The sequence below is a fragment of the Actinocatenispora rupis genome (genome assembly GCF_016861975.1).
In the GTDB taxonomy this organism is placed as follows: Bacteria; Actinomycetota; Actinomycetes; order Mycobacteriales; family Micromonosporaceae; genus Actinocatenispora; species Actinocatenispora rupis.
This window is the reverse complement of the sequence record NZ_BOMB01000056.1, coordinates 1-40,744: the sequence shown is the minus strand read 5'-3', so window position 1 is coordinate 40,744 and position 40,744 is coordinate 1. Positions and strand designations below refer to the sequence as shown.

Below are 40,744 nucleotides of genomic sequence, written 5' to 3'. Positions count from 1 at the left end.
TAAGAGCGGTGCGCCGGCGGCCGGGGGGTGACACGATCGGTGCCGTGAGCGCGACGATCGTCGACCCGTGGCAGGCCCGGCTGGACCGGATGCGCCGGATCCTGCCGCTGCCGCTGCTGACCCTGTCCGCGGTGACCGGCTTCGCCCTGCCGGACGACCAGTCCCCCGCCTGGACCCGGCTGTACGTCGGGGTGCCGCTGGTCGCGGTGTCGTTCGTCTGGTGGACCGTGGTGACGGTGCGGTTCCGCGGGAACCCGCCGCCGCGGCTGCTGCCCGTCGTGTTCGCCGGGCACGTCGCCCTGTGCGCGGTGCTCGTCTGGATCGACCGCTCGTTCGGGGTGTTCGCCTACACCGGCTTCCTGTTCGCGTACGGGCTGGGTCCGCGCTGGCGTACGGCCGGGTTCGCGGCCACCGCGCTGGTCGTGTCGGCGTCGCTGTCCGGGTACCCCGGCAGGAACGCCGGCCAGACCTTCACGTACGTGGTGGTCGCGGTCGTCCTGCTGGCCCTGGTGCTCAACTCGGCGACCATCACCGGCCGCGCGGTGGAACAGAACCAGGAGCGGGGCCGGATGATCGCCGAACTGGCCGAGGCGAACCGCCGGCTCGCCGCGTCCATGGCCGAGAACGCCGACCTGCAGGCGACCGTGCTCGCTCAGGCCCGGGAGGCCGGTGTGGTCGAGGAACGGCAGCGGCTCGCCGGCGAGATCCACGACACGCTGGCGCAGGGGCTCGCCGGCATCGTCACCCAGCTGGAGGCGGCCGAGCACAGCAGCGGGCAGCCGGGCGAGTGGTCACGCCACCTCACCCAGGCACGTACGTTGGCGCGGGACAGCCTCACCGAGGCGCGCCGGTCGGTACGGGCGCTGCGGCCCGAACAGCTGGAGGCGCAGAGCCTGCCGGAGGCGCTGGAGTCGCTGGCCGGTACCTGGTCGGCGGGGTCCGGGGTGACCGCCGAGGTCGAGACCACCGGTACGCCGGTGCGCACGCACGCCGACGTCGAGGCGACCCTGTTCCGGGTGGCGCAGGAGGCGCTGACCAACGTCGCCCGGCACGCGCGCGCCCACGCCGTGCGGCTGACCCTCACGTACCTGGACGACACGCTGCTGCTCGACGTGGTTGACGACGGCGTCGGGTTCGACCCGGTCGACCGCGCCGACGGGTACGGGCTGGCCGGGATGCGGCACCGGCTCACCCGCATCGGCGGCGCGCTGACCGTCGAGTCCGCCCCCGGGTACGGCAGCACCGTGAACGCGAGCGTGCCGCTGGACGTACCGCGGGCGGAGGTGGCTTCGTGACGGCGATCCGGCTGCTGATCGTGGACGACCACCCGATCATGCGCGACGGGCTGCGCGGGGTGTTCGCGCACGACCCCGAGTTCGAGGTGGTCGGTGAGGCCGGCGACGGCGCCGAGGCGGTACGGCTGGCCCGGGTGCTCGACCCCGACGTGATCCTGATGGACCTGCGGATGCCGGGGATGGGCGGCGTGGAGGCCATCACGGCGCTGCACGAGCTGGGGCATCCGGCCCGCGTCCTGGTCCTCACCACGTACGGCACGGACCGCGACGTGCTGCCCGCCGTCAACGCCGGCGCCACCGGGTACCTGCTGAAGGACGCGCCGCGTGACGAGCTGGTACGCGCCGTGCGCGCCGCGTACGAGGGGCGGGCGATGCTCGCACCGTCGGTCGCCAGCACCCTGATCGGGCTGGTCGGCGCGCCGCGGCCGGAGACCCTCAGCCCGCGGGAGCTGGACGTGTTGCGGCTGGTCGCCGACGGCGCCACCAACCAGTCCGCCGCGCGGCAGCTGCTGGTCAGCGAGACGACGATCAAGACGCACCTGCTGCACATCTACACCAAGCTCGGCGTACGGGACCGGGCGTCGGCGGTGGCCGCCGCGTACCAGCGGGGCCTGCTGCCGTGACCGGGCCGCTGCCGGGAGCCGCCGTCCGGCGCGCGTTCGGGGTAAGTGGGGCGCCGGAGCCGCTGCCCGGTGGTCAGGGCACGAGCGTGCGGATCGGCGGGCTGGTGTTCAAGCCGGCGGACGCCGGCGCGGCCGAGATCGCCTGGACCGCGCGGGTCGCGGCGCGGTTCCCGCCGGGCGCGGCCGTCCGGGTGCCCGCGCCGGCGCGCGCCACCGACGGCCGGTACGTGGTCGACGGGTGGCGCGCCACCGCGCACGTGCCGGGGGTCGCGTGCACGGACGTGTCGATGCTGCTGCGGGTGTCCAGCGCCTTCCACGGTGCGCTGCGTGGACTCGACCGCCCCGACTTCCTCGCCCGGCGTACGCACCGGTGGGCGGTCGCGGACCGGGTCGCGTGGGGCGGGCGTTCGTTCCCGGTGCCGGCGGCGTACGCGGGGATCCTGGCGCGGCTGCGCGACGCGTACCGGCCGGTGGGCGGGGCGGGACAGCTGGTGCACGGCGACCTGAGCGGCAACGTGCTGGCCGCCCCCGGCCTGCCGCCCGCCGTCATCGACCTCTCCCCGTACTGGCGGCCCGCGCTACGCCGACGCGATCGTCGCCGTCGACGCCCTCCTCTGGTACGGCGCGCCCGACGTGCCGTACCGCGGCGATCCGGACTGGCGGCAGTACCTGCTGCGCGCGCTGGTGTTCCGGCTCGTCGCGCACTGCGGCCCGGACGGCGCGGACGACGGCGAGGCCGGCCGGTACGGGGCGGTCGCGGACGCGCTGCTGCGCGGCTGAGCGCGCGTCACCAGCCCTGGGTGGCGCCGCCGTCGACCAGCACCGTACTGCCGGTGATGAAGCCGGCCCGCTCGCTGGCCAGGAACGCGGCGGTGGCGGCGAAGTCGTCGGGGTCGCCGATCCGGCCGACCGGGATGCCGGCGGCGATCCGCGCCAGGCCCGCGTCCGGATCGTCGAACTGCCCGGTCAGCGCCGGCGTCCGGTGGTACCCGGGGGCGAGCACGTTGATCGTCACACCGTCCGGCGCGATCTCCGGTACGAGCGACTTCGCGTACCCGACGAGGCCGGGCCGTACGGTGTTGGACAGCCCGTACTGGGGGCGGGGTTGGCGGACCGTCTCGGAGGCGACGAGCAGGATCCGGCCCCAGCCCGCGGCCCGCATCCGCGGCAGCGCCGCCTGCACGAACCCGATGTGCGCGAGCAGGCAGAGTTCCACGGCGTCCCGGTACGCGGCGAGGTCGAACGCCGTGACCGGGCCTGCGGGCGGCCCACCCGCGTTGCTGACGACGATGTCGGGACCGCCGAGATCGGTTGCCACCGCGTCGATCCAGCCTCGTACCGCGTCGTGGTCGCGCAGGTCGACGCGGTCGGCCCGGACGCAGCCGCGCTCCGGCGCGTCACCCGCCCGGTACGCCGCGGCGGCGTCGGTCACCCGCGCCGCCGCGGCGGCGAGCCGGTGCTCGTCCCGGCCGCAGATCGCCACCCGGGCGCCCTCCGCGGCCAGCGCGACCGCGACGGCGCGGCCGAGTCCGCTGGTCGCGCCGGACACCAGCGCCACCCGCCCGGCGATACCGAGATCCACCAGCGTGCTCCTCTCGACGTGCGCTCACCGCGGTACCGGCGCGTCGGTGTCGCGCCGGGCGGTCGGCCCGCCGCCGGTGAGGCGGTAGCCGTAGCGGTGCAGCCATGGTGCGGCGATCAGGCCCGCGACGTACCGGGTGGCGCGCGGCGCGGTCGTGCGCCAGCGCTCGTCGGGCCGGATGACGACCGGCCCGGTACGCAGCCGGTCCGGGTTGCCGGTGACGGTGTGGTTGGGCGACAGTACGGCGGTGCCGTCGGCGGTGACCGGTGCCGCGGCGGCCAGTCCCCAGTCGGCGAGGACCGCGCCGAGCGTGTCGGCGGGAGCGGCGGCGAAGTCCTCGTACCGCAGCCGCCGGTACCGGTCCGGGTACGCCCGGCCGACCCGCGCCGACGCCTGCTGGAACGCCACCCAGTACGCGGTGCTGCGCCAGGCGGGCATGGCCGGGATGTAGCTCTTGGGCCGGCGCCACGACTCGGCGATCGCGCGCGGGTCGCGCAGCACGTGCAGCACGTACGGGGTGACCCGGTCGCTGCCGCACAGCGCCGCCGCCTCGGCCGGGTACTTGCCGCTGTCCACGATGATGCGGGCGCCCGACTCGGCCGCGATGGCGTCGTAGAGCCGTTCCAGGTCGGCGCGGGCCGCGGTGGTGTCCGGGCCGGCGGCGAGCCGGGCGCCGACGTGCCGGGTCCGCAGCAGCCGCTCCTGGCGGGCCAGCAGGTCCGGCACGCCGTCCGGGGCACCGAGCCGCCGCAGTACGGCCGACCACAGTGGGCAGTCGGCGACCCGGGTACCGCAGCCGCACGTGTCGTTGGTGCCGTCGCCCAGTACGCCGTGCCGCCACAGGTACCGCAGCTCGCCGACGTGCACCGCGCCGGGCAGTTCCCCGATCAGGTTCCCGATCAGGGTGGTCCCGCTACGGCACCAGCCGGTCAGGTAGACGACGACGGGCCGGTCGCTCACCGGTACCGGCCCGGCAGCGCGGCGGCGACCTTGCCGACGGCGGCGACCAGCTGCGTGCAGTCGTGCTCGGTCAGGTTCGCCGACAGCGGGATGTCCACGGTCCGCCCCACCGCCGCCGTACTCGCCGGGTACGCCGCCCGGACGGCCGCCCGGTCCGGGAACAGGAACCGCCAGTTCCAGAACGCGCGGACGTTGACGTCGTCCGGGTCGCCGAACGCGCGCACGCCGATGCCCTCGGCCCGCAGCGCCCGGGAGAACCAGCACGCCGCGGCCGCGTCCGGCAGCTGCAACAGCAGCGCCTCCCCGAGGTACGCGCCGGGCGCGACCGGCCGCCGTACGGTGACGTCCGGTTGGTCGGCGAGGGCCGCGGCGATCCGCTCGTAGTTGCGGCGGTGCGCCTCCAGCCGGCCGGGCAGCCGGGTCAGCTGGGCCCGCGCCAGCGCCGCGCGGATCTCGTCCATCCGCCAGCTGAACAGCGGCAACGACAGGTCGTCCAGGTCCGGCGGGTCGACGAAGTGCCGCGCCATCCGCGACTCGTACGCGCCGGAGCAGACCAGGGCGCGGGCGTACAGGGTGGGGTCGTCGGTCAGCAGGAAGCCGCCCTCGCCGGTGTTCAACGCCTTGTCGGACTGGGTGGAGAAGGCGCCGACCCGGCCCCACGTGCCGAGCGCCCGCCCGTGCAGCCGTACGCCGAGCGCCGGTACCGCGTCCTCGACGACCGGTACGCCGAACTCGTCGGCGATCGCGAGGACCGCCGGCATGTCGGCGGCGAACCCGCGCATGTGCACCACCACGATCGCGCGCGCCCCGGCCGCCACCCTGTTCCGCAGGTCGGTGAGGTCGAACTGCAGGTCGTCGTCGCACTCGACCACGACCGGGCGGTGTCCGGCGAGCACGATCGCGCTGGGTGTCGCGGCGAACGTGAAGGCCGGGCACAGCACGTCGGACTGCGGCGGCAGGTCCAACGCCAGCAACCCCAACGCCAACGCCGTGGTACCGCTGGCGCAGCCGAGCGCGTGCCCGGCGCCGAAGTACCGGCAGAGCGCGGCTTCCAGGGCGCCGGTCTCTGTCGCCTCGTGCGGGCGGGAGTCGTAGCGGAAGTAGCGGCGGCTGCGCAGCGCGGCGACCGCGGCGGCGATGTCCTCGTCGGCCACGTACGCGTCGCCGTTGTCGTACGCGGGCCACCGGGTCTCGCGGACCGGTGTGCCGCCGTCGATCGCCAGCGTGACGTGCCGGATCCGGGCGACCATCGGCGGCTCCTCTCCCGACCGGTGGCAGGCGTCAGTGCCGTGCCATTCCGGATTGGCACCGGTGCATACGACATGCCGGGCATGCACATGGGACATCAGCGCGCCGTCGTTGGCAACCCCGGTCGCGGCGGACTCCCCTGCCGGCAACGAATCCGCACCGGCTCCAGTACCCGACTGAGCAGCGAAGATATCCTTCACCGGGCGGGCATCGACCGAATTGAATTCGTTAACCCTGCCGGGTGTATCCGACTTGCCAGCCGAACTGACTCCGTCGCGACGCTTCCCATCATTCGGACCGTGCTCTAGGGTGTCGAATCGAGCCGGCGGCGGCCCCGCTCCACCCGGATCCCCTCGCCCCCTACCACCGCCGCCGGCTCCGCATGCCTTGACACGCAAGGCTTTCCGCCCTTGCCGCCCGGATGGGGGTACCGTTGCGCTACCTCGTCGACGATCCCGAACTGACCAGCCGGACACCCGGCGAGGAGCTGGCCGTGGCGGCCTGCCGGTCCCCCGGCGGCACGGCCTCCGTCGTCGTACGCGGGGCGATCGCGCGGCACTTCCCGCTCGCCGCAACGCGACCCCGCCCGCCGGTACGGGACCTGCTGAAGGCGGCGACGATCGCCGACGAGTCGGTCTGCTTCGTCGCGGAGCTGCCGGCCGCGTCGCACCCGGTCACCCGGGACACCGAGTACGCCGCGACGCCCGAGGCGCACCAGCGGCCCACGGCGGTCAAGGCCGCGCTCACCGAGGTCCGCGTACGGGTGCCGGTGCCGGCGCAGATCTGCCGGGATCCCGCGCTGCTGGCCCGGTTCGTCGACCACCGCGTCATCGTCCGGCTGTGCACCGTCGAGAACGACGTGCTGCTGCACGGCAGCCCGGACGGGGCGATCACCGGTCTGCTGCGGCTGCCGGGACTGCGCCGGTTGCGCGGCGGCGGCGACCTGCTCGACAGCATCATGGCCGCCGCGGCCGACGTCGAGGACCAGGGCGGTTCGTGCGACGCGCTGGTCATGCACCCCCGCACGTACTGGCGGCTGGTCGGGCTCGGCGCACTGCCCACTGTGGACGCTGCCGGCCTACGCATCACCCGGACCCGGATGATCGCGCCCGACCAGGTACTGCTGGGCGACTTCCGCGCCGGCGTCACGCTGCTGGACGGCGGCGCCGGCGGCACTCTGACCCTGCGTACCGACGGGGATCTGGCGGAGATCGAGGCGGGGGGCCGGATCGGGCTCGCGGTGCACCTGCCGCAGCACTTCGCCCTGCTCGTACTCGCGCCGGAGACGGTGCCACCGGCCATCGAGGTCGAGCCGGCGGGCGAGGCGGTGGTGCCGTCGTGAAGGTCGGCATCCTGCTGTGGGACCACAGCGGCATCGACGCGGACGCGCTCGCGCTGCTGGAGTACGGGAAGCGGCGCGGTCACCAGATGTCCGGGTTCACCCTGGAGGAGATCGAGTACCGGCGGGACAACGGCCCCGCGACGGTACTCGCGAACGGCGTCGACGCGAACAGCTACGACGCCGTCATCTCGCGGGCGAACCTGATGGGCGACGTGTGGCAGGAGGACCTGGCCGCCACCGCCGGACTGTGGCGCGACCGGGTCGAACGGCTGACCATGCTCGGCACCGTACTCGGGCCGCGGCTGTTCGACCCGGTGGACGACTGGCTCTGCGGGATGAGCAAGTTCCTGATGGCGCAACGGCTCGCCGACGGCGGGTTCCCGGTGCCGCCGTTCCGTTCGGTGAGCACTGTCGCCGAAACCGCGGAGGCGCTGGCCGACTGGGGCGACATCATCCTCAAGCCGTCGTACGGGTTGCGCGGCATCGACGTCGAGCGGGTCACCGACCTGGACGCCGACCGGTCCATCGTGGACAGTCAGCTCGCACGGCACGGAACCCTGTTCTGCCAACCGTTCTACCCCACCCAGTACGGCGAGCTGCGGATCACGGTGTGCGGCGAGGTCACGCCGATCAACATGCTCAAGCTGCCCGCCGCGGGCAACTGGCGGTGCAAGACGCTGGAGGGCGCGAGCTTCGAGCGGTACGACGCCCCCGCCGAGCTGATCGACCTGTCGATCCGGGCGACGCGGCACCAGGGCCTGACGTGGACCGGGCTGGACATCCTGCCCACCGCCGACGGGTACCAGATCCTGGAGGTCAACCCGGTGCCCGGGTTCCTCGCCATCTTCGGCGAGGAGCCCGCGGCCGAGGGCCACGCCGGCATCTTCGACTGGATCGAGAAGCAGCTCGACACGGTCGGCTGAGGACGAGAGCGTTGGGGGACAACGGAACCATGATGACCGGAGTGGAATCGTTGCGGCTGCCGAGCGCCGAGGTCGCCGCCGGGTACCGGGCCAAGGGCTGGTGGCGCGACGAGACGTTCCTCGACGACCTGGCGCGGGCGGTCGCCACCCGGCCGGACCATCCCGCCCTCATCGCGTACGAGGGCGACACGCCGCGGACCATCTCGTACCGGGAGCTGTCGGAGCTGGTCGAACGGTTCGCCGCCGCGCTGCTGTCGCTGGGTGTCGGCCGCGGCGACGTGGTCGCCATGTACCTGCCGAACGTGTGGCAGCTGACGCCGCTGTGGTTGGCGTGCGGGCGGATCGGCGCGGTCGGCGCCGCGATGTTCCCGTCCCTGGAGGAGCGCGAACTGCGCTTCACCCTGACCACCACCGAGGCGCCGGTGTGCGTCAGCCTCGACCGGATCGGCGACGTCGACATCGCCGCCCGGGTGGCCGCCGCCGCGCCGGACACCGTACGGCACCGGGTGGTGATCGGCACCGGCTCCACCGCCGACGCCCTCGACTTCACCGGGTACTTCCTCGACACCGAGCACCCCGCGGCGGACCCGGCGCTCGCGCTGCGCCCGGACGAGCCCGCCGCGCTGGTGAGTACGTCCGGCACGTCCGGCCGGATGAAGGCCGTCGCGCACACGAGCAACACCCTGTACGCGGCGGCCCGCGCCGGCGCCGAACCGTACGGGCTGGGGCCGGACGACGTGATCGTCGTACCGCACCCGCACCTGCACATGGCCGGCATGACGTACGGCGCGCTGATGCCGTTGCAGCTCAACGCGACCTGGCTGATCTACGACCGGCCGCACGACATGGCGCTGCTGCTCGACACGGTCGAACGGCACGCGGTCACCTGGGCGTACATGGCCCCCGGGTACCTGGTGGACCTGGTCGCCGCGCAACGCGACCGCGCCCGCGACACCCGTACGTTGCGGCGGATCGTGTCCGGCTCGGCGCCGCTGCAACCCGACCTCGTCGAGTCCGTACGCGAGACGTTCCAGGTGCCGGTGCACGCGCTGTGGGGCATGACCGAGAACGCCGCGGTCACCATGACGCGGCCCGACGACCCCGACGACTGGGCGACCCGCAGCGACGGCCGCGCCGTACCGTGGATGGAGGTCCGGATCGACGCCGAGGACGGCGAGGAGTCCGGCCGGCTGCTGGTCCGCGGCGCCTCGCAGTGCCTCGGCTACCTGCACCAACGCGACGTGTACGACGCGTCCCTCGACGGCGACTGGTTCGACACCGGCGACATCGCCCGGCCCGACGGGCGCGGCGGTATCCGGATCGTCGGCCGCCGCAGCGACCTGATCATCCGCTCCGACGGCCTGAAACTCCCCGTACTCCTCGTCGAGGGCCTGCTGGCGCGCCACCCCGGCATCAAGGAACTCGCGCTCGTCGGCTACCCCGATCCCGCCGTACCCGGGGCCGAACTGTGCTGCGCCGTCGTCGTACCGCAGGGTCGGCCGCCGACGCTCGCCGAACTGCACGACACGCTCGCCGGCACGGGCTGTGCGCGGGCGTTCTGGCCGGACCGGGTCCAGTTCGTCTGGGAACTGCCGAAGAACTCGGTGGGCAAGATCCAGCGCGCGCCGCTGCGTCGACGGCTGGAGCTGGCCGCGGCGCCGCGATGAGCCAGCCGGCCGCGACCGGCACCGCCGCCGGTGCGCGTACCCGGACGGCGGCGCTGGCCACGATCTGCGCCGCGCAGACGATGTTCCTGCTCGACACGATGATCGTGACCGTCGCGCTGCCGCACATCCAGACCGGGCTCGGCTTCACCGGCCCCGACCTGGAGTGGGTGATCACCGCGTACGGCCTGGTGTTCGGCGGGCTGCTGCTGCTCGGCGGCCGCTGCGGCGACGTCTTCGGACGCCGCCGGGTGTTCGTCGTCGGGCTCGTCCTGTTCACCGCCGCGTCGCTGACCGCCGGGCTCGCGCAACACCCGTGGCAGCTGGTCGCGTCCCGGGCGATCCAGGCCGCCGGTGCCGCCGCGGCCAGTCCGGCCGCGTTGTCGCTGCTCACCACCACGTTCCCGGAGGGCCCGGCGCGCAACCGCGCCATCAGCATCTACACCGCGATCGGTACCGCCGGCGGAGGTGTCGGCCTGCTCGCCGGCGGCCTCATCACGAGCTTCCTGTCCTGGCGCTGGATCATGCTCGTCAACGTGCCGTTCGGGATACTCGTCATCGCCCTCGCCCCCCGCGTACTCGCCGAGGCGGGCCGCCGGTCCGGCCGCTTCGACGTACCCGGCGCCCTGACCGCCACGCTCGGCATGACGCTGCTCGTGTTCGGGCTGACCCGCGCCGCCGCCGACCCGTCCGGCACCGTGCACTGGACCGACCCCTCCGTACTCGCCTCGCTCGCCGGCGCCGCGCTGCTCCTCGGCCTCTTCGTACTCGTCGAACGGCGCAGTCGGCGCCCCCTCATGCCGCTGCGCCTGTTCGCCGGCCGCGCCCGGCTCGGCAACTACCTCACCATCGTGCTGTACAGCATGGCCATGACCGGCATCTCGTTCTTCCTCACCCTGTTCCTGCAACGCATCTGGCAGTACGGACCGCTGCGCACCGCGCTGGTGTTCCTGCCGATGACCGGACTGCTCGTCGCCTGCGCCCGCGCCAGTGGACCGCTGCTGCGCCGCTTCGGCACCCGTACCGTCGTGCTCGTCGGGCTGTCCGTCGCCGTCGTCGGCATCGGCTGGCTGTCCATGATGGACGGTGCCGGTGGCTACCTCACCGACCTCGTCCTGCCCAGCACCCTCACGTACGCCGGGCTCGGACTCGCCGCGCCACCCATGACCGTCGAGGCACTCTCCCGCGTCGACGAACAGGACGCCGGCATCGCCTCCGGCGTCTTCAACTGCGCGCGGCAACTCGGCGGCGCCGTCGGACTCGCCGTACTCGGCACCATCACCTGGACGACCGTCGCCGCCCACCGCGTACTGCCGGACCCGGCCGCGCTCGCGATCGGCATCGACCGCGGCTTCCGCACCGCCGCCGTACTCGTCGGGCTCGCACTGCTCGCCACCATCCTCGGCGCCATCCCGGGCCGGCGCCCCGCCGTCGTACCGGTCGGGCAGTGACCGCATCCGGTGCGGTCCACTGTGGATCGGGCAAGGTGGCCGGGCTGTCGTCACGAAGTCGCGGGTTGGCAGCTTCCCGACAACCAGGGTGGCCGATTCGGTGCCGTTGAGCCGATCCGGTGTGGTGTTGGCGCATCGCCATTCGGCGAGTGCTCGGGCGTTCCGGCGTGGCCGTGGTCGTCGGGTCGGCGTCGACGGGTGGGCGGGTCGGGCTGGTGCGGCGGCAGGGACGCGACCGCGGTGCGGATCAGTCGGTGGCGGCCGATGATGGAGTGCTTATGTCCGGATAAGGTAATTGATCACGTTCCAGATTGTTCACTTGTTCAACTGTTGAACAAGTGAATAATGAGACAATTGAACAAGTCCACTGTGGACAGTCGGTGGCCGTTGGCTGGACATGCTCGATGCGGCCACGGCACCCCGCGTCCGGTACCAATTCGGTTGCCCGCTCCCGCGCCGCCGTTCATCGTCATGGCCATGACCGACCCGGCCCCGGCACTGTTCGACCGCCTCGCCGACCGCTACGACCAGGTCATCCCCTTCTTCGCCGAGTTCGCGAGCCAGCTCCTCGACGTACTCGCCCCTCCTCCGGGCACCCACTTGCTGGACGTCGGCACCGGCCGTGGCGCGATCGGCGCGTCGGCCGCGGCCCGCGGATGTGTCGTCACCGCGGTGGACGCCGCGCCCCGCATGGTGTCCCTGCTCGCCGCCGCACACCCGGAACTCGACGTACGCCTCATGGACGCCCACCGGCTCGACCTTCCCGCCGCCTCCTACGACCTGGCCACCGCCGGCTTCATGATCCACCTGGTCACCGACCCTCTCCGGGTACTCACCGGCCTGCGTCGCGTCCTGCGGCCCGGCGCGACCGTGGCTCTGACGACTCCGGGCCCGTGCGAGGACGGCGGCCGGTGGGACGCGTGGGAGACCCTGGTCGGCTGCTTCGCTTCCCGCGCCGCCGAACGCCTCCCCCGCCGCGACTACGGCGTCGCCGCGCACCTGCACGCCGCCGGCTTCGCCGACATCCGTACCGTGCAGCTGGCGGTCCACCTGCCGGTGCCCAGCCCGCAGATCTGTTGGGACTTCCACATGTCCCACGGATTCGCCGCCGTCGTCGAGGCCCTCGATACGACGGACGCGGTCGAGTTCCGACGCGCCGCGCTCACCGAACTCACCCGGATGCACGAGTCGGGCGGCATCGTACTCGACCGCGGGGCCGTCGGTTACCTCGCCAGCGTCCCGTCCGAGGACGGTCCCCCTCGTTAACCCAGACCCCTTTTCCGACAAGGCATCCACGTTCCGCCGCGACGCCGCACCCCCACTCCGCCGTCTCTCGACTGCGACCGTCACACCACCGGCAACGCCGCAACCTGGATCCGTGTAACGGAAGTCGATGCCGGTACGCGACGGCGCCGCGCCCTCCCCGTCACCTTCCGACCTGCGTCCACCGTCACGCCGCGGCCGCACACCCGAATTCCGTTGAACGGAAGGACATCCCGCTTCCACGACGGGCGAGACTGCTCACCACCGGCGCGGCCGTTGACCACCTCCAGCACGGCGAGTACGGCGGACTTGCCGGCGTCGGGCACTCCGGTCATGTGATACAGCCGAACGGTGACCTCAGGTCGGGCGGTCACCGTGTCAGGCCGCGGCCGGTGGCGCATCCGATCTGCCGCCTGGGCACCCGTCAGCCGATGGGGCGGACGGGGGCGCTGCCGTGTCCGCGGCCGCCGAGTTCGGCGTCGAGGGTTTCCTGCGCCACACGCATCGCCTCGGCGTACCGGGGGTTCTGGAGTCTGGCCCACATCTGGTCCTCGGGTACGTCCTCGACGTGCGCGAGTACCCACCAGATGTTCCCGAACGGATCCCTGATGCGCCCGCCGCGGTTGCCGAAGGCGTCGTCGGCCACGGCGGTCACGACGTGCCCGCCGGCCGCGACCGCCCGGACGAAGGTCTCGTCGGCGTCGGGAACGAACACGCGCAGCAGACTGGGGAGTACCGGCCAGTCGGCGTGCCGGTCGAACGCGAGCACGACGGTGTCGCCGATACGGATCTCGCCGTGGCCGATGAGCCCGTCCTCGGTGGCGACGCGCCCGAGTTCCTCGCCGCCGAACGCCGCCGTGGCGAAGTCGAGGAACGCACCCGTGTCGTCGGTGACGACCCACGGAGCCACGGTCGTGTACCCGGCGGGCGCGGCGCTGGTCTGCTCGGTCATCGGATTCCTTCCGGTACGGCGCTGGTCTGGTACCAAGCCTAGGAGCCGACGCGGTCAACGAACGTCCGCAACGTGTGCCCGCCGTTCATCGGCCCACGCGGCGCCGAGCCAGATGTTCGGTACATAAACCTTTCTATTGCGGTACAGTGGGAGAAATCGTTTTCTTCCTACTCGTCCGCGCCACGCGCCCGCCCCGTCCCGGCCGGACCCCTCCCCGGCGTACGGGCCGGCGACGCGAGCGCCCCGTTCGTGTGGAGGTACCGATGAGAGCGATGTCCCCGTACCGGCTCGTCCTCGCCGTACTGGCGTGCGTCGCGCTGGCCGGCGCGAGCGTCACGACCGCGGCCACCGCGGCACCCCGGGTGAAGCCCGCCGCCACCGGCACCCAACTCGGCACCGGCACCGGCCTGTACCCGCGGCTGATCCGGCTCGCGCACTCCGGCGACGCGAACGGGCAGCTCATCGCGTCCACCGTCGCGTTCGACCCGCAGGGGTACGGGAGCATCTACCGCAGCACCGACGACGGCGCGACGTTCACGCCGATCGGTCAGGTGCGCGATCCCGCCGCGGCGACCGGCTTCTGCTGCACCAGCATCTACGAGCTGCCCAGCGCGATCGGGTCCATGCCGGCGGGCACGCTGCTGTGGTCCGGTTCGTTCGGCCAGAACGGCGGCGACAACCGGCGCATGTCGATCGACCTGTGGGCGAGCACCGACCACGGCGCCACCTGGTCGCCGGTCTCGACGGTACTCACCGCGGCGAACACCGGTGGGCTGTGGGAACCGGAGATGCACGTCAACGGCGAAGGTCAGCTCACCCTGTACTACTCCGACGAGACGCAGCAACCCGCGCACAGCCAGGCGCTGATGGAGGTGTTCTCCGCCGACGGCGTCACGTGGTCGAGCCCGTACCCGGTGGTGTCGTTGGCGGATGCGGGCGCGCGGCCCGGCATGGCGGTGGTGCGCACGCTGACGGATGGAACCCGGATCATGACGTACGAGATCTGCGGATCCAGCTTCGGCTGCGACGTCTACTACCGCACCTCCGCCGACGGCGCGGACTGGGGCGACCCGGCGCAACCCGGTACGAGGATCGTGGCCGACGACGGCACGTTCTTCCGGCACGCGCCCACGATCACGGTCGTCGACGACGGCAGCGCCACCGGAAGGATCGTGCTCGTCGGCCAGATGCTCTTCGACTCCGGCGGGCAGGACGGCGGCAACGGCACCACACTGCTGACCAACTCCACCGGCGGATCCGGTACGTGGCAACGGATCCCAGCGCCGGTGCAGGTGCCCACCGCGTACGACAACTACTGCCCGAACTACAGTTCCGCGCTGGCGCCGACCGCGGACGGCTCGGGCATCATCGAGATCGCCACCGACTACGTGGGTACGGAGTGCGACGCGTTCTACGCCACCGGCGCCCTCTGACCGTCCGCCGTGCACCGGCGCGGTCCCGTACGCGGAGCCGGGCCGGTTTCCGTTGCTGGACAACGGCTCCGCCGCGCCCGGGGCCCGTGCCGTCCGACGGCGACGCGCCGCTGCGGGCGAGTGGCCGGAGGTGGGCGACCCGGCCACCGTGCGGGTGGCACTGCGCCGGATCCTAGTCCGTCACCCGTGGAGCGGGGTGATGCGACGCAGACTGTCGAGTTTGTGTACCCGCTCGTCGTGACCGATCTGCCGGACGAGGTCCGCAACCGACGCGAAGCGACCGTACTCGGCGGCGTACGTGCCGGGATCGGGCTCGTGATCGAGTTCCGGGTGCGCGGCCACGAAGCTCATGTACTCGTGCTCGGCGTGGTCCTCGAACTCCGCGTTGAGCCGGTAACTCCACGCGGGCCGGATCAGGAACAGTACCCAGGACACGTGGTAGTAGAAGAACGAGATCAGCCAGGGCAGCACCCGGTGCCGCAGCCACGATTGCCGCATCCCGTTGCGCTGCACCAGATCCTGCATGATCAACAGGTGCCACTGCTCGTTGTCCTGGTCGGCACGGGCGTCGACGATCCGGTCGAACACGCGCCGGGCCAGTACCGACCGGCCGGCGTGCCGGTGCAGCGCCCAATAGCCGACGCGCTCCCACGCCTGGTAGGGCACCCGGGCGATGATCTCCAACATCGCGAACTTCGTGAACGATCCCTGCCGCCCGTACAGGATGTCGACCGGGGTGAACATCATCCGGGCCAGCATGCCGTACCGCATCCGTGGTGTGGCAAGGGTTTCCGACTCGGCGTACCGTAACCGTCCACTGGGCAGCTTCGGTGGGCCGGACGGACGCTCGGCGACGTCCGCCCCGTACTCGATCGCGGTTCCCATCACGACCCCTCCTGTTCCTGTGCGGTGGCCGCCGGCCGGCGGGCAGGTCCATGGTCTGCGGCCGGAGCGGCCCTGCGCGTCGGCCGGGCAGCGGCTTCCCCGCTACGTCACGGCGCGCAGCGACCGGGACGCCCGGCCTACAGGAGATCCCCTACGGCACCGGCCGCCGGAGGCCCCTCCGTGAACCCCGACGCAGCAACCGGACCACCCGGTACGCCAAGGGCGGCAGCGCCGGATACCGCGCCCGGCGGATGTGCCGCGGTGGATCGGGTCGGCGGGGTCCGGTGTGGCGGGCGGGAGTGCTCGTCGCCCGCGCTCCCCTACCGACTCGGCGGTACGCGCGGACCGCTCCCGTCCGGCCCGGATGAGACCACCGTCCACAATGGACGCCAGCGCCAACGGCGTGTCCGCGTTCTCCGGGAGTGCCACTGCATGCCGTGCGGAGTTGCGCGTCAGGCCGCGACCTGGGCGTAGCTCGTTTCTGGCGGAGGTCGCGGACTCCCGTCCACCACAACCGATTCCGCGCAGGCTGCCCGACCTCCGCGTCGCCGTGCCGTCGTCACCGGCGGGGCTGCGGCACACCGGGCCGGTCGACAGGTTCCCGTACGCGCCGCCGCCCGGCAGCGGGATCGGCGTGGCGTCGAGGAGGTAGACCGGCGCTCGCGTTTGGTGCCGCCTGCAAGCATGGCGACGGAGGTGCGAGGAATGTCGTGGATCGTCCGGCATCCAGTCCTGACCGCCCTGCTGTCGGCCGCCGTGGCCGCGAGCGCCGGCTTCGCCGGTGACATCGTGTTCCATCGGACGTGGCTCATCGTTGCCTGCGCCGCCGTCGCCCAGCTCGCCCTCACCGTCCACGGCTCGGTGCGGGCCGACGCGGCAGCCCAGATGCCGCCCCGCGTACTCACGGTCGGTCTGGCACTCGCCGCATTGGCCGGGGTGACGGTCGTGGTGGCCGCGACCGGCTGGACCCGGTGGTGGCTGTACCTGTCGCTGGGGCCGGTGCTTAACCTGCTGCTGCCGGCAACGGTCGACGAACTCGACGATCGCGCCGGGGCCGGTCGACGCCGGGTCGCTGGTACCAGAGCCGAACGTCGGCGGTGGCGGCTGCTCCACCGCTGCCAGGCGACGATCGGTCGGGCGCAACGGTTGGCGTACAGGCGCCGGTACGCCCGGGCGCGACGCCGCTACCTCCGCGCCGAGCGTGCGCTGTGCCGGCGGCTCGGTGCCGGCGACCAGTTGGTGATCTCGTGCCGGTTGGCGGCCGCGACCCTCCTCGCCTAACAGGGCGAGCCGGTACGGGCGAAGGCCGAGTTCCGTACGGCGCTGGTCGATCTCGCCTGCTGCCTCGGCGCCGACCACCCGTACGTGCGCGCCGCGACGAGGACCTACGTCACCGTGTTCGGCGCATCGTACGGGAATCGGGGGTGTTCTCGCGCCGGCGCCGCGAAAACCCTTAGCAGCGCGCGGATCCGGCTCCGACGCGGTGTCCCGGTTCCGCGATGGCGACGGCGAACGCGACGAAGCCGGCGTGCCGCCACTATGTGCCTCCACTCGCGGCACGGCGCCAACGGTAGAGGCGGTCAGGCGGGCGTGGTGTGCAGCAGGTGCTGGAGCGACCGCGTCATGGCGGTGACGAACGTGTCCCGTTGCCGGTCGGTGACGAGATCGAGCGACAGGTACGGGTTCAGGTCCTCCAGCTCGACCAGGAGCAGCGCACCGTCCCGGGTACCGCACGCGTCGACGCGCTGGATGCCGTGGTCGAGGGTGTTCCAGTCGACGAACCGCTGCGCGAACGCGAGGTCCGCCTCGGTCGGCTCGTACGGGGCGAGGGCCCACCGCTGGGCCGGATCCGGCGCGTGCAACGCGTACTGGAAGGTGTGGTCGACGTAGTAGAAGGAGACCTCGTAGCGGAAGTCGACGCGGGGTTGGACGAGCAGCCCGTCCCAGGACAGGGCGGCCAGCTCCGCGGAGTCGACGAACCTCAGGCCGATCGAGTCCGCGCCCGCCCTGGGCTTCACCGCGTACCGCTCGGCGCGCGGCAGCAGGCCGATGTCGTCCGGCCGGTCGACGGTCGGGATGACGGGGAAGCCCGCCGCGGTCAGCTCCGGCAGGTATCCCTTGCCGCGCATGTCGCCGCGGCCGGTCAGCGGGTTGTACACGCGGGTGCCGTGCTCCTCCGCCCGCCGCCGGAACGCCTCGAACTGCTCCTGGTAGTGCAGCACCGGCCCGCTGTTGCGGACCACGACGACGTCGAAGGAGTCCATCAGGGCAACCACGTCCAGCGGGTGGCAGAGCGCCAGGTCGAACCTCTCCCGCAGCCGGGAGGTCAGCATGATGTCCTCGTCGCAGTACCGTCGCCCGCGCGCCGGGTACGCGAGGTCGGTGACGAACAGGACGCTGGAGCGGGTGGTCATCGCACCTCCGACCGGACGGGTGGCGCACAACGTACCTCCCGCTGGGCGCCGCCCTGTGGACGCCCACGCCGCCCGGCGCCGTGGGTCACGTCCGGCCGCACGACCCGTCAAGGACGTACGGGTGAAACCGTTGGACCGCTCCGGGCGTGGAGCGAGATGTCACCCCGCGTCCCTTGAGGAGCCCCAACCATGCCTCCCTCCTCCCGCCCCGTGCGACAGAGACGGACGGCGCTGCGTGCCCTCCGCGCGCTGGCAGTCGTGGGTCTGCTCGCACTGCTGCCCGCCGCACCGGCGCTGGCGGACCCGTCCGCGTCGGCGTCCCCGAGCCCCAGCGAAAGCGCGAGCGCGTCGCCCAGCAACCCGGCCAGTACGTCGCCGTCCCCGTCGACCAGTTCCAGCGCGTCCACATCACCGTCGCCCAGCCCTCACGGGCTCCGCGCATGGTTCGAGCCCGCCACGGCGGACATCTACACCACGACCCGGCTCGTCGTCACCGCGCGGGACCTGCCGGACGGCGGCGAGTTCAGCGTCCTCGACCCCGTGCTCGGCTACGTGAGCTGCACCGTTACCGGCCCTGCTCCCCGCTGGTGCGGCCAGCCCGACAACGAAGAGGACTCCTCCCACAACCCCGGCTGCCAGTTCAGCAAGGCCAAGCTCGTGACGTGCACCTTCGTCCTGCGGGTCGACCCGCACCTGAACCCCGGCCAGTCCGTACCGCAACAGGTGCTGCTGTGGCCGACCGGCGGCCACAGCAGCCAGGACAGTTCCGAGACGACCGCGTACCTGACCGTCGGCGCCGGCACCGCCAGCCCGTCACCGTCGCAACCGTCGAAGTCGCCGTCCGCGTCCCCGTCGGCGTCCCGGCCCGCTTCCGGATCCCCGACCGCGACACGGCCCGGCGGCCTGCCCGTCACCGGCACATCGCTCACCTTGTACGCCGGGCTCGCCGCGGCACTCGTCGCCGCCGGCACCACCCTCGTCGTACTCGCTCGTCGCCGCTGGCGTTCCTGAGCCACGACACCGACCCGCGGCGGAGGCACCTGCCAGGACCGACAGGCCGCTCGCACCGACCGGCGCCTCGTTCGTGTCCTCGCCGTAGCACCGATCCCTTCTACGAGCGGGAATGCCGCCAGCAGAGCCAAGGTGGCCGCGCCCTGTTCGATGCTCGTGGGGCGCTCAACCGGTGTCCGGAGGCCGCCGGTGTACCGCTGGTGCCCGGTGGCGACCGCCCGCGTTGGCCACGATCCCGTGGCCTCGCCAGCGCCGGGAGATCTCGACCGCCAGCAGGACCGCGGCGGTCTTCGCCTGGCCGTACGCCAGCGTCGGGCCGTAGGGACGGAAGCGAAAGTCGAGATCGCCGAACACGACGGGGCTGAACAGTCGGGCGTTCGAACACCGGAGCACCACCCGGGCGTACGGGACTCCGTGAGCGCGTCGTGCAGTCCGACGGCGAGCAGGAACTGGCCCAGGTAGTTCACGCGGCCGGTTCGGTGGACACGGACCTCCTGGACGGTCAGCCAGCCACCGTCACGACGGAACCGGACGATGCCGAACAGCCACGCCCGCATCATCGCGAACGCCAAGCGCTCGACGTCGAACCTTCGCGGAGACGCCGGCGTAGTCCCCCAGGGCGATCCCGCGGCCGCACGACCACCGCACTGCGCGGCGATCACGCACCATCGACATGATGGTGATTCGGACCGGCCAGGCAGGACCGCGATGGCCCGCTTCCCCGCCCAGGTAGGCGATCCCGGTCGCCTGCGCGTGGCGCCGCGGCTGGCCGACCCGTTCGTACTCGACCTCGGGGCACCATCTCGGCGATCTGCGACCAGAGCGGAGGAACCGTGACAGGCAGTCCCGAACCAGATTCCGTACGCGCGCCGGCACTGACCGGCCAACGGGTCGTCCTGATCGGTGGCAGCGCGGGCATCGGGTTGGAGACGGCGCGCCTCGCCCGTACGGAAGGCGCGGACGTCACGCTCGTGGCGCGGGACCGGCAGCGCCTCGACCGGGCGGCGCGGGAGGTGGGCGCGGACCGGGTCGTGTCCCTCGACGCGACCGACACCGGCCAGCTCGCGGCGTTCTTCGACGAGTCGAGCGCGCCGATCGACCACCTGCTGTACACCGGTCCGGGACCGTCGTACGCCCCGCTCGACGAGATCGACATGGACCAGGTGGCCGACGACGTCGCGGCGCATCTCATGGTCCCGCTGCTGATCGCGCGCAAGTCCGTCGGGCGCGTACGCGCGGGCGGCACGCTGCTGTTCATGGGCGGTACCGGAGGCCGCCGCCCGACGAAGGGGTTCGCCGTGATCTCGGCGCTCACCGCGGCGATGCCGGCCATGACGCGGAACCTCGCGCTGGAGATCGCGCCGGTCCGCGTCAACCTGATCGCGGCCGGGTTCGTCGACACGCCGCTGTCCGCCCGGCTGCTGGGCGACGAGTTGGACGCGCGCCGGGAGTACCTGCGGACCACGCTGCCGATCGGGCGCGTCGTGGGGCCGGCGGACATCGCCGCGCTGGCCGTGCACCTGATGGTCAACACCGCCGTCACCGGCGCGACGTACGACATCGACGGCGGCCAGCAGATCGTCTAGCGGGGCGCCGGCGCCGCGGAGGTGTCACGCGACGCGGCGCGGTATCCGCCGCCCCACCAGGACGTGACGAGCCGGGCGTACGTGCCGGGGTTCTCCTCCCACGCGAAGTGACCGGAGTCGATCAGGTCGAGCTTGCTGTACGGCAGGCGCCGGTGCAGGAAGCGGGCGTTGCTGGGCGGTACCACGAAGTCCCACAGGCCGCCGATGATCTGCGCCGGGTTCGCCACCTCGGACAGCCGCCGGGCGAGGGCGGCCAGCTGCTCGGGATAGCTGCGCACGTACGCCATCGACCGCACGAACCGGTCACCGTCGTACGCGGACAGGTAGTCCTCCTCGATGTCCGCCGGGAGGTCGTACCCCTCGATCGTGGTCACGCCGGCCGCGACGATGGCCCGCGGATCCATCGCGCGGTACGGCTCGACGCTCGGCGCCGACACCCACTGGCCCAGCACTCCGCCCAGTTCGCCGGTGACCGCACCGCCACTGCCCACGACGAGGCTGCGGAAGCGCCCCGGGTGGTCGGCCGCCGCGTACAGCGACGCGGCCGTACCGACGTCCGGGCCGACGACGTGCGGCCGGTCGAAGCCGAACGCGTCCGCGACACGTACTACGAACCCGCCCATGGCCTGCGGTGTCATCAGCGACTCGCGCCCCTCCGAGTGCCCGAAACCGGGCAGGTCGACGGCGAGCAGCTCGGCATCCTCGGCGAGGCGCGGCCAGACCAGGTGGAAGGCGTACAGGCTCTCCGGCCACGGGCAGAGCAGCAGCGCCTGGCTGTCCCGGCCGACGCCGCTGGTGGCGTACCGGATGCGCAGCCCGTCGATCTCGGTGTACCGGGGCCGCATGGTCACGTCGGTCATCGCGCCTCTCCGGTCAGGTGGGCGGGTGGCGTGCCGGCCTGCTCGGCGACCAGATACGCCGCGTACCGGACCGGCCAGCTCCCGTCGCGCTGCCCGGTCCGCTGTTCGGCGACGCCGGCCCCACCGGTCACGGTCCGGGCGGCGATCACGCGCATCGCCTCATCGTGGCACCGACGCCGGGACCGTGCCGTCGAGATACCGGAACGAGCCGGATCCCGGTCCGTGCAGCCATCCTGCGAGTCAGCGACGATGCGTACCGGTGTCACGCTGTGTGCGGCGACCGACCGCCGCTGGCAGGCGAAGTACGCCACGAGCAGCGGTCGTCCGGAAGTCGGTCACGAGGGTGTCCAGATCGCCGGTACCGGCGACGCGCACCTGGCGGGTGGTGTCGACCGTGCTCCACGAGGCTGCCTGGTATCCGACGATGTCGCCGTCATGGCCCCACAGTCCCGTACCGTCGGCCAGCCGTCTGCTCTGCAACCCAAGGCCGCGGCCGGTGGGCACGGTGGCCCGCATCTCGGCCAGCTGAACGGGGCGCGGCAGCCGGCCGGTCAGCGGCGCGCGACCGATCCCGTTGATGCGATACGGACGACCCGCTCGACGACCCTGCCAACAGAACCGGCAACGCGGCTAAAGGCTGTCCCGTAATGACCTTGATGAGTTGCTACAGCAGGATCTCGCCGTGACCCCGGGCTGGCCAAATCTATCTTACTCTGTAGTGGAAATTTCAGGCTCGGCCTCCTCGCCGACGGCCCCGGGTTGGGGACTGGGCTCTTCGGGTTTGCGATTGACAACGGGGCAATCCGCGCGCACGCATGACTCGTGGTTACAGGTACGCACATTCGTCAGCGCGCGGCGTGCCTCGATCAGGGCAGGGCCCTCATGGTCAGGATGGCCATATAGGAATCGGGACATCGCATCAAGCGGAGTATGTGCATTACGAACGTCAACAAGCAACTCAAATATGAAACCCTGTTTGAGTCGATTGTCGTGAGCGGCATTGACCCAGTCCACCAGCGTCTTGTAGGCGTCCTCCGTCACTTCCGGCAGGGAAAGTGCGATACGCCAACCTCCGATAAGGAAGTCGCGATACTGCGGCTGCGTTTCTGCAAGTTTGACCAGGGAGGGCAGGATTGCCTTATGGTGAAACGGGTCAACGAGCGCCAGAAATGCCCGAGCGCTTGTCGGACTCTGAGGGAATCGATCGAGCCAGGCATCGACGGTATTGATAACGTGCGAAAATCCAGCACTGCTTGCCCTCGCATGGACAATGAGGGTGTCGGCCGCGTTGTGACTAGATTCATCATCATAGGCCAGAAGGTGGCGCAGCCGAGTGAAGGCCCTGTGTGGCCAAATCTCACGGTAGCTGCCACTACAGACCTGGCCAACGATGGCGCGTCGACTTGGTACCGAAGATTTTGCCCACTCTAGTAGCATTTTGTGGGTAGCAGCCGCAAATCGAGGCACGTTGACTGCCTGAGCAAGTAGCCTTGAGACAATAGCAGTACGGTCGACGTTATCGAGCTTCGACCATTCGTCTATCACGGGCATGAACGGGTCTTCGGAGGCTGTGCGTGACAGTTCGAGCAGGCGTGTGCCAATCTGCTCGGCCCATCTCTCTGCAACAGCCCCGGGTTCTGTGATGCTGATGAGCCACTTACGGGTGGCCGTCCGCTCATCTGCCCAATGATGCCAGTCCATGCGGATAGCCGCCATGGCCAGGCCAGGATGGGTGTCGAAAGCCGCCCGGTCATCATCGGTTATGTCGACGCCGACATCCACCATTCGACGGCGTGGACTGCGACCTTCACGGACACGTCGCGCTCCCGGTTCCTTCTGACCGCTGAATGCATTCGCCGCCTTGATGCACAATTCTAAAGGTTTACCCTCGAGGTATGCAGCGGCCAGGAGCATGACACGATCTCGGCCACGGGTGCCCGATTCAGTCAGGACGCGCTCCAAGAAATGCGGCCAGCCCCGGATCTCATCCCGGATTTCTCGAAGCGCGAAGTCGATTTCGTCGGCAGAATGCTTCTCGCGTGCGGCAGCAGTCTGCACTGCTCGACGAAGTTGGTCCGGGTTGACGCGCTGGATCCGCTCCGCAATCGCCACCGCGTCAGTGGGACTGGCGTTCCGAGTGATCAGGTCCGAGAGGCTGCCCGCGGCCAGGTCTGGCGACGATCCGCCGCTGAACAAGCCACGAGTGCGTTGAGGGGCGGGCTCAAGCCAATCTGCCCTGTCTGGGCTGCCGTGCCGGAAGGCGAGATGGTTCCGGGCTACCTGGATGGCGTCTGGCGACTCAGCGGAAACCACCAGGTTCGGGTCGCCCACCCAGTCGTTTCGTCTGATAGTGATTAGGAGGCAGCTACCTCGTGAGTGCAGCCGCTCGGCCCAGGCCGTCAAAGAGTGTATGTGTCCCGCCGGTAGCGATCGAAGCGTCGCGTCAAGTAGGTAGCCGCATCCCGGGGATGGATCGGGAAGGATCTCGCTGTCCGGGATTTCATCATCGTCCCAGTCTTGAGCAAGATAGAACAGCTCCGAAGGCTCTGAACCATTGACGGAAAGATGGTGTTTCATCGCGCGTATTGCCGACGTACGGCGGCCTGCCCCTTGCTCGCCCGCAATAACCGCCAAGCCATTTGCCTGCAAAATATTGGCAGCACGCATCGGCGTGAGCGTGTGTGCCCACAGCGGCTCTGTCGCAGCTTCGCGATCCTTAACCGAGATAGGAATGGTCGGCAATTTTGGGCGACGTGTGATACTGAGATTCCCTGAATTCGGCCCAGCTATCTGTACGGTGACTCCGATGTTGCCTGCGGCTGACTGCGATGGTTCTCTTGGAGGAAGTCCGTGAGTCACGGTCGCGCCTCCCCAATGTTAATCTCACCGGAGTTGTCGCGGCCCACCTGAATCACTGGGCCAATATTTCCATTCGCCGTTTGATGCACAGCCGAATCCTGGTCCTTTGTTACTCGGCTCGCTAGTAGTGATAGATCCTCGATGACCTCGGGGTAGTCCTCCGCCAGCGTCAGTAGCCGTCGTCGCCATCGCTCCTCTACCTCGGCGCGGTCCAGCACCCCGATCTGCGCGCTGTCGGCATCGAGCCTCGCTAGCTGTCGCGCCTGCTCCTGCTCACCCGCGCGGCGAAACAGCCGATTCGCCAGCTCCCGCACTCCAGCCCAGCCTGCTTTGGCCATCTCGGTGACCAGTGCCACGGCGGCAGCACTGGCTAACGGAGCCAGTTGTACTTCCGCATCCATTTAGCCGGTTTCCTCCCTGCGTGTCTCTCCGCAGCGTACTGGCTTCGAGTCCTCGGATACGCTCATGGCTACTGTCAGATTTGCGGTTGCTGACGGCCGGCAGAAATGGGTGAGCTGGCCCGCGGCAAGTCCGGCCGGCTCATCGGCCGGTCTAGCTGCTGGTTCTCGACGAGGTCTTCGGAAGCCATGGTCAGCGACAGTGCGTACCGGTGTCACGGTGCGCGGCGACAGACCGCCGCTGGCAGGCGAAGTACGCTCGGCAGGTTGTGATCGAGGCCGCGACAGCGTCCGGGCTCGCCGGGCCGCGGCCTGAGTCACCCACCCGTGACGTGACCGGATGAGGCGTTCGACGGCGCCGGCAACGGAACCGGCGACGCGGTCAGGGCGACGTTCGGGCGAACGTGCGGCGGTAGCGGGCCGGTGTGGTGCCGAGTTCGGCCGCGAACCGGCGCCGGAAGTTCGACGGGTCCGGGAACCCGACCGCCGCTGCCACCGCGTCCACCGAGTCGTCGGTCCGTTCGAGGAGGATGCGCGCCTCCTCGACGCGGCGCCGCACCAGCCATCGCCCGGGCGTGGTGCCCAGGTGCCGTTCGAACAGGCGCGCCAGCGTCCGCGGGGACACCGCGCCGCGTGTGGCCCAGCGGTCGATCGTGATCGGCGCCGCGAGGTGGCGTTCGGCCCAGTCCAGCAGGGCCGAGAGCGTCTCCTGCGCGGTGACGTCGGGCGGTGCCGGCCGGCGGGCGTACTGGCCCTGCCCGCCGTCCCGGTGCGGCGGCAGCACCATGTGCCGGGCGATCTCCGCGGCGTACGCGGCACCGAAGTCCCGACCGACCAGCGCCAGGGCGAGGTCGATGGCGGCGCCCGTGCCGGCGCTGGTCGCCACGTCGCCGTGGTCGACGTACAGCGCGTCGGCGTCGACGACGACACGCGGGTACAGCGCGGCGAGTTCGTCGGCCATCCGCCAGTGGGTGGTCGCCGTGCGACCGTCGAGCAGCCCGACGGCGGCGAGGGCGAACGCGCCGGAGCAGACTCCCACGATCCGCGCGCCGCGCCGGTGGGCGGCGGTGAGCGCCTCGACGAGCGCGGCGGAGGGACGCGCGGCGTGGTCCGGCCACCCGGTCACGAACACCGAGTCGGCGCCGGCGATCCGGTCCAGCCCGTGTGCCACGACCATCGGGTACCCGGCGCGGGTGGGCACCTCCCCCGGCTCCTCGGCGCAGAACTCCAGCGCGTACCGGGTGGGCACGCCGGGATGCTCGATCCCGAACACCTCGGCCACGCAGCCGAGTTCGAACGTGGACTGCGGTGGTGTCACGACCGCCACGACCCGGTGCACCATCCTGGCAGGATAGTCCCGAAAGGTGCCTCAGCTGCCACTCGCGGGGCGTCGACCACGACACGAGCATGGTCGTCATGACGAGGACGGAGAGCGCATCGGCCGGCTGGACCGGACGGTGGCGCAACCAGTACGGCTCGATGCTCACGATCACGGACGAGGCGGGTGGCCGGCTGCGGGGCAGCTTCCGGACGGCTCTTGAGGACAGCGCGTTCGCCGGGAGCGAGGTCGAGGTGACGGGCATCCACGTCGGGGCGTGCGCGCACTTCGCGTTTGCCCGGACGGACCCGGACGCGATCGCGTCGTTCACCGGGCTGCTGCGCGAGGGGCGGCTGGAGGCGATGTGGCACGTGGTCACCGACCGGGCGGTGAAGCCACCCCGGCCCGGCGCGCCGGCGGAGCCGTTCACCCTGCCCTGGCCGCACGCCGTCCTCACCAACGCCGACACGTTCACGAGGTGCCTGGAGACCCCGCCGTCGCCGGTCGCGTGATTCGCCGCCGATCTGGAGCTCGGACAGCACGCGGGCGTGACGCCGAACCGGCCGTACCGCGGCGGACCGGTTCTCGGCCACGACCACCCGAATCTGCACGCTCATGCCGGAATCCGCGCCGGTACGCTCCGGGCCCGGTCACTGCCCGCGCCGGAGGCCGTCTTCGGCGAAGTCGAGGAACGCGGCCAGGGCCGGAGCGGGGCGCCGCCGTGCGGACCAGGCGAGGACGGGATTCCACGACGGCTGCGGGTCGAGCCGGCGTACGGCGACCGGTGGTCCGTCCTCGGCGGCGACCGACCGGGGTACCACGGCGGCGGCCAGGCCGGCGCTGACCAGCGTCCGGGCGGTCGCGTACTCCCGGCTCAGGTACCGCGTCTGCGGTGCCGCGTCGGCTGCCGCGAAGGTGGCGAGGATCAGGTCCCGGATCGCCGATCCCGGACCGAACAGCACGAACGGTCGGCCGTCGAGGTCACCGACCGGTACGGGGTCGCGGCTCGCGAGCGGGTCGTCCGGGGCGACGATGAGTACCAGTGGCTCGCTGCCGAGCGGCCGGGCCGTGATGCGGGGGTCGGCGGTCGGGGCGGCGAGGGTTGCGGCGTCCAGGCGTCCGTCGACGAGTTCGGTGACCATCGCGGCGGTGTCCATCTCCCGCAGTTCCAGGTCCACGTCCGGGTACTGGTCGCCGAACGCGGCGAGGACCCGGGCGAGGCGGCCGACGAGACCGCGCGCGGTGCCGAGCCGTACCAGCCCGCGGGTACCGGTGGACCAGGCGCGCAGCTGTTCGTCGATGGCCACGAGGTCGGCCAGGACCCGGTCGGCGTGCTCGGCGAGCGCGGCGCCGGCGGGGGTGAGCGCGACGCGGTGCCGGTCTCGTTCGAACAGCGCCACGCCGAGCTGCCGTTCCAGCTTGGTGATCTGCTGCGAGAGTGCGGGCTGGGCGATCCGCAGGTACCCGGCGGCGCGGGTGAAGTGCAGGTGGCGGGCCACGGCCTGGACGTACTCCAGCTGGCGCGAGGTGATCATAGGCGAGATGTATCACGGACAGATCGATCATGTCTTGGACGTCTCAGCCGGTGGCGCGGCATGCTCGGTGCGGTATCCACGAGAGGGGTTGGCGATGGACGTGACGGAGCGGGGCGATCGCGAGTACCGGGCACTGATCGGTGGTGATCCCGCCACGGCGCTGGCGGCGGTACGGCAGGCGTCGCCGCACCTGTACCAGGCGCTGCTGCACGGCTTCGGGACCGGGATGACCCGACCCGAGCTGTCCCGCGCCGACCGGGAACTGGCCACGGTCGCCATGCTCGCCGCGCTCGGCGACACCGAGCCTCAGCTCGCCGTGCACGTCGGCGCGGCGCTGCGGGCCGGGCACGGTGCCGACGCGTTGCGCGCCCTCGCCGAGCACGTGGCGCTCTACGCCGGCTTTCCCCGCGGGCTCAACGCGTTGACGGTCGTCGACCGGGTACTGGCCGAGTCGGGCGTGCCCCGTCCGGCCGCGCTGCACACCGTACGGCTGGCCGACCACGACACGGTCGTGGCGCAGGTCGGCGAGCGCGGCCCGGCGGTCGTACTGTCGCACTCGCTCGGTCTGGACTGGCGGATGTGGGAGCCGGTCATGGCGGCGCTGGCCGCCCCCGGCCGCCGCGTGTACGCGTACGACACGCGCCACCACGGCGCCGCGTCCGGTGCGCCGGTGGCGGCGGACATGTCGGTGCTCGGCGCCGATCTGGTCGGCGTACTCGACGCGCTCGACCTGGACTCGGCGCACGTGGTCGGCCTGTCGATGGGCGGCGGCATCGCCGCGACCGCCGCGCTCGACCATCCCGCCCGGGTCGCGTCGCTGGCACTGCTGGCCACCAGCGACCACCCGTTCAGCTCGTTCGCCGACCGGGCCCGGGCCGGCGAGGTCGACGGCATGGCCGCGCAGGTCGCACCGACCCTGACCCGCTGGTTCACGCCCGGCGCGCTCGCCGAGAACGGCTGGGGCGTCCGGTACGCGCGGGAGCGGCTGCTGCGGTTCGACCCGGCCGACTGGGCGGCGTCCTGGCGGGTGTACGCGACGCTCGCCGTCCAGGAACGTCTCGGCGGCCTCGACGTACCGGCGCTGGTCCTGTCCGGCGAGCTGGATGCCTCCACCACCCCGCGCATCATGTCCGGCCTGGCCGACCGCATCCCGGCCGCCACGTACCAGGAACTGCCGGGCACCCCGCACCAGCAGACCTTGGAGCAACCGGACCGGGTGGCGGCGGCGCTGGACGCGTACCTGCCGGCTGGGGGCTGACGACAGCGGGAGACTGCCACCGGATCGACCGTCGCGGGGCGCGCCGCATGTCGCAGGTGAGCGACCGGCGCGGCCCCGCGCATCGAGGACACGGTGGCCGGCGGGAACGTCGACGCCGTGACCCGCCGCGTGGTTCGGCCGCATGTCGATCAGCCCGGGACTGGGACGCCTCTTTCGCTGAGCTCCGCGATGGTACGAGTGATGACCCGATCCGTCGCGCGGGATCCCACGAGACCCCCGATCGGCGCATCGCGATCGTCGGAACGAGGAGGCGTGCGGTGGGCGACAGCAGGCTCGTGGTGACGGAGCTGGCCGACCGGCTGCGGATACGGGTCGAGCTTCCCGGTGTCGCGGCCGGGCACGCGATGCTGGCGTGGACCGACCCGGCGGAACTCAGAACCTGGTGGGGCGGCGGCGAACTGACCGCCGAGCTGCGCCCCGGCGGCGCGTACGTGGTCGCGTTCCCCCGCCTCGGCCAGATCATGCGCGGCGAGGTCGTGGCGTACCGGCCGGACCGGTCACTGGCCTTCACCTGGTCCTGAGCGGACGATCCCGAGCCACCACCGCGCCAGGTACGGATCGAGTTGGGCGCCGCCGCTGACGGCACCGTACTGGAGCTGGAGCACGGCACCTACCGCACCGGCGATGCCGAGGACGCTCATCGCCGCAGCCATCGGGAGGGCTGGGAGTTCTTCCTGCCGAAGCTGGCGGACCGGCTGGCGCGCGCCGACTGAACGGGCCCGTCCCGTACGACGATCACCGTGCCCTCGAACCCCCGCCCGGATCCGCGGGGCGGGTTCCCTCGCGAGGCCGTCCCGCGTCACCCGCCGCACTCGGGTCCCGACGCGCGGGCGGGCGCACCGGGCACCAGGGCGGTCACCGCTCACACAACACCGGCTGTCGACTGCTCGTCTTCATCCAATCGCTGTTCAGCTTCGGTACGCACGGCCATCAGGCGCGGCTGATCACCGAGCCAGCCGCCAGTGCAACCCGGGGATCCGGACGGCCCTCGCCGACCCGGCGAACCCATCTCTCCGATCTCGACGAACCCGGGCGGTGACTGGCATCCGGCGGCAAGGGCCACCGTCGTCATCCGCTCTCCGCCGCACGCACCGTCCGGGCGACCGAAGCTCGGCGCGCGCGAACGATCGGCCGGATTACTTGCGTTTCCGGTCTCGACGTGGCCTGTAGGCAGCGAGGAAGGCACGGACGCCGTCATCGGCGATCTGCTCACGTTCGGCGGTGGTCGGCAGTGGACCGTCGGGGTCGAAGAGCATCGCGTCGAGCGTCGCGCCGAGTACGAGGAACGAGTAGTGCTGGGCGGCTCGCAGCGGGTCGGGGGTTTCGAGTTCGCCGCGTGCATGCAGGGTCCGGAACGCCTCGGTCAGGGCGGTGATGACCCGGTCGGGTGCGCGCCGGCGGTACTCCGCGGCCAGCTTCGGAAAGCGGGCCGCTTCGAGAATGATCAGACGTCTGAGTCGAAGCACCGGTGGCCGGGCGACGGTCGTGATGTGGCGGTGGGCGAGCGTCCGCAGCGCCGTGCGGACGTCGCGCGTGTCGGCCAGGTCCGCGATGAGCTGGTCTGCGAACGCTTCGGCGGTCCCGCAGGCACCGAGCACGATCTCGGTGAACAGCGTCTCCTTGTCGCCGAAGTTGTTGTAGATGCTGCGTTTGGAGACTCCGGCCAGGGCGGCGATGTCGTCGACGCTCGTCGCCTGGTAGCCCTTGTGCAGGAACAGCGTCGTCGCGGCCTCGGCCACGGCCGCTCTGGTACGCAGGATGCGCGGGTCGGGCCCGCGATCGGTGCGCGCCGCGGGATTCGGCAGTTTCCGGGCGGCCGGTATGCGCAGGGTGAGTATGTCGTCGGCGTCCGAAGGGTCGGCTGATGCCATGGCCGTCCTCTCGCGTCGAACGGTTATTGCACCCATCAGTGCATGAGCGGTACTGTCTCGTGCACTACCATAGTGCACCGGCGGGTGCAGGAAGTGGGGCACGATGTCCACCGCGACGACGAGTCCCACGCCCCCGACGAGCTGCGACCGGTCCGGTTCGGTCACCCGGGCCCTGCTCGGCTACGGCCGGGCCACCTGAAGGAGCCACGCCATGAAGTTCACCGCGACTGTTGAAGCCTCCGGCAAGACCGCCACCGGCATCGAGGTACCTGCGGACGTGGTGGAGGAGCTGGGCGCGGGCAAGCGGCCGCCGGTACGCGTGACCATCAACGGCTACACCTATCGCACCTCGATCGGCGTCATGGGCGGCCGCTGCCTCATCCCGGTGAGCGCCGACGTCCGCAAGGCGGCCGGCGTCGCCGCCGGCGACGAGCTGGACGTCGACCTCGAACTCGACACTGCTCCCCGAGTACTGGCCGTGCCGGCCGACCTGGCTCAGGCGATGGATCCCGACACGCGCCGCTTCTTCGACAGCCTGTCGTACAGCCGCCGGCAGCGATTCGTACTCCCGATCGAGCAGGCCAAGACGCCCGAGACCCGGCAACGCCGCATCGACAAGGCCCTCACTGCCCTGCGCGCCGGCAAATCCGAGCCGTAACGCCGTCCCAGTCGGGCCCGCCTGCTGATTCATGTGTCGTCCAACGGGTTCGCCGTTCGGTCTGTCCCTCACCGACGCCAGTCGCCGGTCGTCGCGCAGTCCACAGTGGATCATCCACTATGGACGGAGACCCACCGTGTTCGTTACCCGGGCCGGTTCTCCGATCGGCCACGGCGCGCCCGGTGGAGTCGGCCCGCACCGCGCTTCCCCGGCGCCGCAACGACAAGCCGCCCCGATCGCATCGGGATGCGCCGCGCACGGCTCGCATCCTGCTGGCGACTCCCGGGACTACGCCCGATCGATCAGCCGGTCCCATCGTTGTGTGACGGGATCGATGCACGACGGGGCACCAGGGCGTCATCGCGCCCGGGATCGCCGTGTCGGCGCTGCCGCTCACGACGGCGCAGACCGACCCGGAGCAGCCCACTGCGGTGACCGCCACAGCTTGACGGTCGCGGCGGCCGCGGAGAAATGGCTCGCAGCCGCCTCGTCATTGCCGAGGTACTGGGCCAGTTCGCCGAGCGTCTGGGCGACCGGGCGGGTCGCCAGCGACAGGCTGGACACGCCACCCAACGGCGTGGCGCGATAGGGAAGGAGCATCGTGTACGTCGCCGCCGCACCCGCACGATCGTTCAGGGCGATCGTCGCCAGTGCCCGGAACGTCGCGAACAGGGTGAAGAAGCAGTCCCGCCGGATCGGCTTTCCGCGGCCCCGTACCTGGCGAGCCTGGTCGAGGCGGCCCGTCCTGGCGAGGGCGACGGCGTGCAGATCCCCGAGCAGACCGGAATCCGTGTGCAGCCGCTCGACCACTGCGGCGAAGTCGGCGGTACGGTTCTGGTCGAGTCGCATCAGCGCCCCGGCCACGTGTCGATAGGCCGGGCCGTGCGGCGAGCCCTGCCGGACCATCCGATCGCTGACGTCGGCATAGCGCCGCTCGGCGTCGTCGAAGTCGCCCCGGATGTGGGCGAACATGGCCAGTGCGATCTCGCTGACGTCGATCAACTCGGGCAGCCGGTACATGCGGGCGAGTTCCAGGTTCTCGCCCACCAGCCGCAGCGCGGTGTCCGGCTCGTCGGCGGCGGCTGCCGCCCGGGCCTGCACGATCCGGCCGAAGCACTGGTAGGTGGGTAGGTCCCGGGTCTCCCCCAACCGGACGAGTTCGGCGCCCAGGTCGGCCTTGTGCGGCCATTCCAGGTCGGCGTCCAGCTCGCGGGAGAGGGTGGCCAGGGTCTGCGCGCGGAGTCCGTCGTCACCGTACTGCCGGGCCAGTGCCACGGCCTGTTCCGCGGCCGCGCGGGCGTCGGGGTTGCCGTTGTCGGCCCGTTCGACGGCGTAGGCGTCCAGCAGGCGGCTGCGTACCGCTGGATCGAGGTCAGGGTCGGCGCGCCTCAGTAGCCGGGCGAGCAGTGTGGTCATCGCCTCGTCCGTGGTCGCGTACGGGCGGGTCTGCCACGGTGTCGGCTCGGTCCACGCGGTGCAGGCGGCGATCACGAGGTCCTCGCGACCGACCGCCTCGGCGTGGTCGGCCGCGCGCTGGCGCGTCACCCGAGCCGCGCCGGCGGCTCCGGCCCGGATCTGGGCGCGGAGCAGCCGGCCGAACAACTCCGACCGTTCGTCCGCACGGCGGTCGGAGTCGGGCAGGCGATCGAGGCTCGCCAGCGCGCTGGTCAGCAGCGAGCAGGCGGTGTCGTACGCGTAGCCGCGCTCGGCCTCCTCCGCCGCCTGGACGCAGTAGCCGACGGCCTTGGCCGCGGTGGCGCTGGACGCGGCGTTGGCGTAGTGGTGGGCGAGCGCGGAGATGTCGCCGGGGGTCGTACGCTCGATCGCGGCCGCGATCCGGGCGTGCATGTGCCGCGCTCGTAGACCGGTGAGGTCGGCGAGCATCGTGTCGCGTACCAACGAGTGCACGAACCGCACCCGCCCGGACGCCGGTTCGTCGAGCATGCCGGCGATCAGGCCCGCCTCCAGGGCGTCGAGTACCGCCGCCTCGTCGGTGTCCGCCGCGCCGACGAGCACATCGACCTCGGTCTCGCGCCCGGCCACCGCGGCCAGCCGCAGCACCGACACGACCACTTCGGGCAGACGGGCGAGCCTGCGCCGCAGTACGTCCCGGACGCCTTCCGGCACCTCCGACACCGCTACCAGCGCCCCCTCGCTGTTGAGCAGCCGTACGCTTTCCTTGATGTAGAAGGGATTCCCGCCGGTGCGTTCGGTCAGGGCCGCCACGGTGGACGGGTCCACCGGGAAGCGGCATTCCGCCTCGACCATCGTGGCCACCGCCGGTTCGGCCAGGCCGCCGAGGGCGACGCGTCGAGGCGAGCGCCGGGCCAGTACGGCCAGGGCCTCGGCAAGCCGCCCGTCGGCGTCGTCCGTGCGCAACGCTCCCACCACCAGGACCCGCGCATCCGCGAGTCCGGCGGCGGCGCCGGTCAGCAGACTGAGCGTCTGGTCGTCGGCCCAGTGCAGATCATCGAGCAGGAGCGCGACCGGTCTGCGCGCTGCCGCGTCGGCGAGCCAGTCGACCACCGCGCGCTGGAGGCGGAACCGGCCCGAGGCGCCGACAGCCGAGGGCTCGTCCGCGTTCGGGGTCAGCAGCGGCGCCAGCGCACGGTCAGCGCCGTCCGGCGCGGGCGTGACCGTGGCCAGGTGGGTCAACGCCTCCACCCACGGCCACGCCGGTGGCGCCCCCTCGTCCTCAACGCACCGTCCAGCCGCAACCACCCAGCCCGCATCCGCCAGCTCGTACGCCAGCCGGGCGAGCAGCTCCGACTTGCCGACGCCCGCCTCGCCGGTCACCAGCGCGATCCGGCCAGCTCCGGCCATGGTCTCGCCGGCGGCCTCGGTGAGCGCCGCCAGCTCGGCGTCGCGGCCCACGAACGCGGTCGCGTTCGCCGGGCCGGCTGCCGCCGGCGGCAGCGATACCGGACGCGCCGGTGCAGCCACATGCAGCGCCTCGCCGCGCTGGGCGAGTATCGCCGACTCCACGTCGGTCAGCATCGGCCCCGGGGCGAGGCCGAGCTCCTCGACGAGCATCGCCCTCGCTCGACGAAGTGTCGCCAGCGCGTCCGCCTGACGCCCGCTACCCCAGAGTGCCAGCGCGAGCAGACGCCAGCCCTCCTCACGGAGAGGCGCGTCCGCCGTGAGCGTTTCGGCGTCGGTGACCGCAGCTGCCGCGTCGCCGGCGTCCAGCGCGCATCTCGCCCGCAGTTCCAGGGCGTTGTGGCGCAGATCGGTGAGCAGCTGTACCGGCGCGCGGGCCCACGGTTCGTCCACGAACTCGGCGAACGCCGGCCCGCGCCACAGGCCCACGGCCTCGTCCAGCAGCACCCGCGCCGCGTCCGGGTCCGTACCGGCCCGCTGCCTGGCGTCACGTACCAGCTGCTCGAAGCGCCACGCGTCCACCGCCTCAACCGGTAGCCGCAGGGCATAGCCGGGCGCCGCGCTGACCAGCCGCTGGGCGGGAGTACGCGGCGGCCTGGTCGGCTCAAGCAGCTTTCGCAGGTTCGACACGTACGCCTGCAGCGAGGCGACGGCCTTGGCCGGCGGCTCCCCCGACCACAGGTCCTCGATCATCCGATCCACCGACCGGACCTCGCCGCGGGCCGCCGTCAGCAGGGCGAGCACCGCGCGCTGTCGCCGCCCACCCAACGGGACCGGCAGACCGTCCACCTCGGCGACGCACGGGCCGAGCACGCCCAGCGAGATCATGTCGCCGGACAGCGTAGCCGCCAGACGCGGCAGTCTGCGCAGGTCACGGGCATGGCCTCGGTCACGGTGCACGATCCAAGTCGCTTCCAAGTACGCGACGGCACGCTGCCTGCCATGACCGCACGCGCGAACGCCCACGAAACGGTACTGGCCCACCGAGCGTTCTGCCGCGTGTCCGGCGTACTCGCCATGCGGATCGCGGCGGTCCGGTCGGGTCGGCTGCGCCGCGCCGGCACGCTCGCCCGCCATCTCCGGAGCTACCAGCGCTCCCTGCGCGGTCACCAGGATGCTCGGGACCGGCTGCTGTGGCCGGCGCTGCTGGCGCGCTGCGACCTCGGCGCCGATCTCGTCCTGCGGATGCAGGCCCACCACGTACGGGTGACGGCGACACTGGCCGCGGTCGACGCAGCGCTGCCCGACTGGGCGGCGACCGCGGACGAGGACGACCGCGACCGGCTCGTCGCAACCCTCATCGAACACCGCGCCGTACTGGCCGAGCACAGCGACGAGGAGCACCGCGACCTGCTGCCACTGGCCGCCGAACACCTCGCGGCACACGAATGGCAGGCGCTGCGTGCCCGGACGGTCGCCCGGCTCCCCCGCCCGAGACTGCTCACCTACCTGGGCATCGTGCTGGCGCACGCCGACCGCGGCGAACGCCGGCTGGTTCTCACCGCACTGCCGCGCCGAGCCCGGCTCATCTGGTACCTGCTCGGCTGGTCCCGGCGCCCTCGTTGGATCCGTCCGTAGACCCGCGCCATCGCACCCCTCACACCCACTGGAGACCACCATGTCCAGCACGCCACGCCTGACCCGCAGCACGATCGGCACCGCGCTCGCCGTCGTCGGAAGCCTGTTCATCATGTACGTCGGCGTGAGCTACCTGCTCGCTCCGCAGGCCAATGCCGCCCAGTTCGGTCTGCCGAGCTGGCCGCACGGCCCGGACGCCGCGTTCCTGTCCGTCAAAGGGCTCAGGGACCTGGTGTCCGGCCTGGTCATCCTCGTCGTACTGATCACCGCCAGCCGCCGGGCCCTCGGCTGGGTACTGCTGGCCGCCGCGGTCACCCCAATCGGCGACATGCTCATCGTGCTGAGCAACGACGGATCCGTGTCCACCGCCCTCGGCGTACACGGCTGCACCGCCGCCGCGGTACTGCTCGGCGCGGTACTCCTGCTCACCAGCCCTCGCCAGGACGGCCGGCCCCGGACCACCTGACCCCCATCCCACTCCATTGCGCTGAAGGAGGACGCCTCGATGTCGCTGCCGGTACCGGATGTCGACGAGTCCGTGATCGTCCGTTCCGCCACGCCGCCGTGATCGGCCACGCCCCGAGCGCCGCGCCCCTGCTCGCCGACAGCAGTTCCGCCGGTGCCCGGGAGGAGGCGCGTCACCAACCGTCCTGACCCTGCAGGGCGGGTACCACGACAACACCGAGCAGCCTGTGCTGCCTGAGACAAGGAGACATCGGAACGATGAGCGCCAAGCGCGTCTCGATGCGGGCGTCGTACTACGCCGCACACACCTACATGATCGTGGGAGTGCTCTCGGGGCTGTTCTACCGCGAGTTCACCAAGGCCAACCACTTCACCGGCGACACCCAGCTCGCCGTCCTGCACACGCACCTGCTGGCGCTGGGCATGCTGGGCTTCCTGATCGTCCTGGCGCTCGACAAGCTGTTCGGGCTGTCGGGCACGACGCTGTTCACCGCCTTCTACTGGTTCTACAACGCCGGCATGGTGATCAGCGTCGGCATGATGGGCGTGCACGGCTGCCTGACCGTACTCGGCGACCGTATTCCGGACGCCGTACCGCTGGTTGCCGGGCTCGGCCACATCCTCCTCACCGTCGGACTCATCCTCCTGTTCGTACAGCTCGGAAAGCGGCTGAAGGAGCCCGCCCGCAACCAGCCGGCGAGCGAACCCCCGGAGCGCGTCACGACGGGCTGACCGACCCAGACGGCCCGTCTCCCGGGCAGCACGACGCCCGCCGTTGCTCGAACCAACGTCAACCGTGCCGACAACGCTCGCGGACAGGCCGGTACTCGATCCAGCGAGGCAGTCGACGTCCGGCTCGGGCACACCGCGCTGGCTGCAAGCTGTGGCAAGGGTGGCACGGTCGTCCGCCCTGGGCTCGAAAGACGGACGAGCGGGTCTGCGACCAGGGTCAGGAGGCCGGCGATCGGCGCCGGCAAGCCGTACCGCCGCAGCCAGACTCGACGACCACTGGCCGCGAAGTGCCGAGTCCGTGCCCTCCGTCGATGCCAGCCCGCCGCCCTGGCATCGACGAAGGGCCGACGTCGTCGCGGCCGCTGCCGATGGAACCCGCGCGATCATCGCTTCACCCGCGCATACCGGGGTCATCTTCCGGACAAGGGCGATCATGGCGGCCTGAAGGCCTCCGGGGACTGACCCAGGCGACCTTCAAGTCGGAGGTGCTCATGCCGGCGCGGGTGCGATGGTCGAACCCGCTGACTGGGAGAAGCGAACATCCTGACGACGAGCATCAGCAGCGATCCCCACCTCCCAGCAATACGCCCTGCCACGCGGCGAGATCGGGTGTCACCGGCCGCGCCACCGCCGGGCTGTAGAGGCCGATGTTGACGCGGTGGCGAACTCGGACGTTGGTGGCCGCTTCGGTTGGCAGCGGTCGTGGCCTGCTGTGTGGGTCAGGCCAGTCGCGTTGCGGCGAACGCGAGTTGGTGGTCGATGTCGGCTGGTCGGTGGTGCCGGATCGTCCAGTCGACCATCCGCAGGCTCATGTGCGCCCAGTAGTCGCGGTATCGCCATGGACGCGACCGTACCGACGGCGACGGCCCCACCAGCCGACGGCAGCGTGTGCGGCCGGCCGATGTCCTGACGACCCGCAGGGACACGCCAGTGCCTTCGGCTGACGGCGAGCAGCAGCGTTCTCCTTGGCCCTGCCGTACCGTCCGCGGAGTGTCGTTGAGGGCGGTGTCTGGTCGAGGGCGTCGAAGTTCGGCGCGTCGTGCGGCCAAGCCAGGCCAGTACCAACGGCTCTCTGCTACGCCAGTCACCGGCGGTCGGGGCGTTCGCGAAACCCGGATGCGTTGGTACGACAGCCGTGCCATGCTCCGCGCGTGCGTGACGCCGCGGCAATCCAGATGTCCCGGGTTCCGGGCTCTGCCCAGCTTTCCGATGTCACCGCTGGGTTACTCGGCCAGCTCCCGTCATGGTTCGGCATCCCAGAGGCCAACGCGGAGTACGCGAGGGCAGCGGCGCGGCTTCCCGGCCTGGTCGCCTACTCGGGCACCGAGGCCGTCGGTGTGCTGGTGTATCAGCGGCACTTCCCCGAGGCAGCCGAGATCCATGTGATGGCGGTCGCCCCGTCCTGGCATCGACAAGGGGCGGGCAGCGCGCTGGTCTCCGCTGTCGTGTCGGACCTCGTCGCCGATGGTTGCCTGCTGCTCCAGGTGAAGACGCTGGGGGCGTCGAGTCCGGATCAGGGCTATGCCGGTTCAAGGGCGTTCTACCGGTCTGCTGGTTTCCTTCCGCTGGAGGAGACCGATGATCTATGGACGGCCAACCCCTGCCTGATCATGGTGCGGTCACTGGCACGGACTACCTGAATCACCTCGCGCGGCTCCTGGACGCGCTGGGATCCATCGGCAGGGCCGGCGCGTCCGCGCCTCCCCAGAGGGCGGGGCCAACTCGTCGGGATCGAGGGCCGTACGAGCCTCTCCTCTCTTCGCGCGGGCGAGCGCGTCGGCGGCAGTGCACCGGCCGCGAGTGTTGCGCGAGCAGGATCACGAGTCCGGCCAGGTGAGTTGCCGCGTACGCCGCATCTGCTGCCGCTAACGGAATCGCTGTCGTGCGAGGTGTGTCGGAAGAAGGTCAGTCCCGGGCAGCAGGTTGTGGCGCCCGACGGCCACGGTCCGCAGAACGACGTCGGTCCCGCCAGCGCTGCGGGTCTCCGCGAGCAGCTCGGCTTGGTGGTAGGGCACCGTCTCGTCGTGTGTGCCGTGCTCGACCAGGAACAGCAGGATCCCGGGCCGGAGGCATGAGTGACCGGGCCGGCCAGGCGTGCCAGGTCCTGGTGTGCGGTCCCCGCTCGTGCTCCCGCGCCGCATGCCGCGGCCGGTTCGGCGAAACCTTGCGGGTACGTGAGGCGTGAAAGAGGTACCCATCCCCGTTTCGAGGAGATGTTGCCGTGACCGTTACTCCTGCGCACCGCCGGCTGACGGCCCGCGTACTCGCCGGTGCGGGCGCAGCCGCGCTGGCCGTGACGCTGTCCGTACCGGCGGCGGCCGGCTCGTCGGTGAGTGGATCCCCCAGCGAGTCGGCGAGCCCGAGCGGATCCCCCAGCGTGAGCGGGTCTCCCAGCGCTTCGTCCAGCCCGAGCGGGTCCGCCAGCCCGAGCAGGTCGGGTGGACCGTCGCCGTCGGGCGACTCGTCGCCGTCGGCCAGCCCGAGCCCGTCGTCGTCGAACGCCTACTTGCGGATGTGGTTCGAGCCTGCGACCGTGGCCCCGGGCGGCAGTACCACGCTCGTGCTGGCCGTCGGCCCGCTCCCCCAAGGCGGAGTAGTGATAATGGACGCCGACGATACGGACCTGTACTTCGGCGGGAACTGCACCAGCACCAACGACCGTCCCGACGGCAGCAACCCGTGCGGGTACCACGATCGCGGCGACAACCCGGACGATGAAGAGGGCTACTACTGCACCTTCACGCCGAGCGCCGTACCTGCGCAGTGCCGTTGGCCGATCTCCGTGCACCCATCGGCCCGGCCGGGCCGGGCGTCCACCGGCGGCTTCCTGTATCCCAGATGGCCGTACCCCCGCTACGTCCCACCGATCGGCAGAGCCGCCACCTACCTGACCATCGGCAGCACGACCGCGAGCCCGCCCGCGTCGCCCCAGCCCAGCGGGACCACGGCCGGCGGCCTGCCCGTCACCGGCACTTCGCTGCCCTGGTACGCCGGCGTGGCCGCCGCGTTGCTCGGCGCCGGAGCCGCCCTGCTCGTACTGGCCCGCCGCCGTACCACGCGGTCCGGCTGAGCCAGGCGCACGGACAGCCGGGCCGCTCCTGGTACGTCGGAGCGGCGAGTCGGTCGGGCCGCGGCTGCTGCGCGCCACGTACGTGGAGGTGGTTCGTTCGCCGGCGCCCGGTACGGCCGCTAGCTGTACTGCCTCGTGAGGTTGGGGACGCGGCTGGCGGGTGGTTGGCCGGCGAGTGCGGTGTGTCCGCGGTGGTGATTGTAGGTGTGGAGCCAGGCCGGATGGGCGGAGCGTCTGTCGGCTTCGGTCTGGTAGGGCTGTGCGTAGGCCCATTCGTCGAGGAGGGTGCGGTTGAACCGTTCGGCTTTCCCGTTGGTCTGGGGCCGGTAGGGTCGGGTCCGCTTGTGTGAGATCCCTTGCGCGGTAAGGATGTTGCGCCAGAGGAGGCTCTTGTAGCAGGCGCCGTTGTCGGTCAGGACACGCTCGACGGTGATCCCGGCCTGGGTGAAGAAGGCGTGGGCGCGTTGCCAGAAGGCGACGGCGGTTTCCTTCTTCTCGTCGGTGAGGATCTCGCTGTAGGCCAGCCGGGAGTGGTCGTCGATCGCGTTGTGCACATAGCTGTAGCCGGCGCCGGAACGCCTCTTGCGGCCTGCTGGGCGTCCGAGGATC

38 protein-coding genes and 1 pseudogene are annotated in these 40,744 nt (G+C 71.5%); 21 read left to right on the top strand and 18 right to left on the bottom strand.

The genetic code is table 11. From position 1 onward, the window contains the following. The first annotated feature begins 44 nt into the window (after window positions 1–44). Together Aru02nite_RS35805 and Aru02nite_RS35800 are read left to right on the top strand one after the other, a co-directional pair. Window positions 45–1,295, top strand: coding sequence for a sensor histidine kinase (locus Aru02nite_RS35805; RefSeq protein ID WP_203664991.1), 1,251 nt, complete (start codon window positions 45–47; stop codon window positions 1,293–1,295). Beyond that, window positions 1,292–1,918 (top strand): response regulator, encoded by a 627-nt coding sequence (locus Aru02nite_RS35800; RefSeq protein WP_275408794.1) that lies wholly within the window; start codon window positions 1,292–1,294, stop codon window positions 1,916–1,918. Before Aru02nite_RS35805 ends, Aru02nite_RS35800 begins: the two co-directional genes overlap by 4 nt. Window positions 1,919–1,991: 73 nt before the next feature. On the opposite strand, the gene Aru02nite_RS35795 is transcribed toward Aru02nite_RS35800, so the two are convergent. Continuing rightward, the gene (locus Aru02nite_RS35795) at window positions 1,992–2,468 is read right to left on the bottom strand and encodes a hypothetical protein (RefSeq protein ID WP_203664990.1); all 477 of its coding nucleotides are present in this window, start codon (window positions 2,466–2,468) and stop codon (window positions 1,992–1,994) included. Between the two features lie 83 nt (window positions 2,469–2,551). On the opposite strand from Aru02nite_RS35795, the gene Aru02nite_RS35790 reads away from it, so the two are divergent. Beyond that, a complete protein-coding gene (locus tag Aru02nite_RS35790; protein WP_203664989.1) occupies window positions 2,552–2,698 on the top strand; it encodes a hypothetical protein in 147 nt (48 codons plus the stop codon). A gap of 7 nt (window positions 2,699–2,705) precedes the next feature. On the opposite strand, the gene Aru02nite_RS35785 is transcribed toward Aru02nite_RS35790, so the two are convergent. Genes Aru02nite_RS35785 through Aru02nite_RS35775 form a run of 3 tightly spaced genes read right to left on the bottom strand, consistent with a single transcriptional unit; the run spans window position 2,706 to window position 5,710 of the window. After that, on the bottom strand, window positions 2,706–3,500 hold the full coding sequence (locus Aru02nite_RS35785) for an SDR family oxidoreductase (protein WP_203664988.1): 795 nt from the start codon (window positions 3,498–3,500) through the stop codon (window positions 2,706–2,708). A gap of 24 nt (window positions 3,501–3,524) precedes the next feature. Continuing rightward, a complete protein-coding gene (locus Aru02nite_RS35780; protein WP_203664987.1) occupies window positions 3,525–4,460 on the bottom strand; it encodes a sulfotransferase in 936 nt (311 codons plus the stop codon). Beyond that, window positions 4,457–5,710, bottom strand: coding sequence for a DegT/DnrJ/EryC1/StrS family aminotransferase (locus Aru02nite_RS35775; RefSeq protein WP_203664986.1), 1,254 nt, complete (start codon window positions 5,708–5,710; stop codon window positions 4,457–4,459). The genes Aru02nite_RS35780 and Aru02nite_RS35775 overlap by 4 nt, the downstream gene beginning before the upstream one ends. 419 nt (window positions 5,711–6,129) lie before the next feature. On the opposite strand from Aru02nite_RS35775, the gene Aru02nite_RS35770 reads away from it, so the two are divergent. The 5 genes from Aru02nite_RS35770 (at window position 6,130) to Aru02nite_RS35750 (ending at window position 12,354) form a co-directional block, all read left to right on the top strand. Continuing rightward, window positions 6,130–7,050, top strand: a complete 921-nt coding sequence (locus Aru02nite_RS35770; RefSeq protein ID WP_203664985.1) for a family 3 encapsulin nanocompartment shell protein — start codon at window positions 6,130–6,132, stop codon at window positions 7,048–7,050. After that, window positions 7,047–7,973 (top strand): ATP-grasp domain-containing protein, encoded by a 927-nt coding sequence (locus Aru02nite_RS35765; RefSeq protein WP_203664984.1) that lies wholly within the window; start codon window positions 7,047–7,049, stop codon window positions 7,971–7,973. Before Aru02nite_RS35770 ends, Aru02nite_RS35765 begins: the two co-directional genes overlap by 4 nt. A gap of 32 nt (window positions 7,974–8,005) precedes the next feature. Then, window positions 8,006–9,640: an AMP-binding protein gene (locus Aru02nite_RS35760; protein WP_203664983.1), complete on the top strand. Its 1,635-nt coding sequence runs from the start codon at window positions 8,006–8,008 to the stop codon at window positions 9,638–9,640. Next, entirely contained in the window at window positions 9,637–11,088 is a 1,452-nt protein-coding gene (locus tag Aru02nite_RS35755) for an MFS transporter (RefSeq protein ID WP_203664982.1), read from the top strand. Before Aru02nite_RS35760 ends, Aru02nite_RS35755 begins: the two co-directional genes overlap by 4 nt. A 477-nt stretch (window positions 11,089–11,565) precedes the next feature. Continuing rightward, window positions 11,566–12,354: a class I SAM-dependent methyltransferase gene (locus tag Aru02nite_RS35750; RefSeq protein WP_203664981.1), complete on the top strand. Its 789-nt coding sequence runs from the start codon at window positions 11,566–11,568 to the stop codon at window positions 12,352–12,354. Between the two features lie 80 nt (window positions 12,355–12,434). Here the strand turns inward: Aru02nite_RS35750 and Aru02nite_RS35745 are convergent, their stop codons facing one another. Both Aru02nite_RS35745 and Aru02nite_RS35740 read right to left on the bottom strand, forming a co-directional pair. Then, window positions 12,435–12,686, bottom strand: a complete 252-nt coding sequence (locus Aru02nite_RS35745) for a hypothetical protein (RefSeq protein WP_203664980.1) — start codon at window positions 12,684–12,686, stop codon at window positions 12,435–12,437. Window positions 12,687–12,775: 89 nt separating this feature from the next. Further along, on the bottom strand, window positions 12,776–13,303 hold the full coding sequence (locus Aru02nite_RS35740) for a VOC family protein (RefSeq protein WP_203664979.1): 528 nt from the start codon (window positions 13,301–13,303) through the stop codon (window positions 12,776–12,778). 263 nt (window positions 13,304–13,566) lie between these two features. On the opposite strand from Aru02nite_RS35740, the gene Aru02nite_RS35735 reads away from it, so the two are divergent. Beyond that, window positions 13,567–14,736, top strand: coding sequence for a sialidase family protein (locus tag Aru02nite_RS35735; protein WP_203664978.1), 1,170 nt, complete (start codon window positions 13,567–13,569; stop codon window positions 14,734–14,736). Window positions 14,737–14,916: 180 nt separating this feature from the next. Here the strand turns inward: Aru02nite_RS35735 and Aru02nite_RS35730 are convergent, their stop codons facing one another. Then, window positions 14,917–15,621: an alternative oxidase gene (locus Aru02nite_RS35730; protein ID WP_203664977.1), complete on the bottom strand. Its 705-nt coding sequence runs from the start codon at window positions 15,619–15,621 to the stop codon at window positions 14,917–14,919. 705 nt (window positions 15,622–16,326) lie between these two features. Between Aru02nite_RS35730 and Aru02nite_RS35725 the strand changes: the two genes are divergently transcribed. Then, complete coding sequence (locus tag Aru02nite_RS35725) at window positions 16,327–16,902, top strand: hypothetical protein (protein ID WP_203664976.1); 576 nt, start codon at window positions 16,327–16,329, stop codon at window positions 16,900–16,902. A 299-nt stretch (window positions 16,903–17,201) separates the two neighbouring features. Here Aru02nite_RS35725 and Aru02nite_RS35720 read toward each other — a convergent pair whose 3' ends face one another. After that, entirely contained in the window at window positions 17,202–18,035 is an 834-nt protein-coding gene (locus Aru02nite_RS35720) for an ATP-grasp domain-containing protein (RefSeq protein WP_203664975.1), read from the bottom strand. A gap of 210 nt (window positions 18,036–18,245) precedes the next feature. On the opposite strand from Aru02nite_RS35720, the gene Aru02nite_RS35715 reads away from it, so the two are divergent. Both Aru02nite_RS35715 and Aru02nite_RS35710 read left to right on the top strand, forming a co-directional pair. After that, window positions 18,246–19,046, top strand: a complete 801-nt coding sequence (locus Aru02nite_RS35715) for a hypothetical protein (protein WP_203664974.1) — start codon at window positions 18,246–18,248, stop codon at window positions 19,044–19,046. Between the two features lie 833 nt (window positions 19,047–19,879). Continuing rightward, window positions 19,880–20,632 (top strand): SDR family oxidoreductase, encoded by a 753-nt coding sequence (locus Aru02nite_RS35710; protein ID WP_203664973.1) that lies wholly within the window; start codon window positions 19,880–19,882, stop codon window positions 20,630–20,632. Here the strand turns inward: Aru02nite_RS35710 and Aru02nite_RS35705 are convergent. The 5 genes from Aru02nite_RS35705 to Aru02nite_RS35685 all read right to left on the bottom strand — a co-directional run bounded on the left by Aru02nite_RS35705 (window position 20,629) and on the right by Aru02nite_RS35685 (window position 26,091). Next, window positions 20,629–21,492: an alpha/beta fold hydrolase gene (locus Aru02nite_RS35705; protein WP_203664972.1), complete on the bottom strand. Its 864-nt coding sequence runs from the start codon at window positions 21,490–21,492 to the stop codon at window positions 20,629–20,631. The genes Aru02nite_RS35710 and Aru02nite_RS35705 overlap by 4 nt on opposite strands. Next, a complete protein-coding gene (locus tag Aru02nite_RS35700; RefSeq protein WP_203664971.1) occupies window positions 21,489–21,647 on the bottom strand; it encodes a hypothetical protein in 159 nt (52 codons plus the stop codon). The genes Aru02nite_RS35705 and Aru02nite_RS35700 overlap by 4 nt, the downstream gene beginning before the upstream one ends. Window positions 21,648–22,200: 553 nt before the next feature. Next, the gene (locus Aru02nite_RS35695; RefSeq protein ID WP_203664970.1) at window positions 22,201–24,159 is read right to left on the bottom strand and encodes a hypothetical protein; all 1,959 of its coding nucleotides are present in this window, start codon (window positions 24,157–24,159) and stop codon (window positions 22,201–22,203) included. Window positions 24,160–24,347: 188 nt separating this feature from the next. Beyond that, entirely contained in the window at window positions 24,348–24,752 is a 405-nt protein-coding gene (locus tag Aru02nite_RS35690) for a hypothetical protein (protein WP_203664969.1), read from the bottom strand. Window positions 24,753–25,131: 379 nt separating this feature from the next. Next, window positions 25,132–26,091, bottom strand: coding sequence for a GlxA family transcriptional regulator (locus tag Aru02nite_RS35685; protein WP_203664968.1), 960 nt, complete (start codon window positions 26,089–26,091; stop codon window positions 25,132–25,134). Window positions 26,092–26,165: 74 nt separating this feature from the next. Here Aru02nite_RS35685 and Aru02nite_RS35680 point away from each other — a divergent pair, with 74 nt between their 5' ends. Continuing rightward, window positions 26,166–26,579: an avidin/streptavidin family protein gene (locus Aru02nite_RS35680; RefSeq protein ID WP_203664967.1), complete on the top strand. Its 414-nt coding sequence runs from the start codon at window positions 26,166–26,168 to the stop codon at window positions 26,577–26,579. A gap of 138 nt (window positions 26,580–26,717) precedes the next feature. On the opposite strand, the gene Aru02nite_RS35675 is transcribed toward Aru02nite_RS35680, so the two are convergent. Then, window positions 26,718–27,602 carry a LysR family transcriptional regulator gene (locus Aru02nite_RS35675; RefSeq protein WP_203664966.1) on the bottom strand — a complete coding sequence of 295 codons (885 nt, stop codon included), beginning with the start codon at window positions 27,600–27,602 and terminating at the stop codon, window positions 26,718–26,720. Window positions 27,603–27,696: 94 nt separating this feature from the next. Here Aru02nite_RS35675 and Aru02nite_RS35670 point away from each other — a divergent pair, with 94 nt between their 5' ends. Together Aru02nite_RS35670 and Aru02nite_RS37505 are read left to right on the top strand one after the other, a co-directional pair. Further along, the gene (locus tag Aru02nite_RS35670) at window positions 27,697–28,860 is read left to right on the top strand and encodes an alpha/beta hydrolase (RefSeq protein ID WP_203664965.1); all 1,164 of its coding nucleotides are present in this window, start codon (window positions 27,697–27,699) and stop codon (window positions 28,858–28,860) included. Window positions 28,861–28,907: 47 nt separating this feature from the next. Then, window positions 28,908–29,594 (top strand): annotated as a pseudogene (locus Aru02nite_RS37505) (SRPBCC family protein). Window positions 29,595–29,743: 149 nt separating this feature from the next. On the opposite strand, the gene Aru02nite_RS35655 reads toward Aru02nite_RS37505, so the two are convergent. Together Aru02nite_RS35655 and Aru02nite_RS35650 are read right to left on the bottom strand one after the other, a co-directional pair. Beyond that, on the bottom strand, window positions 29,744–29,953 hold the full coding sequence (locus tag Aru02nite_RS35655) for a hypothetical protein (RefSeq protein WP_203664962.1): 210 nt from the start codon (window positions 29,951–29,953) through the stop codon (window positions 29,744–29,746). A gap of 64 nt (window positions 29,954–30,017) precedes the next feature. Further along, a complete protein-coding gene (locus Aru02nite_RS35650; RefSeq protein ID WP_203664961.1) occupies window positions 30,018–30,752 on the bottom strand; it encodes a TetR/AcrR family transcriptional regulator in 735 nt (244 codons plus the stop codon). Window positions 30,753–30,963: 211 nt separating this feature from the next. Here Aru02nite_RS35650 and Aru02nite_RS35645 point away from each other — a divergent pair, with 211 nt between their 5' ends. Further along, on the top strand, window positions 30,964–31,410 hold the full coding sequence (locus Aru02nite_RS35645) for a YdeI/OmpD-associated family protein (protein WP_203664960.1): 447 nt from the start codon (window positions 30,964–30,966) through the stop codon (window positions 31,408–31,410). Between the two features lie 393 nt (window positions 31,411–31,803). Here the strand turns inward: Aru02nite_RS35645 and Aru02nite_RS35640 are convergent, their stop codons facing one another. Then, a complete protein-coding gene (locus tag Aru02nite_RS35640) occupies window positions 31,804–35,118 on the bottom strand; it encodes an ATP-binding protein (RefSeq protein ID WP_203664959.1) in 3,315 nt (1,104 codons plus the stop codon). 114 nt (window positions 35,119–35,232) lie between these two features. Here Aru02nite_RS35640 and Aru02nite_RS35635 point away from each other — a divergent pair, with 114 nt between their 5' ends. The 5 genes from Aru02nite_RS35635 to Aru02nite_RS35615 all read left to right on the top strand — a co-directional run bounded on the left by Aru02nite_RS35635 (window position 35,233) and on the right by Aru02nite_RS35615 (window position 40,135). Next, window positions 35,233–35,868: a hemerythrin domain-containing protein gene (locus tag Aru02nite_RS35635; RefSeq protein ID WP_203664958.1), complete on the top strand. Its 636-nt coding sequence runs from the start codon at window positions 35,233–35,235 to the stop codon at window positions 35,866–35,868. A gap of 40 nt (window positions 35,869–35,908) precedes the next feature. Then, window positions 35,909–36,334 carry a DUF4267 domain-containing protein gene (locus Aru02nite_RS35630; RefSeq protein WP_203664957.1) on the top strand — a complete coding sequence of 142 codons (426 nt, stop codon included), beginning with the start codon at window positions 35,909–35,911 and terminating at the stop codon, window positions 36,332–36,334. 257 nt (window positions 36,335–36,591) lie between these two features. Further along, complete coding sequence (locus Aru02nite_RS35625) at window positions 36,592–37,065, top strand: DUF2871 domain-containing protein (protein ID WP_239077168.1); 474 nt, start codon at window positions 36,592–36,594, stop codon at window positions 37,063–37,065. Between the two features lie 1,151 nt (window positions 37,066–38,216). Beyond that, window positions 38,217–38,705, top strand: coding sequence for a GNAT family N-acetyltransferase (locus tag Aru02nite_RS35620; protein WP_203664956.1), 489 nt, complete (start codon window positions 38,217–38,219; stop codon window positions 38,703–38,705). A 962-nt stretch (window positions 38,706–39,667) separates the two neighbouring features. After that, the gene (locus tag Aru02nite_RS35615) at window positions 39,668–40,135 is read left to right on the top strand and encodes an LAVTG motif-containing sortase-dependent surface protein (protein ID WP_203664955.1); all 468 of its coding nucleotides are present in this window, start codon (window positions 39,668–39,670) and stop codon (window positions 40,133–40,135) included. A gap of 119 nt (window positions 40,136–40,254) precedes the next feature. Here Aru02nite_RS35615 and Aru02nite_RS35610 read toward each other — a convergent pair. Next, the coding region (locus Aru02nite_RS35610; protein WP_203664954.1) for an integrase core domain-containing protein at window positions 40,255–40,744 on the bottom strand (490 nt) is incomplete at its 5' end.

Coding starts and splice junctions, on each gene's coding strand:
- Aru02nite_RS35795 (WP_203664990.1), bottom strand. CDS start 2,468: ATGACGGCGGGCGGCAGGCCGGGGGCGGCCAGCACGTTGCCGCTCAGG.
- Aru02nite_RS35775 (WP_203664986.1), bottom strand. CDS start 5,710: ATGGTCGCCCGGATCCGGCACGTCACGCTGGCGATCGACGGCGGCACA.
- Aru02nite_RS35770 (WP_203664985.1), top strand. CDS start 6,130: ATGGGGGTACCGTTGCGCTACCTCGTCGACGATCCCGAACTGACCAGC.
- Aru02nite_RS35760 (WP_203664983.1), top strand. CDS start 8,006: ATGACCGGAGTGGAATCGTTGCGGCTGCCGAGCGCCGAGGTCGCCGCC.
- Aru02nite_RS35755 (WP_203664982.1), top strand. CDS start 9,637: ATGAGCCAGCCGGCCGCGACCGGCACCGCCGCCGGTGCGCGTACCCGG.
- Aru02nite_RS35750 (WP_203664981.1), top strand. CDS start 11,566: ATGACCGACCCGGCCCCGGCACTGTTCGACCGCCTCGCCGACCGCTAC.
- Aru02nite_RS35745 (WP_203664980.1), bottom strand. CDS start 12,686: ATGACCGGAGTGCCCGACGCCGGCAAGTCCGCCGTACTCGCCGTGCTG.
- Aru02nite_RS35740 (WP_203664979.1), bottom strand. CDS start 13,303: ATGACCGAGCAGACCAGCGCCGCGCCCGCCGGGTACACGACCGTGGCT.
- Aru02nite_RS35735 (WP_203664978.1), top strand. CDS start 13,567: ATGAGAGCGATGTCCCCGTACCGGCTCGTCCTCGCCGTACTGGCGTGC.
- Aru02nite_RS35730 (WP_203664977.1), bottom strand. CDS start 15,621: ATGGGAACCGCGATCGAGTACGGGGCGGACGTCGCCGAGCGTCCGTCC.
- Aru02nite_RS35725 (WP_203664976.1), top strand. CDS start 16,327: ATGTCGTGGATCGTCCGGCATCCAGTCCTGACCGCCCTGCTGTCGGCC.
- Aru02nite_RS35720 (WP_203664975.1), bottom strand. CDS start 18,035: ATGACCACCCGCTCCAGCGTCCTGTTCGTCACCGACCTCGCGTACCCG.
- Aru02nite_RS35705 (WP_203664972.1), bottom strand. CDS start 21,492: ATGACCGACGTGACCATGCGGCCCCGGTACACCGAGATCGACGGGCTG.
- Aru02nite_RS35700 (WP_203664971.1), bottom strand. CDS start 21,647: ATGCGCGTGATCGCCGCCCGGACCGTGACCGGTGGGGCCGGCGTCGCC.
- Aru02nite_RS35695 (WP_203664970.1), bottom strand. CDS start 24,159: ATGCGTGCTGCCAATATTTTGCAGGCAAATGGCTTGGCGGTTATTGCG.
- Aru02nite_RS35690 (WP_203664969.1), bottom strand. CDS start 24,752: ATGGATGCGGAAGTACAACTGGCTCCGTTAGCCAGTGCTGCCGCCGTG.
- Aru02nite_RS35685 (WP_203664968.1), bottom strand. CDS start 26,091: ATGGTGCACCGGGTCGTGGCGGTCGTGACACCACCGCAGTCCACGTTC.
- Aru02nite_RS35680 (WP_203664967.1), top strand. CDS start 26,166: ATGACGAGGACGGAGAGCGCATCGGCCGGCTGGACCGGACGGTGGCGC.
- Aru02nite_RS35675 (WP_203664966.1), bottom strand. CDS start 27,602: ATGATCACCTCGCGCCAGCTGGAGTACGTCCAGGCCGTGGCCCGCCAC.
- Aru02nite_RS35670 (WP_203664965.1), top strand. CDS start 27,697: ATGGACGTGACGGAGCGGGGCGATCGCGAGTACCGGGCACTGATCGGT.
- Aru02nite_RS35655 (WP_203664962.1), bottom strand. CDS start 29,953: ATGACGACGGTGGCCCTTGCCGCCGGATGCCAGTCACCGCCCGGGTTC.
- Aru02nite_RS35650 (WP_203664961.1), bottom strand. CDS start 30,752: ATGGCATCAGCCGACCCTTCGGACGCCGACGACATACTCACCCTGCGC.
- Aru02nite_RS35645 (WP_203664960.1), top strand. CDS start 30,964: ATGAAGTTCACCGCGACTGTTGAAGCCTCCGGCAAGACCGCCACCGGC.
- Aru02nite_RS35640 (WP_203664959.1), bottom strand. CDS start 35,118: ATGATCTCGCTGGGCGTGCTCGGCCCGTGCGTCGCCGAGGTGGACGGT.
- Aru02nite_RS35635 (WP_203664958.1), top strand. CDS start 35,233: ATGACCGCACGCGCGAACGCCCACGAAACGGTACTGGCCCACCGAGCG.
- Aru02nite_RS35630 (WP_203664957.1), top strand. CDS start 35,909: ATGTCCAGCACGCCACGCCTGACCCGCAGCACGATCGGCACCGCGCTC.
- Aru02nite_RS35625 (WP_239077168.1), top strand. CDS start 36,592: ATGAGCGCCAAGCGCGTCTCGATGCGGGCGTCGTACTACGCCGCACAC.
- Aru02nite_RS35615 (WP_203664955.1), top strand. CDS start 39,668: ATGGACGCCGACGATACGGACCTGTACTTCGGCGGGAACTGCACCAGC.